Source organism: Streptomyces sp. 3MP-14, assembly GCF_006334905.2.
In the GTDB taxonomy this organism is placed as follows: domain Bacteria; phylum Actinomycetota; class Actinomycetes; order Streptomycetales; family Streptomycetaceae; genus Streptomyces; species Streptomyces triticirhizae.
Genome location: NZ_VDLZ02000028.1, coordinates 1 through 44734, shown reverse-complemented (window position 1 = coordinate 44734; position 44734 = coordinate 1). Strand labels below are relative to the sequence as shown.

At 74.1% G+C, this 44734-nt stretch carries 36 protein-coding genes, 2 rRNA genes and 1 CRISPR repeat array; of the genes, 8 read left to right on the top strand and 30 right to left on the bottom strand.

The genetic code is table 11. The features are described from left to right. Positions 1 to 1179: 1179 nt before the first annotated feature. Together FH609_RS30430 and FH609_RS30425 are read right to left on the bottom strand one after the other, a co-directional pair. Positions 1180 to 2355: an acyl-CoA dehydrogenase family protein gene (locus tag FH609_RS30430; RefSeq protein WP_139675402.1), complete on the bottom strand. Its 1176-nt coding sequence runs from the start codon at positions 2353 to 2355 to the stop codon at positions 1180 to 1182. Between the two features lie 54 nt (positions 2356 to 2409). Next, complete coding sequence (locus tag FH609_RS30425) at positions 2410 to 3996, bottom strand: MFS transporter (RefSeq protein ID WP_139675404.1); 1587 nt, start codon at positions 3994 to 3996, stop codon at positions 2410 to 2412. Between the two features lie 348 nt (positions 3997 to 4344). On the opposite strand from FH609_RS30425, the gene FH609_RS30420 reads away from it, so the two are divergent. Then, a complete protein-coding gene (locus FH609_RS30420; RefSeq protein ID WP_139675406.1) occupies positions 4345 to 5313 on the top strand; it encodes a phosphatase PAP2 family protein in 969 nt (322 codons plus the stop codon). Positions 5314 to 5349: 36 nt separating this feature from the next. Here FH609_RS30420 and FH609_RS30415 read toward each other — a convergent pair whose 3' ends face one another. Beyond that, the gene (locus FH609_RS30415) at positions 5350 to 5565 is read right to left on the bottom strand and encodes a proteinase inhibitor I78 (protein WP_193318127.1); all 216 of its coding nucleotides are present in this window, start codon (positions 5563 to 5565) and stop codon (positions 5350 to 5352) included. A 478-nt stretch (positions 5566 to 6043) separates the two neighbouring features. Between FH609_RS30415 and FH609_RS30410 the strand changes: the two genes are divergently transcribed. After that, complete coding sequence (locus tag FH609_RS30410) at positions 6044 to 6832, top strand: hypothetical protein (protein ID WP_139675408.1); 789 nt, start codon at positions 6044 to 6046, stop codon at positions 6830 to 6832. Between the two features lie 169 nt (positions 6833 to 7001). Further along, a complete protein-coding gene (locus tag FH609_RS30405; RefSeq protein WP_226962068.1) occupies positions 7002 to 7304 on the top strand; it encodes a hypothetical protein in 303 nt (100 codons plus the stop codon). A gap of 19 nt (positions 7305 to 7323) precedes the next feature. Here FH609_RS30405 and der read toward each other — a convergent pair whose 3' ends face one another. The 13 genes from der to FH609_RS30340 all read right to left on the bottom strand — a co-directional run bounded on the left by der (position 7324) and on the right by FH609_RS30340 (position 23738). Beyond that, entirely contained in the window at positions 7324 to 8811 is a 1488-nt protein-coding gene (gene der, locus FH609_RS30400) for a ribosome biogenesis GTPase Der (protein WP_139675410.1), read from the bottom strand. A gap of 90 nt (positions 8812 to 8901) precedes the next feature. Then, positions 8902 to 9546: a lysophospholipid acyltransferase family protein gene (locus tag FH609_RS30395; RefSeq protein WP_139675412.1), complete on the bottom strand. Its 645-nt coding sequence runs from the start codon at positions 9544 to 9546 to the stop codon at positions 8902 to 8904. Further along, positions 9543 to 10271 carry a (d)CMP kinase gene (gene cmk / locus FH609_RS30390; protein ID WP_139675414.1) on the bottom strand — a complete coding sequence of 243 codons (729 nt, stop codon included), beginning with the start codon at positions 10269 to 10271 and terminating at the stop codon, positions 9543 to 9545. Before cmk ends, FH609_RS30395 begins: the two co-directional genes overlap by 4 nt. A 174-nt stretch (positions 10272 to 10445) precedes the next feature. After that, positions 10446 to 11531: a prephenate dehydrogenase gene (locus tag FH609_RS30385; RefSeq protein ID WP_139675416.1), complete on the bottom strand. Its 1086-nt coding sequence runs from the start codon at positions 11529 to 11531 to the stop codon at positions 10446 to 10448. A gap of 42 nt (positions 11532 to 11573) precedes the next feature. Continuing rightward, a complete protein-coding gene (locus FH609_RS30380) occupies positions 11574 to 13004 on the bottom strand; it encodes a pseudouridine synthase (protein ID WP_139675418.1) in 1431 nt (476 codons plus the stop codon). Continuing rightward, positions 13004 to 13804, bottom strand: coding sequence for an SMC-Scp complex subunit ScpB (gene scpB, locus FH609_RS30375; protein ID WP_139675420.1), 801 nt, complete (start codon positions 13802 to 13804; stop codon positions 13004 to 13006). The genes FH609_RS30380 and scpB overlap by 1 nt, the downstream gene beginning before the upstream one ends. Then, complete coding sequence (locus FH609_RS30370; RefSeq protein WP_405379184.1) at positions 13801 to 14862, bottom strand: segregation and condensation protein A; 1062 nt, start codon at positions 14860 to 14862, stop codon at positions 13801 to 13803. Before FH609_RS30370 ends, scpB begins: the two co-directional genes overlap by 4 nt. A gap of 1003 nt (positions 14863 to 15865) precedes the next feature. Next, complete coding sequence (locus FH609_RS30365; RefSeq protein WP_193318128.1) at positions 15866 to 16507, bottom strand: hypothetical protein; 642 nt, start codon at positions 16505 to 16507, stop codon at positions 15866 to 15868. Further along, positions 16492 to 17526, bottom strand: a complete 1035-nt coding sequence (locus FH609_RS31310; protein ID WP_226962065.1) for a ParA family protein — start codon at positions 17524 to 17526, stop codon at positions 16492 to 16494. The genes FH609_RS30365 and FH609_RS31310 overlap by 16 nt, the downstream gene beginning before the upstream one ends. Positions 17527 to 18019: 493 nt before the next feature. Continuing rightward, the gene (gene ald / locus FH609_RS30355; RefSeq protein ID WP_139675424.1) at positions 18020 to 19132 is read right to left on the bottom strand and encodes an alanine dehydrogenase; all 1113 of its coding nucleotides are present in this window, start codon (positions 19130 to 19132) and stop codon (positions 18020 to 18022) included. An 82-nt stretch (positions 19133 to 19214) separates the two neighbouring features. Beyond that, positions 19215 to 21338 carry a tetratricopeptide repeat protein gene (locus FH609_RS30350; RefSeq protein ID WP_405379187.1) on the bottom strand — a complete coding sequence of 708 codons (2124 nt, stop codon included), beginning with the start codon at positions 21336 to 21338 and terminating at the stop codon, positions 19215 to 19217. Between the two features lie 55 nt (positions 21339 to 21393). Beyond that, on the bottom strand, positions 21394 to 22038 hold the full coding sequence (locus FH609_RS30345; protein ID WP_139675427.1) for an NUDIX domain-containing protein: 645 nt from the start codon (positions 22036 to 22038) through the stop codon (positions 21394 to 21396). Positions 22039 to 22043: 5 nt separating this feature from the next. Then, positions 22044 to 23738, bottom strand: coding sequence for a CTP synthase (locus FH609_RS30340; protein ID WP_139675429.1), 1695 nt, complete (start codon positions 23736 to 23738; stop codon positions 22044 to 22046). A 341-nt stretch (positions 23739 to 24079) separates the two neighbouring features. Here FH609_RS30340 and FH609_RS30335 point away from each other — a divergent pair, with 341 nt between their 5' ends. After that, positions 24080 to 25885: a glycoside hydrolase family 15 protein gene (locus tag FH609_RS30335; protein ID WP_139675431.1), complete on the top strand. Its 1806-nt coding sequence runs from the start codon at positions 24080 to 24082 to the stop codon at positions 25883 to 25885. 199 nt (positions 25886 to 26084) lie between these two features. Here FH609_RS30335 and FH609_RS30330 read toward each other — a convergent pair whose 3' ends face one another. The 4 genes from FH609_RS30330 to FH609_RS30315 form a co-directional block, all read right to left on the bottom strand. Further along, positions 26085 to 26684, bottom strand: a complete 600-nt coding sequence (locus FH609_RS30330) for an AAA domain-containing protein (protein ID WP_139675433.1) — start codon at positions 26682 to 26684, stop codon at positions 26085 to 26087. Positions 26685 to 26777: 93 nt separating this feature from the next. Continuing rightward, positions 26778 to 26999 carry a hypothetical protein gene (locus FH609_RS30325; protein ID WP_139675435.1) on the bottom strand — a complete coding sequence of 74 codons (222 nt, stop codon included), beginning with the start codon at positions 26997 to 26999 and terminating at the stop codon, positions 26778 to 26780. Positions 27000 to 27031: 32 nt separating this feature from the next. Beyond that, positions 27032 to 27607, bottom strand: coding sequence for a hypothetical protein (locus FH609_RS30320; protein WP_139675437.1), 576 nt, complete (start codon positions 27605 to 27607; stop codon positions 27032 to 27034). A 132-nt stretch (positions 27608 to 27739) separates the two neighbouring features. Then, a complete protein-coding gene (locus FH609_RS30315) occupies positions 27740 to 28672 on the bottom strand; it encodes a glycoside hydrolase family 16 protein (RefSeq protein WP_139675439.1) in 933 nt (310 codons plus the stop codon). A 270-nt stretch (positions 28673 to 28942) separates the two neighbouring features. On the opposite strand from FH609_RS30315, the gene FH609_RS30310 reads away from it, so the two are divergent. Further along, the gene (locus FH609_RS30310) at positions 28943 to 29965 is read left to right on the top strand and encodes a LacI family DNA-binding transcriptional regulator (RefSeq protein WP_139675441.1); all 1023 of its coding nucleotides are present in this window, start codon (positions 28943 to 28945) and stop codon (positions 29963 to 29965) included. Between the two features lie 793 nt (positions 29966 to 30758). Here the strand turns inward: FH609_RS30310 and FH609_RS30305 are convergent. The 7 genes from FH609_RS30305 to FH609_RS30275 form a co-directional block, all read right to left on the bottom strand. Next, entirely contained in the window at positions 30759 to 31331 is a 573-nt protein-coding gene (locus FH609_RS30305; protein WP_319789630.1) for a GNAT family N-acetyltransferase, read from the bottom strand. 284 nt (positions 31332 to 31615) lie between these two features. Beyond that, positions 31616 to 32752, bottom strand: a complete 1137-nt coding sequence (locus FH609_RS30300; protein WP_139675443.1) for a glycosyltransferase family 4 protein — start codon at positions 32750 to 32752, stop codon at positions 31616 to 31618. A gap of 218 nt (positions 32753 to 32970) precedes the next feature. Then, positions 32971 to 34758 carry a DNA repair protein RecN gene (gene recN / locus FH609_RS30295; RefSeq protein ID WP_139675445.1) on the bottom strand — a complete coding sequence of 596 codons (1788 nt, stop codon included), beginning with the start codon at positions 34756 to 34758 and terminating at the stop codon, positions 32971 to 32973. Positions 34759 to 34799: 41 nt separating this feature from the next. Continuing rightward, positions 34800 to 35717: an NAD kinase gene (locus tag FH609_RS30290; protein WP_226962063.1), complete on the bottom strand. Its 918-nt coding sequence runs from the start codon at positions 35715 to 35717 to the stop codon at positions 34800 to 34802. Continuing rightward, positions 35714 to 36535, bottom strand: a complete 822-nt coding sequence (locus FH609_RS30285; protein ID WP_122184438.1) for a TlyA family RNA methyltransferase — start codon at positions 36533 to 36535, stop codon at positions 35714 to 35716. Before FH609_RS30285 ends, FH609_RS30290 begins: the two co-directional genes overlap by 4 nt. An 8-nt stretch (positions 36536 to 36543) precedes the next feature. Continuing rightward, positions 36544 to 36816 (bottom strand): hypothetical protein, encoded by a 273-nt coding sequence (locus FH609_RS30280; RefSeq protein WP_139675447.1) that lies wholly within the window; start codon positions 36814 to 36816, stop codon positions 36544 to 36546. A 245-nt stretch (positions 36817 to 37061) separates the two neighbouring features. Then, positions 37062 to 37703: direct repeats of the CRISPR family, unit length 29 nt; unit sequence GGGACCATCCCCGCGCGGGCGGGGAGCAC. A 106-nt stretch (positions 37704 to 37809) separates the two neighbouring features. Then, positions 37810 to 38946 carry an HAD hydrolase-like protein gene (locus FH609_RS30275; protein WP_226962062.1) on the bottom strand — a complete coding sequence of 379 codons (1137 nt, stop codon included), beginning with the start codon at positions 38944 to 38946 and terminating at the stop codon, positions 37810 to 37812. A 44-nt stretch (positions 38947 to 38990) separates the two neighbouring features. Between FH609_RS30275 and FH609_RS30270 the strand changes: the two genes are divergently transcribed. Genes FH609_RS30270 through FH609_RS30260 form a run of 3 tightly spaced genes read left to right on the top strand, consistent with a single transcriptional unit; the run spans position 38991 to position 42770 of the window. Beyond that, entirely contained in the window at positions 38991 to 40316 is a 1326-nt protein-coding gene (locus FH609_RS30270; protein ID WP_139675449.1) for a DUF1015 family protein, read from the top strand. A 46-nt stretch (positions 40317 to 40362) separates the two neighbouring features. After that, positions 40363 to 40947 carry a GNAT family N-acetyltransferase gene (locus tag FH609_RS30265; RefSeq protein WP_139675451.1) on the top strand — a complete coding sequence of 195 codons (585 nt, stop codon included), beginning with the start codon at positions 40363 to 40365 and terminating at the stop codon, positions 40945 to 40947. After that, positions 40944 to 42770, top strand: a complete 1827-nt coding sequence (locus FH609_RS30260; RefSeq protein WP_139675454.1) for an IucA/IucC family protein — start codon at positions 40944 to 40946, stop codon at positions 42768 to 42770. The genes FH609_RS30265 and FH609_RS30260 overlap by 4 nt, the downstream gene beginning before the upstream one ends. Here the strand turns inward: FH609_RS30260 and FH609_RS32025 are convergent. The 3 genes from FH609_RS32025 to FH609_RS30245 form a co-directional block, all read right to left on the bottom strand. Beyond that, positions 42752 to 43471: a hypothetical protein gene (locus FH609_RS32025; RefSeq protein ID WP_319789631.1), complete on the bottom strand. Its 720-nt coding sequence runs from the start codon at positions 43469 to 43471 to the stop codon at positions 42752 to 42754. The genes FH609_RS30260 and FH609_RS32025 overlap by 19 nt on opposite strands. A 946-nt stretch (positions 43472 to 44417) precedes the next feature. Beyond that, positions 44418 to 44534, bottom strand: a 5S ribosomal RNA gene (gene rrf / locus FH609_RS30250). 95 nt (positions 44535 to 44629) lie between these two features. Continuing rightward, positions 44630 to 44734: ribosomal RNA gene (locus tag FH609_RS30245) — 23S ribosomal RNA — on the bottom strand; the annotation flags it as partial.

Below are 44734 nucleotides of genomic sequence, written 5' to 3'. Positions count from 1 at the left end.
GGGGTGATCCCGGGGCCCACCGCCCGGCCGAGGCAAGGCAGTTCATGGGTGATACCGGGGCCCACCGCCCCCGCCCGAGCAGGGCAGTTCACGGGCCGGAGGTCCGCGACACTCGGGGAGAGCGAGCGGGGCGGGACGTTGCCGAGGCAGGGCAGTTCACGGGGCTGCGGCGGCGCCAAGCTCGATGCCCGAGGGCGCGAGGCCCCGGGGCCCGAACGCCCAGGAAGAGCGCGAGTCAGTTCGCGAGTCTTGCCACCCGCGACGCGCGGGGAGACGAGGCGCGGCCTTCGCCCCCACACCCGGACGTAGCCGGGCAGTCTCGAATCTGAGGCCCCCGACGCTCGGGACCACGGAGCGGGCCGTGGGCCCACCCCGCCTGGAACGGCACACGAGCCTGCCAGCAACGACGCTGGCCGGGGGCCCTGTACCCCACCGCCCAGGCGGGGTGGGGCAGTTCACGGGCCTGCGGCCCAGCTTGCCGAAAGGCGGGCTGGCTGCGCGGGGCCTCGGCTCCCCCGAAGCTCGGGCCTTGAACCCGACCGCTCGGGCGGGGCGGGGAGGTTCTCCGCCGGCGGGACCGACGACCTGGCGGGGACACAGCGGAGGCCGTCGCGACCCTCACCGTCCCGGCGGGGCGGAACGCCGAGGCGCGGGGGCCTGGGTCCAGCCCGCTGCTGGCTTGGCGAACACGGCGTGCGACGCAGGGAGTCGCGGGGTCGGCCGAGCGCCGCAGGGTAGGGCTCGGGGCCGGGGAGGTGCCGCGCGCCCCTCGCGGCGGGACACGTCGCATGGCGCCGCATCGGGCCCCGGCCCGAGCCATCGGGTGAGAGCGGAGTCGGCCCGGGTTGTCCGCGTTGCCGCACGGAACCTCATGCCGGAGGCGTTGGAGGGCCTAGCGGCCGGCACGCGCCGCGCGGGCGACGCCGGCCGCGAGGCCGGACCGGTTGTCCTCGTCGCGACTCCGGCCGGAACCGGTCGACCCGGCGGCAGCTCGCGCGCCGCGCGGCGACACCGGGAGTCCCGGGACGGACCAGGGCGTTCGCCTGCCCGACCCGGCGGCCGTCGTGGAGCCGAGCGGGCCGGCGTTCCGGCCCCCGGGCCAGCCGGTTCCGCCGCGCCCCAGGCGCGGCGGAACCGGCGAGGCCCGTCCAAGAAGCCCAGCGGCCTAGCGAACGGCGGCTAGCGAAACGCGTCGAGGCCCGTCAGCGCCTTGCCCAGCACCAGTTGGTGCATCTCGCTGGTGCCCTCGTAGGTGAGCACCGACTCCAGGTTCGCCATGTGCCGCAGCACGGGGTACTCGTGGGAGATCCCGTTCGCGCCCAGGATCGTCCTGGCGGTCCGGCAGATCGCCAGCGCCTCGCGGACGTTGTTGAGCTTGCCGAAGCTGACCTGTTCCGGCAGCAGGGTGCCGGCGTCCATCCGGCGGCCCAGGTGGTGGGCCAGCAGCAGGCCCTTGTGGAGTTCCAGGGTCATGTCGGCGAGCTTGGCCTGGGTGAGTTGGAAGCCGCCGATGGGCCGGCCGAACTGCTCGCGGGTGCGGGCGTAGTCGAGGGCCGTCTCCAGGCAGGTGCGGGCCGCGCCCAGCGCGCCCCAGATGATGCCGTAACGGGCGTGCGCCAGGCAGCTCAACGGTCCGCGCAGCCCCCGCGCCCCGGGCAGCGCCGCCTCGGCGGGCAGCCGCACCCCGTTCAGGACGAGTTCGCTGGTGACCGAGGCGCGCAGTGAGCCCTTGTGGCGGATGTCGGTGGCGGTGAAGCCGGGCGCCCCCTGCTCGACGAGGAAGCCCCGCACGCCGTCCTCGGCCCTGGCCCAGACCACCGCGACATCGGCCAGCGAGCCGTTGGTGATCCACGTCTTGCGGCCGGTCAACACCCAGTCGTCGCCGACCCGTTGGGCCCTGCTGCGCATCCCCGCCGGGTCGGAGCCGTGGTCCGGCTCGGTCAGCGCGAAGCAGCCGATGGTCTCCCCGGCCGCCATCGGCGGCAGCCAGCGTTGCCGCTGCTCCTCGGAGCCGAAGCGGTGGATCGCGTACATGGCCAACGAGCCCTGCACCGAGACCAGCGAGCGGATGCCGGAGTCCACCGCCTCCAACTCCAGGCAGACCAGCCCGTACTGGACGGCGGACGTGCCGGCGCAGCCGTAGCCCTCCAACGACATCCCCAGCGCGCCCAGCCCGCCCAACTCCCGTGCCAGGCCGCGCGGGTCGTCGACGGCGCCGCGCTCGTACCAGTCGACGATGTCCGGCAGCACCCGCCTGGCCGCCCAGTCGCGGACGGTGGCGCGCACCGCGCGGTCCTCGGGCGTCAGCAGTTCGTCCAGGCCCAGCGGGTCGGCGGGATCGATGGCTTCGGGCATGGCGGGGTGGCCTCTCAACTCAGCTCAACGCGGACGGGCGGGGCGCGGCCGACGTTACGGTCGGGTAACCCGGCTGGGCAAGAGCGGGCGCGCCGGCGGGTTGGCCGGCGCGCCGGCCTCGTTCCGGCCGAGCGAGGTCGGCAGCCGGAGGGCGACCAGCGCGCCGAGCACCAGCAGCGCGGCGCTGGCCAGCAGCGTCAGCCGCATCCCGTGCACGAACGCGTCCCTGGCGGCGGCGCGCAGCGCCTCGCCGGCGGGGCCGCCCAGCCGGTCGGCCACGGTGAGCGCCTCGCCCAGCGAGTGCGAGGCGGCGCCGGCCTCGGCGCGGGGAACGCCGTCGGCCGCGCGGACGGCGGGCCCGTAGAGCGCGTTCATCACGCTGCCGAGCAGCGCTATCCCGATGCCGGCGCCGAACTGGTAGGCGGTCTCCCCCACCGCCGCCGCCCCGCCGGCCTGCCCGGCCGGGGCGTCGCTGAGCAGCGACTCGTAGGCGCCGAACAGGGTGGTCTCCAGCCCGAAGCCGAGCAGCACGAAGCCGACGCAGAGCAGCAGCGGCCGGTCCACGGCGTCGAGGCCGGTGAGCAGCAGCACGGCGAGCACGGTCAACGCGAAGCCGCCGCCGACCATGCGGCGCGGGCCCAGCCACGGCAGCAGCCGGGAGCCGAGCAGCCCGGCGGCGACGGCCGCCACGCTCAGCGGCAGCAGGCGCAGCCCGGTCTCCAACGGCGAGAGGCCGAGCACCAGTTGGAGGTACTGGGCGGCGACCAGGGCGAGCCCGACGAGGGCCAGCACGGTCAGCACGACGCAGCCGGCGGAGGCGCCGAACGCCGGCCTGGCGAAGGCCGACAGATCCAACAGGGGTCGTTCGGCGGCCCGTTGCCGGCGGACGAAGGCGACCAGCAGCAGCGCCCCGAGCCCGGCGGCGAGCAGGGTGCCGGGCGTCGCCAGGTCGCCGCCCCCGGCGCGCTTGACCGCGAGGATGGTCGCGAACAGGCCGCCCGCCGCGCACAGCGCGCCCGTCACGTCGAACGGCCCCTCGCCGGGCCCGCTGGACTCCGGCACCAGCAGCCGGGCGACGGGCAGGCACAGCGCCATCAGCGGGACGTTGACCAGGAAAACCGCGCCCCACCAGAAGTGCTCCAGCAGCGCACCGCCGACCAGCGGCCCGATCGCGGCGCCCACGGCGGCGACGGCGCTCCAGACGCCGATGGCCAGGGCGCGCTCGCGGCGGTCGGGGAAGACCTGCCGCAGGATGGAGAGCGTCGCCGGCATGATCATCGCGCCGCCGGCGCCCAGCAGCGCGCGGGCCAGGATCAGCGGCAGCGGCCCGGTGGACAGCGCCGCCAGGGCGGAGGCCGCGCCGAAGCAGGCGTAGCCGAGCAGCAGCACCCGGCGGCGGCCGATCCGGTCGCCGAGGCTGCCGAAGAGGATCAACAGCGAGGCGCAGACCAGCGGATACGCGTCGACGATCCACAGCAGCTCGATCCCGCTCGGCCGCAGGTCCTCGCTGAGCGCGGGGACCGCGACATGGAGCACGGTGGCGTCGACGGCGACCAGGAACAGGCTGACGCACAGCACGACCAGGACCGTCCAGCGGTTCCGGTCCCTGGTGCGTGCTCCGGGGTGGGTGGACCCGGGCATCTCCGCACCTCTCCTCCGCGCGCGGTGCCCCTCGCCGCCCCGGGGGAACCCCGCGCTGCGCGGGCGCGGGCGAGGTGGGAGGGCAGACGGTGAGACACCCTACGGCAGCGGCCACAGGACGCCTTCGGGCACCCGTTCCGTTCACCGAGCGGCGCTCCGGGGAAAAGCAGATGAACGAGGGGCCCGAGGGAATAGCGGAAAAGATACTGGGAGGCTTATCCGGCGGGGCCGGAATTCGTGAAGCCCGGCGAATCACGGATTCCCCGACGGACCCGCGCACATCACATCGCCATTACGAACGCGGGCCTCGGGAGGAAGCCACGTATCGCGACCGGTAATCTTGCGAGAGTGCGCATCGACCGATTCTTCGCCCGCCTCGAACAGGAGCCACGGCCGCCCGACGTGCCGACTCCTGAGATGAGCCGCACCCGCCTGGGGCTGCTGTGGCTCACGGCGGGCATCTACGCGGCCATCGTGGCGGCGGTCTGCCTCACGTCCTGGCTGGTCCGGCTGGACTGGCAGGTGATGCTCTTCCGGCCCTACAAGCAGTGGCCCGAACTGCACGCGTTCCTCGACTACTTCGTGGTCCTGGGGCAGCGCGGGCCGACGGCCGTGCTGATCGCCGCCTGGCTCGGCTGGCGCTGCTGGCGCCAGCGGACGCTGCGCCCCCTGCTGGTGATGGCCTGCGCGCTGCTGCTGCTGAACCTCTCGGTCGGCGCCGCCAAGCTGGGCATGGGCCGCGAGGGGCCGCACTACGCGACGACCGTCGGCTCGAACGAGATGTGGCTGACCGGGGATATATTTCCCTCGGGCCACACCGCCAACGCCGTGGTGACCTGGGGCATTCTGGCCTATCTGGCCACCACCCCCACCGCCCGCAGGACGCTCTCGGTGATCGCCTCGGTCTTCGCCCTCGGCGTCGGCGCCACCACGGTCTACCTGGGCACCCACTGGGTGAGCGACGTGCTCCTCGGCTGGGCGGCCGGGCTGCTGATCCTGCTGGCGCTGCCCTGGTGCGAGCCGTTGATCACCCGGCTCAACGACACCCTGCTGCGGCACTGGAACCGGCTGCGCCGCGCGCCCTCCGAGCCGGTCGAGCCGGCCGAGCCGCTCGGCACCGGCGGCGGGCCGCGCCACCCGGAGCTGCCGGTCGCGCCGCGCCCCGAGGAGGAGCCGCGCCCGCACGCGCAGCCCGCCGTCGCGGCGGCCGCCCGCCCTGCCGGGCGGCTGGCCACGGTGGCGGTGCGCCCGGCGGGCAGCACCCGGCCCCACCCCACGCACCCGGAGCAGCCGGTCGGCCCGGCGAGCCGGCGCTGAGCGGCCGGCCCGCCTCCCGAACCGCCACGGCGGGACTCAGCCGCGCCAGCAGCGCACCACGGCGCCGTCCCGCACCGCGAAGTTGATGCGGCCCGGCATGAACTCCATGGTCACGATCGCGTCGGGGGCCAGCTGGCGCACGGTGCGCCAGCCCCGGCCCCTGGCCCGCTCCTCGGCCAGCTCGGCGGCCATGCCGACATAGGCGTCGGGGTTGTCGTCGGGGGACCTGGGGGGCTTCGGCAACGGTGGCATGGCCTCACCGTACGACCTGCCTCCCGGGGCCCGGAAGGCCGGCCGGGATCGGGAAACGGTCACGCTTGTGTCACAACCGCGTCCCCGGTCCTTCCTTCAGGGGAAGGTGCGCGTTTTGTAATGGCCGTGCCCGGGCGCCGTGGACCTCGACGTTTCTTCTCGGCTTTTCCGACGACCCGACGGGCGGTTTTCCGCACGTTTTTCCGGCGGATTTCGCGGGGCGATCGCCGCGCTTGCCGTGGGGGGAGGTTCACGTTTCCTCACCACCTCGGTGAACGGACGGTTTAGGCGGACTGTCGGTCACGCGGCCACCCGGCGACGGGCGGGTGGCCGCCCGTTTCCCGGAACTTCACCGGTCGCCCCGCGCCGCCCGCCCCGTCCCCCACGGGCGGCGCAGCGTGACCCGGGCCCGTCTCCCGGCGTTGTGCACGGGGCACCCGCCGTGAAGGGCGGGCAGAACCCGAACCGAGGAGCGACCGTGTCCCCCTTGCTCGACGTCAGCGACGACGTACGCGCCGAGATCGGCGACGAAGAAGCCGAACGGCTGCTCGCCGGCGAGAACGCCCCGGGCGCCTACGACTGCACCTCCTGCCGCACCCCCGGCAACACCGCCCAGGAGCGCACCAGCACCGTGCTCTTCGTCGGCGGGGAGACCGCCGTGCTGGCCTTCGCGCACGCCTCCTGCATCCCCTCCCAGGTGGTCTCCGTCTCCGAGGAGCAGCTGCGCGGGGCGGTGCGTTCCATCACCGGCCAGAGCCAGCCGACGGCCCAGCCCGCCGAGCCGGCCGCCCAGAACCAGGCGGTGCTCGGCGTCACCTGCGGCCAGATCCTGATCGAGGACGAGCTGTTCCCCGCGATCGTCGTGGAGCCCACCGCGCCGATCGTGCGCCCCGGCTCCCAGGGCCCGGGGGACGACTTCCTGCCGCTGCTGATCGAGGCCGGCTTCGTTCCGGTCAGCGACGTCGCCACGCCGCCCAGCCCGATCGCCGGCTGGTCGGTGCTGCTGGCGATGGGCAAGCTGCACGCGGTGCTCCAGAACGACCCGGCCGGCGGCGACGCCAGCGCCTGGTGGCAGGCGCACGAGCCGCTGTCGGTCACCGACGGCTGGCGGGCCACCGCCAACCAGCGGCACACCGTGCTGGTCTACGCGGCGCCGGCCGGCACCATCGGCCAGCAGCCGAGGGAGGACCTGCTGCGGGAGGCGCTGGAGAAGGCGGCGGCCGGCGGGCTGCTGGTGGCCGCCGCGATGCCGCTGGCCGGCACCTGAGCCGACCCGCCGCCGGCCGTTCCCCCCTCGCGCGGCCGTTCCCCCGCGTCGGGGGCGCGGCCGGGCGGGCGGAACGGGCGGAACGATCCGGCTGAGACGCCTGCTGAGACGATCGAGTACACTGCGGGCCAGAGCCGCATCCGGTGCCGGGCCCGGTCGTTGGTTGAACGTGCACCCTTACGAACCGCAACGAACCTCCCCCTCGCTCCGCCCCGCCACCGGCGCCATCCCCGGGATGCGCGCCCCCTACGAACGGTCAGGCGGCGGCTCGGCCACCCCGATCTACGACTCGCTGTGCGCGGAGTACCGACGGCTGTTCCGGGCGCTGCCCGGGGACCGCAGCGGCGAGGAGGAGCTGAGGTTCGTCGGCTTCAACACCATCAGGGGCGTGGGCGTGGGGAGTTGGCGCCACCTGGAGTACCGGGGCGGCGGGCCGGCCCGGGCGGAGCTGCCGCCCGGGCGGTCCGAGTAGGGCCCCCGCCGGAACGCCGTTACTTCTTGCGGCCGCGCTTCTCCCGCACCCGCACCGACAGCTGGATCGGCGTTCCCTCGAAGCCGAACTCCTCGCGCAGCCGCCGCTCGATGAACCGGCGGTAGCTGGCCTCCAGGAAGCCGGAGGCGAACAGCACGAAGCGGGGCGGCCTGGTGCCGGCCTGGGTGCCGAAGAGAATCCTGGGCTGCTTCCCGCCCCGCACCGGGTGCGGGTGGGAGGCCACCAGCTCGCCGAGGAACCCGTTGAGCCGGCCGGTCGGCACCCGGTACTCCCAGCTCGCCAGCGCCGTGTCGATCGCGGGCACCAGTTTCTCCAGGTGCCGCCCGGTGCGCGCCGAGATGTTGACCCTCGGCGCCCAGCGGACCCGGACCAGCTCCTGCTCGATCTCCCGCTCCAGGTAGTAGCGGCGCTCCTCGTCGAGGGTGTCCCACTTGTTGTAGGCGATGACCAGCGCCCGGCCGGCCTCCACGGCCATCGTGATGATCCGGGTGTCCTGCACGCTGATCGACTCGGTGACGTCGATCAGCACCACGGCCGCCTCCGCCTTCTCCAGCGCGGCCGCCGTGCGCAGCGAGGCATAGTAGTCGGCGCCGCCCTGGAGGTGGACGCGGCGCCTGATGCCGGCGGTGTCCACGAACCGCCAGGTCCTGCCGGCCAGTTCGATCAGCTCGTCGACCGGGTCCCTGGTGGTGCCCGCGGTGGCGTCCACCACCACCCGGTCCTCGTTGGCGACCTTGTTGAGCAGCGAGGACTTGCCGACGTTGGGCCGGCCGATCAGGGCGATCCGGCGGGGGCCGCCCACGATGTCGCCGAAGGTCTGCGCGGGCGCCTCGGGCAGCGCCTCCAGCACGGCGTCCAGCATGTCGCCGGTGCCCCGGCCGTGCAGCGCGGAGACCGCGTGCGGCTCGCCCATGCCGAGCGACCACAGGTAGGCCGCCTCGGCCTCCATGGTGGGGCCGTCCACCTTGTTGGCGCACAGCACCACCGGCTTGCCGGCCTTGCGCAGCAGCTTGACGACGGCGGCGTCGGTGTCGGTGGCGCCGACCGTCGCGTCCACGACCAGCACCACGGCGTCGGCCGCCTCGATCGCGAACTCGGCCTGCGCGGCCACCGACGCCTGGATGCCGAGCACGTCCTGCTCCCAGCCGCCGGTGTCCACCACCTTGAAGCGGCGGCCGGCCCACTCGGCCTCGTAGGTCACCCGGTCCCTGGTGACGCCCGGCCGGTCCTCGACGACCGCCTCGCGGCGGCCCAGGATGCGGTTGACCAGGGTGGACTTGCCGACGTTGGGCCGGCCGACGACGGCCAGGACCGGCAGCGGTCCCGAGGCCGCCGCCGCCAGCTCGCCCTCGATCTCGTCGGCCTCGAAGCCCTCCTGCTCGGCGATCCGCAGGAACTCGTCGTAGTCGCCCTCGTCGAGCGCGCCATGGCCGGCCAGCTGCCCTGGGTGGTGACCGGGCTCGCCCGGGGTGTTCTGGTCGTTCATGGCGTTACGTCTACCTCGTCCGTCGTGTTCGTGCGTCGTGTCGTCGTGCGTCTGTGCGGGTGCGTGCGTTCCCGCGCCCCGGGCGCCGGCCTAGCGGTCGGTGGCCCTTCGGGCCCGGCGCACATGGTCGGCCAGCCGGGCCTGGAGTTCGGCGCTCGCCCGGTCCAACGCCGCCCGGCCCCGCCGGCTTCCCCCGGCCCCTTCGAGGGTGAACGGCTCGCCGAACACCACGTCGACCCGGGAGCGCAGCGGCGGCAGCGGCCGCAGCAGCCGGCCGGGCCGGTCGCCGCCCAGCACCGCGACCGGCTGCACCGGGGCGCCGGAGCGGAGCGCGAAGTACGCCAGGCCCGCGCGCACGGCGGCGAAGTCGCCCCTGCCCCGCGTCCCCTCGGGGAAGATCCCCAGCACCTCGCCCCGTTCCAGCACGCCGTTGGCGGCGCGCACCGCGGCCAGGTCGGTGGCCTCCCGGTCCACCCCGATCTGGCCTATCCCGCGCAGGAACGGGCCGAGCGGGCCGACGAACGCCTCCCGTTTGATCAGGAAACGCACCGGACGGGGCGCGGTGCCCAGCAGCACCGGGCCGTCCACGTTGTGGGTGTGGTTGACCGCGAGGATCAACGGGCCGGCCGGGGGCGTCCGCCACGCGCCCAGCACCCGGGGGCGCCACGCGGTGTGGATCACCCCGCGCGCCAGCCGGTGGCCGGCGACGGCGCCCCGGGCGCCGGGTGGGGTCATCGCGCGCGCCGCCCCCGTTCCTCGATGAGGGTCACCACACACTCGATGACCTGCTCCAGGGTCAGCTCGCTGGTGTCCACCTCGGTGGCGTCCGCCGCCTTGGCCAGCGGCGAGGTCTTGCGCCGCGAGTCCGCCGCGTCCCGGCGCAGCAGCGCGGCCTGGGTGGCGGCGACGTCCGAACCGGCCTGGGCCGTGGGCGCCGACGAGCCGGCGCGGCCGGCCAGTTCGGCGCTGCGGCGGGCGGCCCGCACCTCGGGCGAGGCGGTGAGGAAGATCTTGACGTCGGCGTCCGGCAGCACGGTGGTGCCGATGTCCCGGCCCTCCACCACGATGCCCTCGGCGGCGCCGGCGGCGATGGACCGCTGAAGCTCGGTGATCCGGGCCCGCACCTCGGGAACGGCGCTGACCGCGCTGACCGCGCCGGTGACCTGCCGGCCCCGGATCGGCGCGGCCACGTCGGTGCCGTCCACGGTGATGGTGGGCGCCAGCGGGTCGGTGCCGGAGACGATCGTCGGCTTGCCGGCGGCCGCCGCCACCGCCTCGGCGTCGTCCACGTCGATGCCGGCGTTCAGCATCCACCAGGTGATCGCGCGGTACTGGGCCCCGGTGTCCAGGTAACGCAGCCCCATGCGCGCGGCCACCGCCTTGGACGTGCTCGACTTGCCGGTGCCGGATGGGCCATCGATGGCGACGACGACGGGAGTTGCGACCACGGCGGTGGACACCTTTCGCAGTGTTGGGACGGGAGCGGGGCGCCGGCCCCGGTGCGGAGCTGCGGGCTTCCGGCAGACGCACGGGCCCCCGGCGGAGTGGGGCCGGAAGGCCCACCGGGCAAGGGTACCGGCCCCGGGGAGGCCGTTCGCCGGCCACCCGGGGCGGGCGCCACCCGGGGCGGGCGGCTACTGCCGCAGGGACCAGCCGCGTTCGCGCAGCGCCGCCGCCAGCGGCGGGGCCGCCGCCGGCTCGACGACCAGCTGCACCAGGCCGGCCTGCTGGCCGGTGGCGTGCTCGATCCGCACGTCCTCGATGTTGACGCCGGCCCGGCCGGCGTCGGCGAAGATGCTCGCCAGCTCCCCCGGGCGGTCGTTGATCAGCACCGCCACGGTCTCATAACTGGCCGGCGCCGCGCCGTGCTTGCCCGGCACCCGCTCCCGGCCGGCGTTCCCGCGCCGCAGCACGGCCTCGATGCCGGCGGCGCCCTCCGAACGCTTCTGCTCGTCGGCGGACTCCAGGGCGCGCAGCGAACGCACCGTCCGGTCCAGGTCGGCCGCCACCTCGGCGAGCACGTCGGCGACCGGGCCCGGGTTGGCGGCCAGGATCTCGATCCACATCCGGGGGTCGGACGCGGCGATCCTGGTCACGTCCCTGATGCCCTGCCCGCACAGCCGCACCGCCGCCTCGTCGGCCGACTCCAGGCGGGCCGCGACCAGGCTGGAGACCAGCTGCGGGGTGTGCGAGACCAGCGCGACCGCGCGGTCGTGGGCCGCCGCGTCCATCATCACCGGCACGGCGCGGCAGAGCGAGGCCAGCTCCAGGACCAGATTGACCACCTCGGTCCTGGTCTCGGGCGTCGGGGTCAGCACCCAGGGCCGGCCCTCGAACAGGTCGGCCGAGGCGGCCATCGGGCCCGAGCGCTCCCGGCCCGCCATGGGGTGGGTGCCCAGGTAGCTGGCCGGGTCCCCGCCGAGCGCCGCCAACTCACCGGCCGGGCCCGCCTTGACGCTGCCCACGTCCACATAGGCCCGGGCGGCGCCCCGCCGCTGGAGTTCCGCGACGGTGGCGGCGATCCTGGTGGGCGGAACGGCGACCACGACCAGCTCCACCCGGCCCTGGGGCGGGTCCTCGCTGCCGGCGCCCAGGGCGGCGGCGGTGCGGCGACGGTCCTGGTCGTGGTCGTCGAGGTGGACGTGGACGCCCCGGGCGGAGAGGGCCAGGGCCACGGAGGTCCCGATCAGACCGCAGCCGATGACGAGAGCGGTGCGCATCCCCCCAGCGTAGCCGCGCCGCCCGGGCGGCCGGCCTCGGCCCTAGAGGCCGACCTCCTTCATCAGCCGGCCCACCTCGGTGTTGGTCATCCGGCGCAGCCAGCCCGACTTCTGGTCGCCCAGCACGATCGGGCCGAACGCGGTGCGCACCAGCCGGTCCACCGGGAAGCCGACCTCGGCCAGCATCCGCCGCACGATGTGCTTGCGCCCCTCGTGCAGGACCACCTCGACCAGGTAGTTCTTCCCGGTGTTCTCCACCACCCGGAAGTGGTCGGCCCTGACGTGGCCGTCCTCCAGGCGGACGCCCTCCTTGAGGCGCTTGCCCAGGTCACGCGGGATGGGCCCCTGGATCGCCGCGAGATAGGTCTTGGTCACCCCGTACCTGGGGTGGGTCAGCCGGTGGGCCAGCTCGCCGTGGTTGGTGAGCAGGATCAGGCCCTCGGTCTCGGTGTCCAGCCGTCCCACGTGGAAGAGGCGGGTCTCCCGGTTCTGCACGTAGTCGCCCAGGCACTGCCGCCCGTCCGGGTCCTCCATCGCGGAGACCACGCCGGCCGGCTTGTTGAGCGCGAAGTACAGGTGCGACTGGCTGGCGACGGTGAGGCCGTCCACCTTGATCTCGTCCTTGGCCGGGTCGACCCGGCGCCCCTGGGAGGTGACGACCCGGCCGTTCACCTCGACCCTGGACTGGTCGATCAGCTCCTCGCAGGCGCGCCGCGAGCCGAGCCCGGCCCGCGCCAGCACCTTCTGGAGCCGCTCGCCCTCGGGCTCGTCGAACGTCCTGGGCAGCTTGCGCGTCGGCTTGTCCGGGTGCCGCTCGCGGTTGCGCTCCTCGATCTGGGCCTCGTACTCGCGGGACCTGGTCGGCGGCGCCGGGCGCCGCCGGGGCGTCGCGGAGCCGCTCCGGCCTCGGCCGCGCGCCGGGGGCGCGCCGCCACCGGGCCCGCGCCGGTCATCGCGTCGATCGCCCGAGCCACGGCGGTCGTCCCGCCGGTCATCGCGTCGATCGCCCGTTCCGCGCCGGTCGTCGCGGCGTTCATCGCGTCGATCGCCCGTTCCGCGCCGGTCGTCGCGGCGTTCATCGCGTCGATCGCCCGCTCCGCGCCGGTCGTCCCAGCCGGCCGAGCCGCGTGCGCCGCCCGCTCCGCGCGGGCCGCCCGTTCCACGGGGGCCGCCCGAGCCGCGTGGGGCCGATCCGCGTCGGTCGTCGCGGCGGTCTCCCGTTCCACGGCGATCGCCGGAGCCGGCCCGGTCGTTGCGGCGTTCGCCCTGGTCATAGCGGCGCTCCTCGGGGCGTGGCCGGCCCGAACGGCTCGGCCGGTCGTCGCGGTCGTAGCCCGCGCCGCCCCGGGTGTTCCGGTTGGGCCGGTCGTTCCGGTTGTCCCGGCCGTCGCGGTCGTTCCGGTTGGTGGTCTGCCGGTTCCGGTTGGTGCCCCGGCTGTTGTCCCGGCTGTTGTGCTGGCCGCTGCTTCGCATTAATGATCCGTTGGGGAGTCGCCGCTGTCGTCTGCATCTACGTCGAACGACGGCACACCCTCCTGGCTCTCGCCCTCGACCTGGTCCGCTTCCGGAAGGAAGGGCGCCAACTCGGGAAGTTCGTCCAGGCCGCGCAGGCCCATCCGCTCCAGAAAGTAGTGCGTCGTCTCATACAGGATCGCACCTGTTTCGGGTTCGGTGCCCGCCTCGGCCAAGAGCCCCCGCTGAAGCAGGGTGCGCATCACGCCGTCACAGTTCACGCCGCGGATCGCGGAGACCCGGGAACGGCTCACCGGCTGGCGGTAGGCGACGACCGCCAACGTCTCCAGCGCGGCCTGGGTCAGCCGGGCGTGCTGGCCGTCCAGCACGAAGCGGTCGACGGCGGACGAGTAGGCGGCCCGGGTGTAGTAACGCCAACCGCCGGCGACCAGCCGCAGCTCGAACCCCCGGCCGTCCCTGGTGTACTCGTCGGCCAGTTCGCGCAGCGCGTCGGCGACGGCCCGCCGGGGAAAGCCGAGCACCTTCGCCAGGTGCTCCTCGGTGGCGGGCTCGTCGACGACCATCAACACCGCCTCCAGGGCGGGCTTGATCGCGGGTTCCCCTGCCGGGGGCTCCGGGGACTCCCCGCCGTGCGGCCCGGGGGCCGCCGGCGGCTCCCCGGGCGGGGCGTCGGCCGCCGCCGGTGGTTCCGCAGGCGCGGTGTCGGTCGTCGCCTCGGGGCGCTCCGCCGTGGCCTCGGCGGTCTCCGTCTCGGCCGTCTCGGCCGTCGCGGCGCTCTCGGCGGTCTCCGGGGTGGTCATGTCGCTTCGCCTTCCCTCTGGCCTTCCTCGGGCGCGGGCGGCGCCGCCCCGGGTGAACCCGCCCTGCCGGTGCGCCCGTTGCCGCTCTCGGCGGCCTCCTCGGCACCGGCGACCTGGTCGAACTCGTCGCTGACCAACGTGCGGCCCGGCTCGGCGCCGCTCCAGCGCACCAGCAACGGGCCCAGCGCCTCCTCCTGTTCGAGCGCCACGGCACGCTCCCGGTACAGCTCCAGCAGCGCGAGGAAGCGGGCCACCACGGTCAGGGTGTCCGGTGCGTCCCCCGTCAACTCGGCGAACGTCGCCGAGCCCACCTCCTGCAGCCGGCTGATCACCACCTCCGCCTGCTCGCGGACGCTGACCAGCGGGGCGTGAATGTGCTCGACATAGACCTCGGGCTTGGGCTTGGGCTGCATCGCCTTGACCGCGAGCCGGGCGAAGCCCTCGGGCCCGATCTTGATCACCACGTCGGGCAGCAGCTCCGCGTGGTGCGGCTCCAGCCCGACGGTGCGGGGGTGCCGCAGCGCCTCGTCGGCGAGCCGGTCCGCGAAGATCTCGGCGATCTGCTTGAACGCGCGGTACTGCAACAGGCGGGCGAAGAGCAGGTCCCTGGCCTCCAGCAGGGCGAGGTCGGCCTCGTCCTCCACCTCGGCGGTGGGCAGCAGCCGCGCCGCCTTCAGGTCGAGCAGGGTGGCCGCCACTACCAGGAACTCGGTCGTCTGATCGAGGTCGCCGTCCGGGCCCATGGCCCGGAGGTGAGCGAGGAAGTCGTCGGTGACCCGCGACAACGCGACCTCGGTGACGTCCAGCCGGTGCCGGGAGATCAACTGGAGCAGCAGGTCGAACGGCCCCTCGAAGTTCTCAAGAACGACCCGAAACGTGGTGCCTCCGGCGGGGTCGCCGGCGCCTTCGGCGGGGGCGGGGTGGGCGGCCACGCCGCCAGGGGCGGCACCCTGCCCGCCCGACGTGCGGGAGTTGGCGGACACACCGACGCCTCCGGCGGGGGCGGTGGTGCCGACGACCTCGCCGTCCAACGGGGTGCCCTGCCCGGGCAGGACCAAGAAATTCTCGCTCGACCTGCGGGAACTGGCGGACACCGTGCCGGCAGCTCCGGCCGGGGCGGGGGCGGCGGCATCGCCGCCGGCGGCAGAGCTGGCGGAGGCAGCCTGCCCGGCAGGCCAGGCGCTCGACTCCCCACCCTCAGGGTGGGAGTTACCGGCCGAACCGCCAGCAGCGGCAGGGGCGGCGGCCGGACCGGGAACCGCGTCGCCGCCGGCACGGTCGGCGGAACCGACGGCCTCCCCGGGGCGGGCTGACGGGCTGCCGGCGGCGCCGGTAGGTTCAGCGGGCTCACCGGCCGGAGAGACGGCCTGCTCGGTCGCGGCGCGGGAGGCGGGAACGGCCCCCGGCACTGCGGCGTCGTCGCCGTCGTCGTCTTCGGCGGGCACCCAGGCGGCGGCCGGCTCACCCGCCGGGATGGGCACGTTGGCGCCCCGGCCGTCCAACTCCCCGGATGGCAGCCCCCCGTCACGCGCATCACGCGCGTCGCGCGAGAAGGCGGATTCCGGCCCCGCCGCAGCGTCGTCGTCGGCGACCGCACGGCCAACGGCCGTCTCTCCGCCCGTTCCTCCGCCCGAATCGGTGACCGTGCCGGGCCGGCCCTCCGACCCCACGGCCGAGGGGCCGGGGGCACCTCCGCCTCGCGCGGCGCGTGAGCGGGCAGCGTCCCCCTCCTCGCCGGAGCCGGGCGCGGCAGCCGCCTCACCGCCGTTCTCGGGATCTCCGTCGAAAACCGCCGACGCACCCGGCGCCACCCCCGCAGCGCCACCACCGGAAGCGGCCGGTGCCGCCTGCGGCACCGCCGCGCCGCCGCCCTCCGCCCCACCGCCGGAGGCACCCGGCGGCACCGCCGCCTCGTTCCCGTTGCCCGCGCCAGCGTCTCCGCCCGCGCCAGCGTCCCCCTGGGGCCGGGGGCCCTGGCCCAGGGGGCGGCGGCGGTGGGTGGGCGGGGTCATCGCCGGGCAGGTTACTCCGCGCCGCCGTCGCGCATCGCGCGCCGCGCGGTCAGCGTCCGCGCAGGCGGCGCACCAAGATGCTGGCGTCGCCCCGGGATTCGAGGTCCGCGAGGACCACCGCGACCGCCTCGCGCACGATCCGGCCCCGGTCCACCGCGAGGCCGTGCTCGCCGCGCAGCACCAGCCGCGCGTGCTCCAGGTCCATCAACTCCTCGGCGGAGACATAGACGGTGATCTTCTCGTCGTGGCGTTCCCGGCCGCTGGGGCGTCGCCCGACGCCCCGCCCCTTGCGCTGCGGGGTCGCCGCCGCGCCGCCGCGCGCCGGGCCGGCGGCCTGGCCGGCCGGGGGAACGGTCGGCCGCCCCGTGCCGTCGCGCTTCGGCTGGCTCGGGACCTGGGGCTCCCGCCCCTCCCGCTCCCGCCCCTCGCGTTCCCGCGCCGACTTGCCCCGGGGTTCCCGGGCGGAGCGCCCGCGCGCGGCGCGCCCCTCCCGCGCGCCCTCGTCCGGGGTACCAGCGGCGCCGGCAGCGCCCGAGGCCGCCGGCTCGCCCGACTGCTCGGCGGGCGGCGCCGGTTGGGGCTCGGCCGCCCCGTTGTCCTGCGAGGTCGTGGGCGTTGACGGCTGGACGGCCGCCCCACCCGTGGTACGGAACAGTTCGTCGGCCGCCGGCAGGCTCACTCGGCGTGGCACCGGGCGAGCACCTCCCTGGCGAGCTGTCGATAGGCGGCGGCGCCCACCGAGTTGGAGGCGTAGGTGGTGATCGGCTCGCCCGCGACGGTGGTCTCGGGGAAGCGAACGGTGCGGCCGATGACGGTGTGGTACACGTTGTCGTCGAACGCCTCGACGACCCGGGCGAGCACCTCGCGGCTGTGCACCGTGCGCGAGTCGTACATGGTCGCCAGGATGCCGTCGAGCCGCAGCTCCGGGTTGAGCCGCTCCTGCACCTTCTCGATGGTCTCGGTGAGCAGGGCCACCCCGCGCAGCGCGAAGAACTCGCACTCCAGCGGCACGATCACCTTGTGCGCCGCGGTGAGCGCGTTCACGGTGAGCAGGCCGAGCGAGGGCTGGCAGTCGATGATGATGAAGTCGTAGTCGTTGAGCAGCGGTTGGAGGGCGCGCTGGAGGGTGGACTCCCGGGCGACCTCGCTGACCAGCTGCACCTCGGCCGCGGACAGGTCGATGTTGCTCGGCAGCAGGTCCATGCCGGCGACCGCCGTCTTGAGCAGCACCTCGTCGGGGGCCATGCCCCGCTCCATCAGCAGGTTGTAGATGGTGAGGTCGAGCTCCATCGGGTTGACCCCGAGGCCGACGGAGAGGGCGCCCTGCGGGTCGAAGTCGACCAGCAGCACCCGGCGTCCGTACTCGGCCAGCGCCGCGCCCAGGTTGATGGCGGAGGTCGTCTTGCCCACGCCGCCCTTCTGGTTGCACATGGCGATGACCTTCGCCGGGCCGCGTTCGGTGAGCGGTCCGGGGATGGGGAAGTACGGCAGGGGCCGGCCGGTGGGGCCGATCCGCTCCCGGCGCTGCCGGGCGGCGTCGGGCGCGATGGTGGCCGCGTATTCGGGGTCGGGCTCGTATTCCGCGTCCGGGTCGTAGAACTGCCCGTCGGGGAGGTCTTCGTAGTCGGGGAAACGGTCGGACTCGCCGGCCGTACGGTTGCCTGTGACGGCACTGGCCTCGTGGCCGTCCGTGCTCTGATGCGCTGTCATGCTCGGTTGGCTCTGGTGGGTTGCGAAGGTATGAACAGCGACGGAGCCGTTGCCCGTCGAATCCGAGGCGCTCTGACGCCGCTCCGGGACCCCTGGCTGTGCTCCCCTGGGAGTAATTATCGACTCATTCACAAGTCGTCTTACCTCCTTGGGGACCAGGAAACTTCTAGACAGAGTCAGCGTTGCACCATGCCGACGTTTGGCGACTCTATGGCGTGTCGGCGGTTCGCAGCAACACAATCCACCGGACCGGCACGGATGTGTCGGCCATCGAACAATCGCTTGTCAAGGCCCCATGCTTCGCGAGCCGGGGCATTGCGCCCGCGCCGAGGGCCCTAAACCGCGACGTGAGCGCGGAGTTGAGGGTGTGTCGGGCGCCGGCGACAAGCGCCCGAGTGGCTGAATCGACACGGTCGTCGAACGGACCGGTGTGACATTCCCGATGTTGACGCGGGGAGTTGACCCGCCGGCCGGCGCCGGCGGGGCGTTGGGCTCAGGCGAGCACCTCGGACGGTGCGGTGAAGGGCAGTTGGTGAGCCTCGGCGACCGGTTGGTGCACCACCTGGCCCTCGTGGGTGGCGAGCCCGGCGGCCAGCCCCGGGCTGGCGCGCAGCGCGGAACGCCAACCGTCGGTGGCGAGTTGGAGAACGTACGGCAGGGTCGCGTTGGTCAGCGCGTGCGTTGAGGTACTGGGCACGGCGCCGGGCATGTTGGCCACGCAGTAGAAGAGCGCGTCGTGCACGGGGAACGTCGGCTCGGCGTGGGTGGTGGGGCGGGAGTCGGCGAAGCATCCGCCCTGGTCGATCGCGATGTCGACAAGGACACTTCCCGGCCGCATCCGGGAGACCAGCTCGCCGCTGACCAGCTTGGGCGCGCGGGCGCCCGGCACCAGCACGGCGCCGATCACCAGGTCGGCGGCGAGCACCTCGCGCTCCAGGGCGAACGCGGTGGAGGTGACGGTGCGCACCCGGGTGCCGAACGCGCGGTCCATGGCGCGGAGCTTGTCGGTGTCCTTGTCGAGGACGGTGACCTGGAAGCCGAGCCCGACCGCGATCTGGGTGGCGTTCCATCCCGCGACGCCGGCGCCGATCACCACGGCGTGCCCGGCAGGGCTGCCGGGCACGCCGCCGGGCAGCACGCCCCGGCCGCCGGAGGGGCGCATCAGGTGGTAGGCGCCGACCTGGGGCGCCAGCCGCCCGGCGACCTCGGACATCGGGGCGAGCAGCGGCAGGGCGCCCCGCGCCTCGACGGTCTCGTAGGCGATGGCGGTGGTCCCGGCGGCCAGCAGCGCCTCGGTGCAGGCGCGGGAGGCGGCGAGGTGGAGGTAGGTGAAGAGCGTCAGGTCCTTGCGGAGCCGGTGGTACTCCTCGGCGACGGGCTCCTTGACCTTCAGCAGCAGGTCGGCCTCGGCCCAGACCTGGTCGGCCTCGGGCAGCACGGTGGCGCCGGCCGCGAGGTACTCGTCGTCGGGGATGGCGGAGCCGAGGCCGGCGCCGCTCTCCAGGAAGACCCGGTGGCCGCCGCTGACGAGCTCGTGCACTCCGGCCGGGGTGATGGCCACGCGGAACTCGTTGTTCTTGACCTCGCGGGGGATGCCAACCTTCATGTCGATCACGGTCCTTGTGTCGCGAAGGGGGTGCTACCGCCATTTTAAGTAAGGAGAGAACGTTGTCCAGCCTTGCTTTCAGTCAATCATGGCGAGGCTTCGGCTGCGTTTCACAAGTGTTTCCCTCTGTAGGGACAGAGGAATCATCCGGTTCCCCGCCTCGTGGCGGCTCGGCCGGACGGGTGTCGGCGAGCAGCTGCTCGGCGACCGCGCGGTGCACGGCGGCGGTCTCCGCGCGGCCCAGCCGGTCGGCCGCGTCCGCCAGCCGCAGCCGCAGCGCGGCCTGGAGCCGCTGGTCTCCGGTGCCGGCCGCCAGCCGCAGCGCCTCCCGGCCGGTGCGCTCGGACTCCTCGTACTGACCGGCGTACTCCAGCACCCGCGCGGCCTCGGTCAGCGAACGGGCGTAGGCGTGCGCGTCGCCGCGCCTGCGGTGCGCCGAGGCCGCCGCCCGCCACGCGCGCAGCGCCTCCTCCAACTGCCCGTCGTAGGAGAGGACCGCGCCGATCCGGCCCTGGAGCCTGGCCTCGGCGGCCAGGTCGTCCCGGGTCTGGGCCAGGGCAACGGCCCGGCCGTACCAGTCGGCGGCGCGCTGCCAGTCGTTCAGCTCGGCGTAGGTGCCGCCGATGGACTCCAGGGTGCGGCCGACGGCCAGCGGGTCGGCCGCGTCGCCCTCCGCGCGGGCGACCTCCAGGGCGGCCCGGTAGCGGGCCAGCGCCTCCGCGAGCCGGCCGGTGCGCGCGTCCAGGTCGCCGAGGTTGAGCAGCGCCGCCGCGTGCTCCCTGGTGAGGCCCTGGCGCTGGGCCACGCCCAACACCAGCTCGTGCAGCCGGTACAGCTCGGGCGCCGCGTCGTCGGCGCCCCGGTGGGCGATCAGCGCCCGGGTCAGCGCGGCGACCAGCCGCCGGGCCAGGGTGTCCAACTCCCCGTCGGAGACGGCCAGTCGGGCCGCCGCCAGCAGCGCGGGCAGCCGGGCGGCCAGCCAGTCGGCGGCGGCCCGGGCGCTCTCGAAGCGCAGGGAACGGGGCAGCCCGGCGAGCCAGCGGGCGGCCGGCGAGCCGGGCGGCTCGGTGGCGGCCAGGCAGGCGCGCAGCTGCCGCACCGTGCGCTCCAGCATCCGCGCCCGCGCCAACAGCGCCTCCCCGGGGCGCTCGTGGGCGCGCAGCAGCGCGGCCAGCAGCGGCGCCAGGCAGCCGGGCACCCGGTACTGCGGCCCGGTGCGGGGCGCGGGAGACGCGGGGGACGTGGGAACGGGGTGGAGCAGGCCGAAGGCGGCGAAGTCGGCGAGCAGGGCGCGGCCCACGCCGATCGGGGCGCCGGCCAGGGCGGCGGCGACATGGTCGTCGACCAGGCCCTCGGGCGCCAGCGCCAGCAGCCGCAGCAGCCGGGCGGCCGGCGTCGGCAGCGCCGCGTGCACCAGCCCGAAGGCGCGGTGCAGCGGCAGGTCGGCGGGGTCGAGCGGCTGGCTGTCGGGCAGCGGCAGGTGGTCGGCGGCGGTGGCGATCCTGCGGACCGCGTCGACCAGGGTGTGGTCGGGGTGGAACGCGAGCCAGCCGGCCGTGAGCCGGAGGGCGGCCGGCAGGTCGGCGCAGATCTCGGCGAGGCTGTCGGCGGCGCCCGGGTCGACGGTGACCCGCACCGGGCCGGCGCCGCGCTCCAACATCCGCACGGCGCTGGGCCGGTCGAGGCCGCCCAGCACGCAGGGCCGGACGTCGGGGACGCCGGTGAGCGGCCCGCCGGCGACGGCCACCACCAGGCAGGCGCGGTGGTCGGGCACCAGCTCGGCGAGCTGCTCGGCGTCGGCCACGTCGTCCAGCACGAGCACGGCGGCCCGCCCGTCGAGGGACTCCGTCAGCAGGTCGGACAGCTCGGCGTCGCTGCCCCCGGCCGGGGCGGCGACGCCGAGCTGGGCGAGCAGTTCGCGGGCGACGCGTTCGACGGCGACGGGCTCGCCGCCCGGCTCGGTCAGCCGCGCGCCGAGCACCCCGTCCGGGTACTCGCCCGAGGCGGCCAGTTCGGCGGCGAACGCCTCGGCCAGCGCGGTCCTGCCGGTGCCGGGGCGGCCGGCGACGAGCAGCACCCGGCCCCGGGGCGCCGGGCGGCCGGCCAGGGTGTCCAGGCCGGCGCGCTCCGTCTCGGAGCGCAGGCTCGCCAGCTCGCGGCGGCGGCCGAGAAAGTCCCCGCCGTCGGTGACCGTCTGTTCCGTCACATCCGTCACGGGGTGAGCGTATGCCAAGGCCCCCGGGGCGCTGGGTCAGGACACGTCAGCTCGCGAACGGCCGGGCCGGCCACGGTGCGTCCGCCGGCCGCAGGGCCTCCGGGCCCTCGCCGGCGAGGGCCGCCTGGTAGGCGAGGACGCCCAACGCGAGGCAGGTGTTGTGCAGCCGGCCGGCGAGCACGCCGCGCGCCAGCTCGGCCACCGGCACCCGGGCGATCCGCATGTCCGCCTCCTCAGCGAACACCTCGTACCGCTCCCCCTCGGCCTCCGACAGCTCCCTGGCGAGGAAGACCCGCACCGCCTCGTCGCTGCCGCCCGGGGTGGTGTAGACGTCGGTCAACACCCGCCAGTTCTCGGCCTTGACGTGCGCCTCCTCGTACAGCTCGCGCTGGGCGGCGTGCAGCGGGTTCTCGCCGGGGACGTCGAGCAGGCCCGCCGGGATCTCCCAGAGCTTGTGCCGCACCGGATGCCGGTACTGCTCGATCACGACGGCCCGCTCCCGTTCGTCGAGGGCGAGCACGGCGACGGAGCCGGGGTGCACCTGGTAGTCGCGGTGCACCCGGCTGCCGTCGGGGAGTTGGATCTCGTCGGTGCGGACGCTGGTCTTGTTGCCGGTGAACGGGGTGTCGGTCGCGGTCACGGGCCACTGCGTCGGGGAGTCGACGAGCGGCGCCGGGGACTGTTCGGTCATGCCCCTCAGTCTCCCCCGGCCGCCGAGGCCACGTCCGCGCCGTCCGCCGCGACCCTGGCCCGGACCGCCGCGCCGACCAGGCCGGCGAAGAGCGGGTGCGGCCTGGTGGGTCGGGAGCGCAGCTCGGGGTGGGCCTGGGTGGCGACCAGGTACGGGTGCGCCTCGCGCGGGTACTCCACGAACTCGACCAGCTTGTTGTCCGGGGAGGTGCCGGAGAAGACGAGGCCGGCCTTCTTCTCCAACTCGGAGCGGTAGGCGTTGTTCACCTCGTACCGGTGCCGGTGGCGCTCCTCGACGTAGGGCTCGCCGCCGTAGGTCTCGCGGACGATGGAGCCCTCGGCGAGCTTGGCCGGGTAGAGGCCGAGCCGCATGGTGCCGCCCAGGTCGCCCTCGCCGGCGACGATGTCCAGCTGCTCCTCCATGGTGGAGATCACCGGGTGCGCGACGGCCTTGTCGAACTCCGTCGAGTTGGCCCCGGGGATGCCCAGCAGGCTGCGGGCCGCCTCGATCACCACGCACTGGAGGCCGAGACAGAGGCCGAGGAGCGGCACCCGGTGCTCGCGGGCGTAGGTGATAGCGGCGATCTTGCCCTCGACGCCGCGCTCGCCGAAGCCGCCGGGGATGCAGATGGCGTCGCAGTCGGACAGCTGCCGCTCGGCGCCGCCGGGCACCCGGCAGTCGTCGGAGGTGACCCACTTGATGGTGACCCGCGCGTTGTTGGCGAAGCCGCCGGCGCGCAGCGCCTCGGTCACCGAGAGGTAGGCGTCGGGCAGGTCGATGTACTTGCCGACCAGGGCGACGGTCACCTCGTGCTCGGGGTGGTGGACGCGGCGCAGCAGGTCGTTCCACTGGGTCCAGTCCACGTCCCGGAACGGCAGGTCCATGCGGCGCACCACATAGGCGTCCAGGCCGCCGGCGTGCAGCACGGGCGGGATGTCGTAGATGGACTTGGCGTCGATCGCCGCCACCACGGCGGCCTCCTCGACGTCGCACATCAGCGAGATCTTGCGCTTGATGGCGGTCGGCACCTCGCGGTCGGCGCGCAGCACGATGGCGTCCGGCTGGATGCCGATGCTGCGCAGCGCGGTGACCGAGTGCTGGGTCGGCTTGGTCTTCAGCTCGCCGGAGGGGCCGATGTACGGCAGCAGCGAGATGTGCACCACGAACACGTTGTCCCGGCCGACCTCGTGCCGCACCTGGCGGACCGCCTCCAGGAACGGCAGCGACTCGATGTCGCCGACGGTGCCGCCGACCTCGGTGATCACCACGTCCACGTCGTCGGTCGCCATCCGCCGGATGCGGTGCTTGATCTCGTTGGTGATGTGCGGGATCACCTGCACCGTGTCGCCGAGGTACTCGCCGCGCCGCTCCTTGGCGATCACGGTGGAGTAGATCTGCCCGGTGGTGACGTTGGCGCTGCCGTCGAGGTCGACGTCGAGGAAGCGTTCGTAGTGCCCGATGTCCAGGTCGGTCTCGGCGCCGTCGTTGGTGACGAACACCTCGCCGTGCTGGAACGGGTTCATCGTTCCCGGGTCGACGTTGAGGTAGGGGTCCAGCTTCTGCATCGTGACGCGCAGGCCGCGCGCCTTGAGGAGGGCTCCGAGGCTGGAAGCGGTGAGCCCCTTGCCCAGCGAGGAGGCGACCCCGCCGGTGACGAAGATGAACTTGGTCGTCTTGGTCGTCATGGAACTGGGCGGCATGGCCAAATCGGGGCTCCCGTGGTCGTGAGGTCGGATGCCGGACGGCCCCCGGCGGGCTGTTGCCTGGGGTGCCGTCGGAGAGTGTTCGAAGGTTTTCGGTGCCTCCGGTCCACGGGCCACCAGGGTAACAGCGAAGGTGGGGCACAAAGCGCCCAAGGGGTCCCCAGCTCAGCCTTTCGACATTTACCGACTAATGCGAACAAGGGTGCCTCGCCCTACGAACGGTATCCCCAGGTGTCCAGCGGATGCTGCCCGCGCGTCGTATCCTGCCTGGACGCCGGAATGGGCGAGGAAATTCCGCACGTCCCACGGGGGGCGGCGCTGTTCGACTGGAGTGGCAAGTGGCCGGGCGCATCGAGGACTACGCACTGGTCGGCGACATGCAGACCGCCGCCCTCATCTGCCGTGACGGCACCGCCGACTGGCTGTGTCTGCCACGGTTCGACTCCCATGCCGTCTTCGCGGGGCTGCTGGGCACCGACGAGCACGGTTTCTGGCGGATCGGGCCGGCGCACGGCAGGGACATGCCCTCGCCGCCGGCCAACCGCCGACGCTATGTGGGGGACTCGCTGATCCTGGAGTCCGAGTGGGACACCCCCAGGGGCACCGTCCGCGTGACGGACTTCATGCCGCCGCGCGGCGAGATGGCGCCCCAGCTGGTGCGGATCGTGGAGGGCGTCAGCGGCCGGGTGCCGATGCGCTCCTCGCTGCGGATGCGGTTCTCCTACGGCTGGGTGACGCCCTGGGTGCACAAGGTGGACGACCGGACGGTCGCCGTCTCCGGGCCCGACTCGGTCTGGCTGGACACCACGGCCGACACCTACGGCAAGGACCTGACGACCTACTCCGACTTCACGGTCGCCGCCGGGGACCGGGTGGCGTTCACCATCAGCTGGCAGCCCTCGCACAAGGAGCCGCCGCCGGTCGCGACGCCGGAGGAGGCGCTGGCCGCGACCGAGACGTTCTGGAGCGACTGGGTCGCCCAGTGCACCTACCACGGGCCCTACCGCGAGGCCGTGGTGCGTTCGTTGATCACGCTCAAGGCGCTGACCTACGCCCCGACCGGTGCCGTGGTGGCCGCGCCCACCACCTCGCTGCCCGAGGAGATCGGCGGCTCGCGGAACTGGGACTACCGCTTCACCTGGCTGCGGGACGCGGCCATGACCCTCTCCTCGCTGCTGCGCACCGGCTACCACGAGGAGGCCAGGGCGTGGCGCGAGTGGCTGCTGCGCGCGGTCGCCGGCGACCCGGAGAACCTCCAGATCATGTACGGCATCGCCGGCGAACGTGAGCTGGCCGAGGCCGAGTTGAGCTGGCTGCCCGGCTACGAGAACTCGCAGCCGGTGCGGGTCGGCAACGGCGCGGCAGGACAGCTCCAGCTCGACGTCTACGGCGAGGTCACCGAGGCGCTGCACCTGGCCCACATGACCGGGCTGTCCCGCAACGACCACGCCAACCTGCTCCAGCTCAAGCTCATCAGCTACCTGGAGGACCACTGGGACGAGCCGGACGAGGGCATCTGGGAGGTGCGCGGGCCGCGCCGGCACTTCGTTCACTCGAAGGTGATGACCTGGGTCGCGGTCGACCGCACCGTCAAGCTGATCGAGTCCGGCGAGGTGGACGGGCCGCTGGAGCGCTGGCGCGACCTGCGGGACGAGATCCACCGGGCGGTGTGCGAGCACGGCTATGACGCGGAGCGCAACACCTTCACCCAGTCCTACGGCTCCAGGGAGCTGGACGCCTCGCTGCTGCTGATCCCGCAGATGGGCTTCCTGCCGCCGGACGACAAGCGGGTGATAGGCACCATCGAGGCGATCCAGCGGGAGCTGTCCACGCTGGACGGGTTCATCCTCCGCTACCCGACCGCCGGCGACCAGGCGGGCGTCGACGGCCTGGAGGGGGACGAGGGCGCGTTCCTGGCCTGCTCGTTCTGGCTGGCCGACGACCTGGCGATGATCGGCCGGGTCGACGAGGCCCGCAAGCTCTTCGAGAAGCTGCTGGCGCTGCGGAACGACCTCGGGCTGCTGGCCGAGGAGTGGGACCCGCGCCGGATGCGGCAGGTGGGGAACTTCCCGCAGGCGTTCAGCCATGTCCCGCTGATCGACACCGCGCTGCGGCTGACGGCCTCGGGCGCGTTCGGGGGCTGAGGGAGCGGGTACGCGTGCCGCCGGTTCGGCGGCACGCGGCCGGACATGGTCGTCACGGCGGCCAGGGGTAGGCGGGAAGGGCTTCGGCGAGGTCGGCGAAGTAGCGCTGTTCGCGCCAGGCGTCCCGGTCGCCGACGACGAACAGGCGGCGTTTGGCCCGGCTGACGGCGACATTGAGCAGGTTGGGCCGTGAGGCCGCCTATGCGCGGGCGCCGGAACCGCGAGGATCGCTGCCCAACACCAGGATCACCACGTCCGCCTCCCTGCCCTGAGCGGTGTGGATGGTGCCCACGCGGGCCTCGTCCATCAGCTCGCGGCAGATCCGCCGAGCACCACGGACCACGGCGCGGAAGGGACTGATCACATACACGTCCCGGTCGAGATCGACGCCGGCCGCCACGAACCTCTCCAGGACACGCCCCAACGCACGGCCCTCCTCGGGAATCCAGTGCCCCTCCGCCTCACGCGCCGTCACATGCACCCAGGAACTCCGGGGCCGATAGCGGTATTCGCCCCGCTCGGGCGTGCCGTGGACCATGAGGCCGTCATAGGCGATGGTGTTGCTCACGGAGAACATCGGGTTCTCGCAACGCCGGTGGACCCGCAGCGGGCTGCCGACCCACACCTTCTCCTGCCCGTCGGGCAGTTCGGCCGGGAGCCAGGTGCCGTAGCGGTTGGTCCGATCGGCGAGTCGCTGGACCGAGGCGCGGCTGGGCGCCCACTCCGGGGCCACGCCGAACTCGTCGCCCAGGGCCCGCTGCGCGGTCCAGGGCAGCAGGACAATGGGCTCGACTTGCAACGGGTCGCCGACCACCACGGTGCGCGCGGCGCGCCAGATGAGTCCCGGGCGTCCGGCGTGGTGCTCGTGGCGGTCCTGTCGCGCCTGTCGCAGTCACTCCTCCGCCCGACCGAGGACGGTCTCCGCACCCGTGAGCGCGTCGCGTGCGGACGTCACGCGCCTGGCGGTCTCGTCGACGGCACGTCGCGCCCGGTGCAACGCCTTCTCGGCCTGCGGGCGTTGTCTCAGCGCGGCTGCGGCGGCCTCGCGGTCGGCCCGCAGGCGCTCGACATCGTCGAGCGCCTTCCGGAACCGCTCGGTAGCCTGCCGCCACACGCCACTCTGCGAAGTCTCCCGCCACTTCCGCATCAGGTGGGCCACGCCCCGTTCGCTGTCGAGCCAGGCGTCACGGCGTGGCCTGGGCCGTCCCGGCGGTGGGGGCGGCGCCCCCTCATCCCTGATCCGGTACTTGCCGTGCCAGAGTCGATGAGGGCGAGCGGATGGGCCGGCTCGGCGGGCCACCTGCCGAGCGGAGCACCGGACGGGACCACCGCATCCAGAACCTCCGCCGGCTCGCCGCGCAGATCGACCCGCCAGGCGGAGTTCACCTCCTCCGACGGCGTGAGGTAGGCGGCCAGTCCCGCGCCGGGCTGCCGCCAGCGGAGCACGCCGGCCACCCGGCCCAGGTCGGCGGCGAAGAAGCTGTTCAGAAAGTCCTGCGGGTCGGCGTCGTCGTCCTGGCGCACCCGTACCGCGCTGCTGCGAACCCGCAAGCCGCCCGGCGCCAGGGCACGTTCGAGCCCCCAGGCCACGGTCAGGTCATGGACGAAGCCGAGCAGGTCCTTTGACCCCGATCCGCCGCGCGACGGCGGTGCCACCGCCAGACGCGACGCCTGCCCGATGTCGCCGCGCGTCCGGCATGTCGCCGCCCCCGATTTCACCACGTCGTACGAGTCGGTAACGCACCCTACGCACCGGGTCGGGCACCCGGGAAGTCGCGGTCAACGTGTGGTGACGGGACCGTCCGTTCGCCGCTGTCGGTTCCGGCGGTGACACGGACGGCCCCGCGTTCGTTGTCAGCCGGTCTGTTCGACGGAGACGTAGTCGATCAGATAGGAGTGGCCCGGCTCGGTCGCCGGGGTCGGGGTGGCCTGGCCGGCGACCCCGTCCGGGAACGCGCCGCCCATGGCCAGGTTGAGCAGCACGAAGTGGCCGTGGTCGGTGGCGGCGGCCCAGGTCGCCGCGTCCATGTCGGCGGAGCTGACGGAGTGGTACTCGTTGCCGTCGAGGTACCAGCGCAGGTACTCGGTCTCGCCGGTGCGGTCCAACTCCAGTGCGTAGGTGTGGAACTGGGTGCCGCAGCTGTCGCACGGCGTGGTCGCGCCCCGGCCCTGGGTCTCGTTGCAGGGGCCGCCCGGGTTGACGCCGCAGTGCAGCACGCCCCAGATCTGCGGGGCGCCGTTGACGTTCTCCATGATGTCGAACTCGCCGACGCCGGGCCAGTTCCAGTAGTTGCCCCGGTACTCGCCGCCCAGGGTCCAGAACGCCGGCCAGTAGCCGAGGGCCGCCTCGCCGGAGACGTTGGGGAGCTGGAGCCCGGCCTCGATGCGCAGCACCCCGCCGTCGGGGGCGGCGAAGTCGGTGCGCTGGGTCTCGATCCGGCCCGAGGTCCAGGTGTCGCCGTCGCGCAGCGCGGTGATCTTCAGATGGCCCTCGCCGTCGAGGCTGATGTTCTCGGGCCGGTCGGTGTAGGTCTGGCGTTCGCCGGTGCCCCAGTTGGGCGGGCCGCCGGGGTAGCCGGTGCCGGTGTCGATGATCCAGTCGGCGCCGGGCGGGCTGCCGGCCGGGCCGTCGAAGTCGGCGCGGAAGACCTCGACCAGGGGCGCGGGGTCGGCCTCGGCCTCCTGCGCGCCGGCCGAGGGCAGGGAGACGGTGACGAGCGCCGCGAGCGCGGCGCCCATGGCGACCAGCGCCGCCAGCGGCCCGCGCCGCATCTTTCTCCTGTTCATGACAATTCACTCCCGTGGGGTGGAGCTTCGGTGTGGATGTTTTCCGTGTCGATGTCGCTGTGGATGTCGCTTGTGGGGGTGGGCACTTCGGCGCCTCCGGAAGGTGCTCCCGAGGGGCCTCCCTGAGGTGCGTCCGAAGCGGCTGAACGACGGCTGAACGTCCCTCACCTCGCGTCCCAGCAAGTGTGAGAGCGCTCTCATGCCGTGCCCCTGCACACTGTCGCCGCTTGCCTGTACCGTCAAGGGGCAACGAGACAAGAGGATGTGAAGGTGTCCGCTGCCCACCCCACACTGGAGGCCGTGGCCGCCCACGCCGGGGTCTCCCGGGCGACCGTTTCGCGGGTCGTCAACGGCACGCCGGGGGTCCGCCCGGAGCTTCGGGAGAAGGTCAAGCGCTCGGTCGCCGAACTAGGTTACGTGCCCAACAGCGCGGCCCGTTCCCTGGTCACCCGCCGCACCGGGGCCGTCGCCGTGGTGATCGCCGAGCCGGAGACCCGGGTCTTCGCCGACCCGTTCTTCGCCCGCCAACTGCGGGGCATCAGCCGGGAGTTGTCGGCCAACGACCTGCAACTGCTGCTGATGCTGGTGGAGGACGAGGCGGACTACCAGCGGGTCGGGCGCTATCTGGCCGGCGGCCATGTGGACGGCACGCTGATGTTCTCCCTGCACGTCAACGACCCGCTGCGCGGCATCGCCGCCGCCTCCGGGCTGCCCACCGTCTTCGGCGGCCGCCCCTGGTGGCCGGGGTGGGAGGACGACGCCTCGCTGGTCTATGTGGACACCGACAACCGCGACGGCGCCCGGCAGGCCGTCCGCCACCTGGTGGAGCGCGGCCACCGCAGGATCGCGGTCATCACGGGCCCGCTCGACCAGACCTCGGCCGTGGACCGACTGGCCGGCTACTGCGACGTGTTGGACGTTCCCGAACCGGACCCGGCGCTCCACGCGCACGGCGACTTCACGGTGGACGGCGGCGCCCGCGCGATGGCCGAGCTGCTGGACCGCTCCCCCGCGCCCGACGCCGTCTTCGCCGGCAACGACCTGATGGCCACCGGGGCGCTGCGCACGCTGCGCGCCCGGGGCCTCGGGGTGCCCGACGACGTGGCGGTCGTCGGCTACGACGACCTGGACCCCGCCGCCTGGTCCGACCCGCCGCTGACCACGGTCCGGCAGGACATCGTGCGGATGGGCGAGATCATGGCGCGGATGCTGCTGGAGGACCTCAACGAGCCGGAGCCGAAGGCCCGTTCGGTCATCATTCCGACGGAGCTGGTGGTGCGCGCCTCGGCGTGACGGGGTGACGGCGTGACGGCGTGCGGGGTTGTTGGGGTGGGTGCGGGTGGTGGGTGGCGGGGTTTGTCTGCGGGCCGGTGGCCGGTGCGGGGCAGCCCGACTAGTCGTTTGTTGGTCAACGAGGCTCGTTGCGAGGGTTGGGGCTCTGGCGCGGGCTACGACGCCGGGCCTAGATGGCGCACGATCGGCCGGGTGCGGGCGTAACGAATACCGGCAGGAGGCTGGCTGGGAAGGGGGCGCGGCTTCCGGGAGGTGGAGTTCGTTGCCGCCGGGCGTTGTGGGTGATGGCGACCGTGCCCCACGGGCGCAGGGACCGCGCCGAGTTCGAGGGCCGGCCGGCGGCTGGGGGCGTGCGTAGCGCGCACCGGCTTCGCCGGCCTGCCCCGGCATGTCGCCCGTCTCGGACGTGACCGATCGTCGGACGACTCGCGGGGCCGGTGCCGGTTGTTCTGACCAGCCGGCGGTGGGTGAGATGTCCGGTCAACGACCACGCTACCGCGCGAACATCGCCTGCCGTCTTGGTAGTCCGCGCGCCGCCGACTTCCGAAGGCGGGCGCGCCAGGGGTGGGGGGACCTTTTTTCTAGGTGCCCGTCTGGAAGTGAACAGATCGTTCAACGACCCAGACTCACACGGTCCACCCGGCAGACCGGGGTGTCCCGTTCGGACCTCTCGTGAAGCCGAACGAGACGGCCCAGCCCCACGGGCGCGCGGCCGAGACAGTCGTCAAGCAAGGGCCCGGAGCCCCCGGCCGCCGGGCCGGGGGCTCCCGCCGGGGAGCCCGGTGGTCGGCGGCTAGCCGATCCCGGGGGCCGGCCGCGTCGTCGAGAAGTGGGCCACGGTCCCGTCGTCGCCCGTGCGCCGCAGCCCCGCCTTGAGCAGGACCCGCAGCGACGCCGGGTTGGTCAACTCCGCGCTCGCCCGCACCTCCCGCACCCCGGGCGCGGCCAGCGCGAACGCGACGAGCGCGCGGGCCGCCTCCGTGGCGACCCCGCGCCCCCGGCGCGAGGGCACCACGCCGTAGCCGAACTCGACGGCGCCGTCCATCGGCGGCCAGCCGAAGCCGATCGAGCCAACGACCAGACCGGTGGTGCGTTCGACGATCTGTCGGTGGCCGAACGGGTCGACCGTCGGCGCCTGTTCGGCCAGGAGACCGGCGATGACGCGGTCGCCGTCGGCGGGGAAGTCGTCCGCCCAGTGCGGCGCCCGCAGGTCGCCGCCGACGGCGGCCAGTTCGGTGTCGGTCCAGGGGCGCAACAGCAGGCGCTCGGTGGACAGTTCGGCCCCGGTCGCGGGAGCCGGGGAAGCCGGGGAGGCCGAAGCGTTCGGAAGGGGCTCGGGGATCGGCTCGGGGAAGGATCTGGTCACGGTGGAACTCCAGGTCGGAACGAGGAAACCCGGACCGCGCGGCGTGCGACGCGACGTCGGCCTGCGCGACGTCAGTCGGCGGCGGCGGTCCGGAAGTGGGCAGCGCGAGACGCGGCCTGGCAGGCCATACCCATCAACCTCCCCGTTCCCTTCGTCTCCCGCCCTCGGCGGAAACCACCAACCAGCGGCCCCGGCCACCAACCGGCGGCCCGGCCGGAGGCCACTCCGCGACCCCGGCCGCCGGGCCGGGGAGCCCCGCGCCCAGCCCAAGCCCCCGGCAGGGCTCAGCGACTCGCGGTCAGCTCATCGTAGACGCTCAACACCTGCGCCACGGTGGTGTCCTCGGTCGGCCACCGCCGCGCCTGCGCCGGCCCGGCGACGGCCAGCGCCGCGCGCCGGTCCGGGTCGTCCAACAGCGCGTTGACCGCCGAGCCCAGCGCCGCCGGCTTGCCGTAGGGCACCAACACGCCGGCGTCGCCGACCACTTCGGGCACCCCACCGACGGCCGTGGCCACCAGCGGAACGCCGCGCCGCAGCGCCTCGTCCACCAGCGGCGGCCGCCCAGCCCAGCGGGCGACGAGCAGGGCCAGGTCGGCGATCGGCAGCAGCTCGGCCGGGTCCTCGCCGGGGGCCAGCAGCCGCACCGGAAGCCGGCCGCGTTCGATCCTGCGCAGCAGCGCGCGGTCCCGCCCGTCGGCGGCGAGCGCCAGCAGCGGCTGCGGGACCCGGTCGCGCCAGTAGCGGGCGGCGTTCAACAGCAGGTCGAGCCCGGGATCGCGGCCCGGGTCGCGGGCGGGGCGGGTGGCGGCCACCAGCAGCGGGCGGTCCAGGGCGCCGAGGTCGGCGCGGAGCTTGGTGCGGTGCGCCTCGGCCATGCGGTCGGCGTGCGCGGAACGGCGGGGCGCGGGCAGCGCGACGGGCGCCAACCGCGCGTCGCGCGCGCCCCGTTGGCGCGCCCGCTGCACCAGGTCGGAGGTGGCGCCGAGCACCACGGTCGCGGCCCTGGCCACCAACCGCTCGGTGAGCGGCCGCAGTTGGGCGGCGGGGCCGGTCGCGGTCGAGCGGGCGTGCCAGGAGACCACGAGGGGAACGGAGCGCCCGCGCAGGGCCAGGGTGGCCAGCAGTCCCGCGCGTATGCCGTGCGCGTGCACGAGGTCGGCGTCGGCGCAGGCCAGCCGCAGCAGCCGCACGGCGGCGAGGGTCGCGTCCACGGGCAGCGGAACGAAGCGGGCGCCGGCCGAGGCGAAGCCGTAGCGGCGCTCGGCGGAGCCGGCCGCGCCGACGGTGACCGCCAGGCCCCGGGCGGCCAACCCGGCGGAGAGGGAACGGACATGGGCCCCGGTGCCCACGCCGCCGCCACCCAGGAGCTGCACCACGTGCAGGGGCGCACGTCGGCGCGGGGTGGGGGGCGTGCTGCTCACGGCGACCTCTCGTTGGCTGGACCTGCGGTGACGACGCCGCTGGGCCTCGTCGCTGCCGCCGGCGGCCGGGCCGCCGACACCCCAGCGTACGTCGTCGCGCACAGCAACCTTCCGTTCGCTGGGAGTGGCAACGGGCTCCAGGATGCCAGCCCGCCCCCGGATCGCGGTAGCACCGGCCACCCGCACGGCCCAGCAGCGGGCCCCCGGTGGCGCGCCGGTCAGCGCCCCCGCTCGCGCAGCTGCGCCGCCGCCGTCGCCAACAGCTCCTCGGCGTGCGCACGGGCGAGTTCGGAGTCCTCCTGGCCGGCGAGCATCCGGGAGAGTTCACGGACCCGCCCCTCGCCGTGCACCAGGCGGACGCCGGAGCTGGTGACCGTTCCGTCGTGGGTCTTCTCCACCACCAGGTGGCGGTCGGCGAACGCGGCGACCTGGGGCAGGTGGGTGACGACGACGACCTGCGCGGCGTCGGCGAGCCTGGCCAGCCGCCGGCCGACCTCGACGGCGGCCTTGCCGCCCACGCCGGCGTCGACCTCGTCGAAGAGGTAGGTGGGCACGGGCGCCGCGTCGGCGAAGACGACCTCGACGGCGAGCATCACCCGGGACAGCTCGCCCCCGGAGGCGCCCTTGGCGATGGGGCGCGGCGGGGCGCCGGGGTGCGGGGCCAGCAGCAGCTCCACCTCGTCGGCGCCGTGCGGGCCGAAGTGGACGGGGCGGCCGTGGAGTTCGATCAGGTCGTCGGCCGCGTCGGAGGGGCCGGCCTCGGTCTGCCGGACGGCGACCTGCACCCGGGCGTGCGGCATGGCGAGCTGGGCCAGCTCCTCGGTGACGGCGTCGGCGAACCGCTTGGCGGCCTGGGACCGCGCCTCGCTCAAGGTGAGGGCGAGATCGGTCAACTCCTCGCGCAGCCGGTCGCGTTCGGCCGTCAGCTCGCCGATCCGGTCGTCGTCGCCGTCGAGTTCGGCGAGCCGGGCGGCGCCGCGTTCGGCCCACTCCAACACGGCGGCGAGGCCCTCGTCCGGGCCCTCGCCGTACTTGCGGACCAGCCCGGCGAGCAGCGCGCGGCGCTCCTCGACGGCGGCCAGCCGCCTCGGGTCGGCCTCCAGGCCGTCGGCGTAGCCGGCCAGTTCGCCGGCCGCGTCGGCCAGCAGGATGCCGACCTCGCCCAGCCGATCGGCCAACTCGGCCAGCGCCTTGTCGTGTTGCCGCACCGACTCCAGCGCGCGGTGCGCCCCGCCGACCAGGGTGACGGCGTCCACGCTCTCGGGGTCGGCCGGGTCGCCGGCGAGCGCGCCGTGCGCCTGGGCGGCGGCGGAGGCCAACGCCTCGACATGGCCGAGCCGTTCGGCCTCGGCCGCCAGTTCGACGTCCTCCCCGGCGCGCGGCTCGGCGGCGGCGATCTCGTCCAGGCCGAACCGCAACAGGTCGGCCTCCTGGGCCCGTTCCCTCGCGCGGGTGGTGATCTCGGCCAGCTCGCCGGCGACGGCGCGCAGCCGGTGGTAGGTCTCCTGGTACCCGGCGAGCGGCCCGGAGACCGCCTCGCCGGCGTAGCGGTCCAACGCCTCCCGCTGCCGCGCCGGGCGCAGCAGCCCCTGCTGGTCGGTCTGGCCGTGCACGGCGACCAGCTCCTCGCCCAGCTCGGCGAGCAGCCCGTTGGGCACCGAACGGCCCCCGACGTGCGCCCGGGAACGCCCCTCGGCGGAGACGGTGCGGCTGATCAGCAGCGCCCCTTCGTCGAGTTCGGCGCCGGCCTCCTGGGCGCGGCGCGCGGCCGGTGCGTCCGGCGGCAGCGCCAGCCGGCCCTCCACCACGGCGGACGGCGCGCCGACCCGCACATAGCCGGCGTCGGCCCGCCCGCCGAGCAGCAGCCCGAGGCTCGTGACCACCATGGTCTTGCCGGCCCCGGTCTCCCCCGTCACAGCGGTGAAGCCGGAGGACAGCTCGACCACGGCGTCGTCGATCACGCCGAGGCTCTTGATCCGCATTTCCTCCAACACGGATACGACCATACGAGGTTAACGGGCCCCGTGGCGACGACGGGCCCCGAACATCAGTGCGGAGCCCCGCGCCAGCCGGCGACCGGCAGCGCGAACTTGGCCACCAGCCGGTCCGTGAACGGCGCCCGGTGCAGCCGCGCCAGCCGAACGGGAACGGCGCCGCGCCGCACCTCGATCCGCGAACCGGCCGGCAGATCGACGCTGCGCCGCCCGTCGCACCACAGCACGCCGGGCCCGGTGTGCTGGCCCACCTCCACGGCCAGTATCGAGTCCGGCGCGGTGACCAGCGGCTTCGCGAACAGCGCGTGCGCCGAGATCGGCACCATCAGCAGCGCCTCCACCTCCGGCCACACCACGGGCCCGCCGGCCGAGAACGCGTAGGCCGTCGACCCCGTCGGGGTGGCGCACACCACGCCGTCCCCGCCGAAGCCCGAGACCGGCCGGCCGTCGACCTCGATCACCAGCTCAAGGAGGCGTTCCCTGGCCGCCTTCTCGACGGCGGCCTCGTTGAGCGCCCAGTCCGAGTGGAGCAGCTGGCCGTCGCTCAGCACGGTGACGTCCAGCGTCATCCGTTCCTCCACCTCGTACCTGCGGGCCACCACCCGGTCCACGAGGTGCTCCAGGTCGTCCCGCTCCGCCTCGGCGAGGAAGCCGATGCGGCCCAGGTTGACGCCGAGCATCGGCACGCCCGAGGCGCGGGAGAACTCCGCGCCGCGCAACAGGGTGCCGTCCCCGCCCAACACGATCAGCAGCTCGCAGCCGTCCAGCACCCGGCCGCCCGCACACTCCGCCCTGGCGACCCGCTCCACCGCCTCGGGCAGCGGCAGGTCGGCGGCCTCCTCGGCCAACACCCGCACCCCGAGGCCGTGCGCCAGCAGCCCGGCCACCACCCGCTCGGCGCTGCGCACGGCGGCCGGGCGCCCGGTGTGGGCGAGCAGAAACACGGTGCGCTGCTTGGCTTCGCTGGTCACTTGGGCCCTTCCGTCACGGCGTGGCGCACCTGATCCGGGTCCAACGCGGGGGCCCCGGCGCGCAGCCACAGGAAGTATTCAACATTCCCCGACGGCCCCGGAAGCGGGCTCGCGGTCACGCCCAGCGCGCCGAGCCCCAGCTCGGCCGCCCGCCGCCCGACGCCCAGCACCGCCTCCTCGCGCAACGTCGCCGAACGCACCACGCCGCCGCTGCCCAGCCGTTCCCGGCCCACCTCGAACTGCGGCTTGACCATCAGCACCAGGTCGGCGTCCGGCGCGGCGCAGCGCAGCAGCGCGGGCAGCACCAGGCCCAGCGGGATGAACGACAGGTCGCCCACCACCAGGTCGACCGGCCGGCCGCCGATCGCCTCCAGCGTCAACTCCCGTACGTTGGTCCGGTCCTTGACGGTGACCCGCTCGTCGGCGCGCAGCCGCCAGGCGAGCTGGCCGTAGCCGACGTCAACGGCGATCACCCCGGCCGCGCCGGCCCGCAGCAGCACGTCGGTGAAGCCGCCGGTCGAGGCGCCGGCGTCCAACGCCAGCCGACCCTCGACGCGCAGCCCGAGCGGCGTGAACGCGGCGAGCGCACCGGCCAGTTTGTGGCCGCCCCTGGAGACGTAGTCGGGGTCGTCGGCGTCCTCCCGGACGACGAGCGCCGCGCTGGTGGCGACCTGCGTCGCCGGCTTGCTGGCGGTGGCGCCGTTGACGGTGACCCGCCCGGCCTCGATCAGGCCGCGCGCGTGGTCACGGGAACGCGCCAGCCTGCGGCGCACCAGCTCCGCGTCGAGCCGGCTGAGCCGTCGCTGTGTCGCTGCCACGGGGGCGTTCAGCTCCTGGGTGGGTGAGGGGCCCGCTCCACGGGCGGGCCGGGTGGTCGCTGCTGCTGCTCGTCGAGCGCGGCCAGCGTCCGCCGCAGGCCGTCGTGGACATCCTCGTACACCTCCAGATGCCCGCCGACACCGAGTTGGTCAACGTCGGCGAGCCGCGCCAACACGGCGTCGACGGGCCCGTGCCCCGTCGACGCCACCCCGACCCCCAACGGCTCCGGCCCGTCGTCGACGACTTCGGCCCCGGCCTCTTCGGACTCCGCTGCACCCATACCCCGAACCTATCTGCTCGGGCCGCAGCGGCCCCACCGGACGGCACCGCCCCAGGGGGCGGTGCCGACCCGGCCCGCCGCCGGCCCCCGGGGGCCGGCGGGGGAACCCCTGCCGGGGCGGCAGGGCTCGTTCCCGCTGCGCGGAGCGAACGGGGGGCCGATTCGAGTCCAATCGGCCCCCGCTCGGGGCGCCCAGGCACTTGCGGAGGGCGCCCCCCGCCTCCAGCACCACGTCGGTTCGGCCGTGGACCATCCCCGCGCGGGCGGGGAGCACGCGGCGAGGGCCTTCGCGCGGGCCTTGAGGTCGGGACCATCCCCGCGCGTGCGGGGAACACATCCTCATCATCGGCGCCGGCACCCAGACCACCGGGACCATCCCCGCGCGGGCGGGGAACACAGGTCGCCGCGCAACGTCCCGACGTCGATGCCGGGACCATCCCCGCGCGGGCGGGGAGCACCTGGGCCTGGAGGTCCACCCCCTGGCCGACTGGGGACCATCCCCGCGCGGGCGGGGAGCACGCCCTGTTGGTGTGCCGACTTCGCCACGCCCTTAGGACCATCCCCGCGCGGGCGGGGAGCACCATACGCAACCGCGACTTCGGGAGCCGACATGGGGACCATCCCCGCGCGGGCGGGGAGCACCTCGAAGTCCACCGCCGGCTGGTAGGCGGCCGAGGGACCATCCCCGCGCGGGCGGGGAGCACCAGCCGTGGAACTCCTCCCACAACGCCCAGTCGGGACCATCCCCGCGCGGGCGGGGAGCACCAGAGAGGCGATGGCGTGGCGATGGAGGGGGTGGGACCATCCCCGCGCGGGCGGGGAGCACGTAGCCGTGGCCGTCCGCACCGTGACCGTGCTGGGACCATCCCCGCGCGGGCGGGGAGCACAGTTCGCGACCTGCGGTTCTATCCCCCGTTCCCCCTCCCTTTACTCAACTTTACCTACCGCCCAAGAACCAGCCCCGCCCCCAACTCCCCAGCCAGCCAAGCCCCGTCACCACCCCAGCTCAGCCAGCGCAGCGCCATACGCCTCCGCGCGCAGCGGCTCGCGCGAGGACCAGACCGCCGCGCACAGCGCCCGCAGGCCGTCCAACCGGCCGGCGTCATCCTGGGGCCCGCCGCGAGGCGACGCGTCATCCCGGGGCTCGCCGCCAGGCGACGCCCCGTCCCGAGGCCCGCCGCCAGGCGACGCCCCGCCGCCAGGCGCAAGGCGGGCCCGGCCGTCAACGACCTCCGCCCGCCATCCACCGCACCGGAACCCCGCCCCCTCCGGGGCGACGGACGCCTGCGGCGTCAGCAGCCCCCGCAGGTCCGCCGCCACATACGTCGGCCGGTGTCGCGGCTCCGCCGCGAGCAGCAGCGCCGGGTCCGTGACGCCGGTGAAGACCAGCAGCGAGTCCACGCCCCCAGCCCACGCCCCCTCGATGTCCGTGTCCAGCCGGTCCCCGACCACCAGCGGCCGTTTCGCGCCGGTCCGCAGGATCGTCTCGCGGTGCATCGGCGGCAGCGGCTTCCCCGCCACCAGCGGGTCCTTCGTATGGCCGGTCGCGATCCGCACCACCTCGACGGCCGCCCCGTTCCCCGGCGCGATGCCGCGCCCGCTGGGGATGGTCAGGTCGGTGTTGGACGCGTACCACGGCACGCCCCGGTTCACGGCGAGCGCCGCCTCCGTGAGCACGCCCCACGGCAGGTCGGGCCCGCCGTAGCCCTGGACGACGGCCGCCGGGTCGTCCTCGGCGGAGTCGACGGGCGTCAGGCCGCGTTCGGCGAGCGCCACCCGCAGGCCCTCACCGCCCGCGCAGAGCACCCGCGCGCCGGCCGGCACGGCCTCCGCGATCAGCCGCGCCACGGCCTGCGCCGAGGTGACCACCTCCTCGGGCACCGCCGGAACGCCGAGCGCCGTCAGGTGCTCGGCGACCGTCTTCGGGGTGCGGGCCGCGTTGTTGGTCACATACGCCAGCCGCATCCCCGCGTCCCGCGCGGTCGCCAGCGAGGCGACCGCGTGCGGAACGGCGGCGCCGCCCGCGTAGACGACGCCGTCGAGGTCCAACAGCGCGGTGTCGTAGGCCCGGTGCAGCGGCTCGGCGGAGCCGGCGGGGCAGGTCCTGGGGTGGTTCGTCGCGTCAGCCATCGCACCGCATCATCGCGCACCCGCTCCCGGCCTACGATGCCAGGATGCATGTCGCGGGTCTCACCCTCGCCCCGTTCCACGCCGTGCGCTACCAACCCCGGCGCGTGCGCGACCTGGCAGCCGTCACCTCACCCCCGTACGACGTGGTGGTCAGGCCGGACGGCCTGCACCGGCTGGAGACCGCCGAACCCCACAACGTGGTCCGGCTGATCCTGCCGCAGGACGCCGACCACGCGGCGGCCGCCGCCCGGCTGCGGCACTGGCGCGCCACCGGCGTGCTGACCGCCGATCCACGGCCCGGTCTCTACGTCTACGAGCAGCGCACCGCAGCCCACGGCGTTCTGCAACGCGGCCTGCTGGGCGCGCTGGCCCTGACCCCGCCCGCCGAGGGCGTCGTGCTGCCGCACGAGGGCGTGATGCCCGAGGTCGTCGAAGAACGGGCCGCCCTCATGCGCGCCACCCGGGCCAACCTCGAACCGCTGCTCCTCTCCTACCGTGGCGACCCGGCGGGCGCGGCGGCCGCCGCCGTCGCCCAGGTGCCGGGGGAACGCCTCCCGCTGCTGGCCACCACGACGGCCAACGGCGTCCACCACCGCGTCTGGGCGATCCACGACCCGGCCGAACAGGCCGCCATCAACGAGGAGTTGGCGCACCGCCGCGCGCTGATCGCCGACGGGCACCACCGCTGGGCCACCGCCCTGCGGCTCAACGACGAACACGGCGGCGCCCCGCCCTGGAACCGCACGCTGGTGCTGCTGGTGGACACCGAACGCCACCCGCTGCGGGTGCGCGCCATCCACCGGGTGCTGCCCTGGCTGACGCCAGCCGCCGCGCTGGCCCGGCTCGACGGCGCCTTCCGCGCCACGCCGCTGCCCGGCCACACCCTGACCTCTGCGCTGGAACGGCTGACCGCCGCCGAGGGCCCGGCGCTGCTGCTGGCCGGCGGTGACACGTTCCACCTCGTCGACCGCCCGGCGCCCGCGCTGCTGGCGCGCGCCGTGCCATACGACCGCCCCGCGCGCTGGCGGGAGTTGGACGCCACGGTGCTGCACCACGCGCTCCTCGACCACCTCTGGCGGCCGGGCCCGCACGGCGCCGGCGCCCCGGGGAACGGCCTCGGCGTCCGCTATCTGCACGACGCGCCCAGCGCCCTCGACCAGGCCCAACGGCTGGGCGGCAGCGCGGTGTTGCTGCGGCCGGTGGCCGAGTCCACGGTGCGGGAGCTGGCGGAGGCGGGCGTGGTGATGCCACAGAAGTCCACCTCGTTCGGGCCCAAGCCGGCGAGCGGGCTGGTGCTGCGCGACCTGAGCGACGAACTCCCAGGCCAGACGCGGGGGCGCGGACCAGGCCGGATTGCCGACGAAAATTAGGCTAGGCTAACCTCACTCCAGTCCCCCTCCTGCGACTTGGAGTTCCATGCGCGGTCAGCCCTTCACCCGAAGCCACCCGGAGCTGGGAACGTTCACCCTCCGGCCCGTCGACCCCGCCGTCGACTGCCCCCTGTTGCACCGCTGGCTCACCCACCCCAAGGCCGTCTACTGGATGATGACCGACGCCCAACTCGGGGACGTGGTCAAGGAGTACGAGACCATCGACGCCGACCCCGGGCGCGCGGCCCACCTCGGCCACCACCGGGACGCGCCCGCCTTCCTGGTGGAGACCTACGACCCGGCGGGCGACCCGGTCGGCGCCACCTACCCGGTGCGCGAGGGCGACATCGGAATGCACTTCCTCGTCGCACCCACCGACGCCCCGATCCACGGCTTCACGCTCGCCGTCATCGAGACCGTCATGGAACTGCTCTTCGCCGACCCCGCCAACCGCCGGGTCGTCGTCGAGCCCGACGCCGGCAACCACGCGGTCCACCGGCTCAACGAGGCGGTCGGTTTCCTACCCGAGAGAACGGTCGAACTCCCCGACAAGACCGGCCTGTTGAGCTTCTGCACCCGCGAGCAGTACCGAGCGACCACCAGCCAGCGACACCCAGGAGCCGCCCGATGACCCCCACCTCCACCACCCAGGACACCGTCGCCCACCTCAACCCCGGGCACTGGGCCCAGGCCAACCGGCTGCTCATCCGCAAGGCGATCGCCGAGTTCTCCCACGAGCGCCTGCTGACGCCCAAACAGCAGCCCGACGGCCGCTACGCCGTCCACAGCGACGACGGCGCCACCGCCTACCGCTTCGCGGCCCGCCACCTCGCCCTGGACCACTGGCTGATCGACCCCGCCACCCTCACCAGGGAACGCGCCGGCGAGCCCCTCCCGCTCGACGCGCTCGACCTGGTCCTGGAGTTCCGCACCTCGCTCAACCTCAGCGACGAGATCCTCCCCGTCTACCTGGAGGAGATCGGCTCCACCCTGGCCAGCGCCGCCTACCGGCTCGCCCACCGCACCCACAGCGCCCCCGAACTCGCCGCCGCCGACTTCCAGACCATCGAGGCCGGCATGTTCGAGGGCCACCCGTGCTTCGTCGCCAACAACGGCCGACTCGGCTTCGACTCCGCCGAGTTCCACGCCTACGCCCCCGAGACCGGCGCCCCCGTCCACCTCACCTGGCTCGCCGCCCGCCGCGACCGCGCCACGTTCACCGCCTGCGCCGACCTCGACTACGAGCAGCTGATCGCCGGCGAACTCGGCGAGACCGAACGCGCCGCCCTCGCCCAGCGCCTCACCGACCAGGGCCTGAACCCGGACGACTACTACCTGCTGCCCACCCACCCCTGGCAGTGGCAGAACAAGATCTCCGTCACCTTCGCCGCCGAGGTCGCCCAGCGCCACCTCGTCTACCTCGGCACCAGCGAGGACCGCTACCGCGCACAGCAGTCCATCCGCACCTTCTTCAACCAGGACCACCCCGAGAAGCACTATGTGAAGACCGCCCTCTCGGTCCTCAACATGGGCTTCGTCCGTGGCCTGTCCGCCCGCTACATGCGCGTCACCCCAGCCATCAACGACTGGCTGTACGAACTCCTCGCCAACGACGACGTGTTGGCCCGCTACGGCTTCGGCATCCTCAGGGAACGCGCCGCCATCGGCTACCACCACCGCCACTTCGAGGAGGCCGCGAAGAAGGGCTCCTCCTACCTCAAGATGCTCGCCGCCCTCTGGCGCGAGAGCCCAGTCCCCACCCTGGCCCCCGGTCAACGCCTCGCCACCATGGCCTCGTTGCTGCACGCCGACCCCGAAGGCCCCTCCCTCGTCGGCGGCTTGATCCGGGAGTCCGGCCTCCCGGCCGAGCAGTGGCTACGTCGCTATGTCGACGCCTACCTCATACCGGTGGTGCACTGCGCCTACGCCCACGACCTGATGTTCATGCCGCACGGCGAGAACGTCATCCTCGTCCTGGAGAACGGCGTCCCGGTCCGCATCCTGATGAAGGACCTCGCCGAGGAGATCGCCCTCCTCAACGAGGACGCCGAACTCCCCGAGGACGTCGAGCGCATCCGCTTCCCCACTCCGAGGGAGGACATCTGGCCGCTGACGGTCTTCACCGACGTCTTCGACTGCTTCTTCCGCTTCCTCAACGGGCACCTGGTCAACGACGGCCTCCTCGACGAGGACACCTTCTGGCGGACCGTGGCCGAGGCCGTCGCCGACTACCAGCGGAGCGTCCCCGAACTCGCCGAGAAGTTCCAGCGCTACGACCTCTTCGCCGCCGGCTTCCACCGGGTCTGCCTCAACCGCCTCCAGCTGAAGAACAACCAGCAGATGGTCAACATCGAGGAGCCGGACGAGGACGAGTCCCACCTGGTCGGCCAGCTCGACAACCCGCTGGCCGACCACCGCCCCGCCCCGGCCGAGGCTCAGTCCTCCGGGTCCTGATCCACCTCAGCGTCCAGCTCCGGGTCCAGCGCGTCGACGAACTCGATGCCGTCCAACTCGGCCAACCGGTCGGAGGCGTTGGTGGTGCCGCCCTGGTCAGCCTCCAGCGCCTTGGCGAACCACTCCCGCGCCTCCGACTCCCGGCCCACGGCCAGCAGCGCGTCCGCGTAGGCGTACCGCAGCCTGGCCGTCCAGGGATGCACCGCCGTGGACGCCAGCTCCGAACTCTGGAGCGTCACCACGGCGGCGTCCGCCTGCCCCAGGTCCCGCCGCGCGCCGGCCGCGACCAGCCGCATCTCGACCTGCCCGGCCCGGTCCAGCTGCTTGACCTCCGGCTCACCGGCCATCGCCAGCGCCCGCTCGGGACGGCCCACGCCCCGCTCGCAGTCGGCCATGATCGGCCACAGATGCGTCGAGCCCGTCATCCGCCGCGCCGCCCGGAACTCGTTGAGCGCCTCGGCATACCGGGCCACCCCGTAGGCGGCGAACCCGGCCGCCTCCCGCACCGCGCCGACCCGCGAGGCCAGCCGCAGCGCGACCTTGGAGTACTCGTAGGCCCGCTCCGGGTCCTCGTCCAGCAGCCTGGCCACCATCACCAGGTTCTTCGCCACGTCCTCGGCGAGCGTCTTCGGCAGGCTCATCAGCTCCTGCCGCACGGAACGGTCGATCTCCTCGCCCGTCACCTCGTCGGGAATCGGCAGCCGCCGCTGCGGCGGACGCTCCGACCGCTCCCGACCATCCCGCCGGTCGCGCCCGTCCCGCCGGAACCCGCCACCGCCGGCACCGCCACGCCCGGGCGGCCGCCCCCGGTCATCCCGCCGGTAGCCGCCGCCACGACCGCCGGCCCCCTGCCTCGGCCGATCGTCCCGCCGCACCCCACGGTCCCGGTCCTCCCGCCTGGGGCGGTCGTCCCTGGGGCGGTCGTCACGCCGGAACCCACGGTCCCGGTCGTCACCCCTGGGCCGGTCATCGCGCCGAAAACCCCGGTCGCGATCGTCCCGCCTCGGCCGGTCGTCCCTGCGGAAGCCCCGGTCCCGGTCATCGCGACGGAAACCCCGATCCCGGTCCCGGTCGCGGTCATCGCGACGGAAACCACGGTCCCGGTCCCGGTCGTCACGCCTCGGCCGGTCGTCCCTGGGCCGGTCGTCCCGCCTGGGGCGGTCGTCCCTGGGGCGGTCATCGCGACGGAACTCCCTCCGCTCGCCGCCGCCCTGGCCCCCGTGACGCGGACGGTCGTCCCGCCGGAAGCCACCCCCGCGCCCGTCCTGCCGGGGCCGGTCGTCACGACGGAACTCGCGGCGGCCGTCGCCGCCCTGCCTCGGCCGGTCGTCGCGCCGGAAGCCCCCGGACCGGCCGTCCTGCCGGGGCCGGTCCTCCCTGGGGCGGTCGTCACGCGGGCGGTCGTCGCGACGGAACTCCCGCCGTTCACCGCCCCGTTCACGCCAGCCCTGCCGGGGCCGGTCGCCATCGCGCCGGAACCCGGAACGCGGACGTTCGTCACGGCGCTCCCCGGATTCACCGGAGCGGTCATCGGAAGAGTCGGACATCGCCGTGACTCCCCTCTTTTCTTTCTCGATAAAAAACAAAAAAAGGACCTCTGGTTCCCCAGCCAGTTACGCTGGGGAACCAGAGGTCCCATCAATGATTGTCCGGCGGTGTCCTACTCTCCCACACGGTCCCCCATGCAGTACCATCGGCGCTGAAGAGCTTAGCTTCCGGGTTCGGAATGTAACCGGGCGTTTCCTCTCCGCCATGACCACCGAAACACTAGAAGAAGTGCTCCAAGCGAACAAGCACACTGTTCAGTTTGAAAGCACAACAAGTGCTGATGATTGAATTCACAGTGGACGCGAGCATCTATGGACAAGCCCTCGGCCTATTAGTACCGGTCAACTCCACCCATCACTAGGCTTCCATCTCCGGCCTATCAACCCTGTCGTCTACAGGGAGCCTTACCCCATCAA

Coding starts and splice junctions, on each gene's coding strand:
- FH609_RS30395 (WP_139675412.1), bottom strand. CDS start 9,546: ATGACCCCACCCGGCGCCCGGGGCGCCGTCGCCGGCCACCGGCTGGCG.
- der (WP_139675410.1), bottom strand. CDS start 8,811: ATGAACGACCAGAACACCCCGGGCGAGCCCGGTCACCACCCAGGGCAG.
- FH609_RS30430 (WP_139675402.1), bottom strand. CDS start 2,355: ATGCCCGAAGCCATCGATCCCGCCGACCCGCTGGGCCTGGACGAACTG.
- FH609_RS30385 (WP_139675416.1), bottom strand. CDS start 11,531: ATGCGCACCGCTCTCGTCATCGGCTGCGGTCTGATCGGGACCTCCGTG.
- FH609_RS30380 (WP_139675418.1), bottom strand. CDS start 13,004: ATGCGAAGCAGCGGCCAGCACAACAGCCGGGACAACAGCCGGGGCACC.
- recN (WP_139675445.1), bottom strand. CDS start 34,758: ATGGTCGTATCCGTGTTGGAGGAAATGCGGATCAAGAGCCTCGGCGTG.
- FH609_RS30270 (WP_139675449.1), top strand. CDS start 38,991: ATGCATGTCGCGGGTCTCACCCTCGCCCCGTTCCACGCCGTGCGCTAC.
- FH609_RS30265 (WP_139675451.1), top strand. CDS start 40,363: ATGCGCGGTCAGCCCTTCACCCGAAGCCACCCGGAGCTGGGAACGTTC.
- scpB (WP_139675420.1), bottom strand. CDS start 13,804: ATGACCACCCCGGAGACCGCCGAGAGCGCCGCGACGGCCGAGACGGCC.
- FH609_RS30345 (WP_139675427.1), bottom strand. CDS start 22,038: ATGACCGAACAGTCCCCGGCGCCGCTCGTCGACTCCCCGACGCAGTGG.
- FH609_RS30340 (WP_139675429.1), bottom strand. CDS start 23,738: ATGCCGCCCAGTTCCATGACGACCAAGACGACCAAGTTCATCTTCGTC.
- FH609_RS30275 (WP_226962062.1), bottom strand. CDS start 38,946: ATGGCTGACGCGACGAACCACCCCAGGACCTGCCCCGCCGGCTCCGCC.
- FH609_RS30260 (WP_139675454.1), top strand. CDS start 40,944: ATGACCCCCACCTCCACCACCCAGGACACCGTCGCCCACCTCAACCCC.
- FH609_RS30425 (WP_139675404.1), bottom strand. CDS start 3,996: ATGCCCGGGTCCACCCACCCCGGAGCACGCACCAGGGACCGGAACCGC.
- FH609_RS30315 (WP_139675439.1), bottom strand. CDS start 28,672: ATGAACAGGAGAAAGATGCGGCGCGGGCCGCTGGCGGCGCTGGTCGCC.
- FH609_RS30415 (WP_193318127.1), bottom strand. CDS start 5,565: ATGCCACCGTTGCCGAAGCCCCCCAGGTCCCCCGACGACAACCCCGAC.
- FH609_RS31310 (WP_226962065.1), bottom strand. CDS start 17,526: ATGACAGCGCATCAGAGCACGGACGGCCACGAGGCCAGTGCCGTCACA.
- FH609_RS30280 (WP_139675447.1), bottom strand. CDS start 36,816: ATGGGTGCAGCGGAGTCCGAAGAGGCCGGGGCCGAAGTCGTCGACGAC.
- ald (WP_139675424.1), bottom strand. CDS start 19,132: ATGAAGGTTGGCATCCCCCGCGAGGTCAAGAACAACGAGTTCCGCGTG.